Source organism: Amycolatopsis ponsaeliensis (assembly GCF_030182635.1).
GTDB lineage: Bacteria > Actinomycetota > Actinomycetes > Mycobacteriales > Pseudonocardiaceae > Amycolatopsis > Amycolatopsis ponsaeliensis.
In genome coordinates this window covers 52977-109451 of sequence record NZ_JAPZLD010000021.1, presented here as the reverse complement: position 1 = coordinate 109451, position 56475 = coordinate 52977, and the positions used below count along the sequence as shown (strand labels likewise).

Below are 56475 nucleotides of genomic sequence, written 5' to 3'. Positions count from 1 at the left end.
GCTGCTGCCACAGCACGAGCCCGTAGATCGTCACCCCGAGCACAGCGGCGCCGCCGACGAGCGAGATGACCGGGTATGCCGAGACGAAACTCAAGACCGAGATCGCCACGGCACCCACCGCGGCGATCCCCAGCGCCGGCAGGACGCACCCGCCCACGCTCGCTGCCTTCTTCCTCCGGGCCACCGCAAGCTCCTCCTCCGCTTCGGGCTCGGAACCAAGGTCGTGGCCGGAACTCGCTCGTTACACCCCGGCCCCGAATCCGTCTCCGGGAAACCTCAGGGACCATCCCGGATGTCCGCCGACCGCACGTGCCGCATGCTCTTCGGTATGAGTGGTGCGAGTGAGACACGGGCACCGAAGCCGAGTCCGTTGAACGGCTTCGAGGAGACCGTGAAGGACTTCTGGGTGAGCCGGCCGAGGCGGCCGCACGTCGGGCGGAAAGTGGCCGGCGTTGCCGCCGCCATCGGGTACCGGTATGGGATCGATCCCGTCGTCGTGCGGATCGCCCTGGTCGTCGCGACGATCTTCGGCGGCTTCGGCGTTCCCTTCTACCTGCTGGGGTGGCTCTTCCTGCCGGGCGAGAGCGATGAGGTCTCCGGCTTCGAAAGCCTGATCGGGCGTGGCCGGTCGTCGGTTTCGCCGGCCTTCGCCGTGGTTCTCGGCGTCCTCACCGTCGTCAGCATCGGGGGCAGCTTCAGCGGCTCCTGGTTCGACGGCGGCGCGCTCATCAGCTTCGCGCTCATCACCATCGCGCTCTACCTGCTGCACCGCAACCGCGGCCAGGAGAACCGGCCCGCGCCGGTCGTCGCGCGGTCACAAGCCTTCACCGGGAACGGAGCCTTCACCATGACCGACACCGCGACCGCGGCCGCGGAGACGAAGCCGGGGTGGGACCCGCTCGCCGCCGATCCGGCAGGCTGGGACCTGCCCGAGCCGCCGTCCTCGACGCCGCCGCCTTCCGCGCCGCCGACCTACCAGCGTCCTGAACGGCGCCGCAACTCCAAGATCGGCTCGGTGACCTTCGCGCTCGCCGTGCTGACCGCCGGTGGTGGCGTGCTGGCGAACCTCAACGGCGCGAGCTGGTTCTCCGCGCAGCACATCGTCGGCCTGGTGCTCGGCGTGGTCGGGATCGGCCTGGTCACCGGGGCCTTCGCCCGCGGTGGACGCGGCCTGATCGGGCTCGCCGTCCCGCTCGCGATCGCCGGGATGGTGCTGACGACCGTGCCGTTCGAGAACTTCGACTTCCGCGGCGGCGCCGGCGACCTCAAGGAGACGCCGCATTCGGTGACCGACCTGAAGCCGCTCTACCAGCACGCCGCGGGCAACATCGACCTCGACCTGACCGAGCTGCCTGCCGGCTCCTCCCCGATCACCACCAACGTGGTCAACGGCGCCGGCGACACCACGGTCACCGTGCCGGACACGGCGGACGTCACCTTCGACTGCCACACCGGTGCCGGCTCCACGGAGTGCTTCAACCGCTCCACCGACGGCATCAGCCAGGACGCCCTGACCGGGACCGACTACGGCAAGGACGGCCCCGGCGGCCAGAAGATCACCCTGCACGTCAAGAACAGCGTGGGCAACGTGGAGGTGCGCCGTGGCTGACCAGAACCCCTACGCCTACGACAACGCGACGGAAACCCAGCCGCCCGCGAAGCGCGGCGGGCTGGACGTCTTCACCCTGATCGTCGGGATCGCGACGCTGCTCGTGTCGGCCTACGTCCTCTCGGACGGCGCGAGCTGGCTGCCGCAGTTCGACTTCCGCTGGGTGATCGCCGGCGGCGCGGTGTTCGTGGGGCTCATGCTCCTCGGCGCGTCGTTCGGCAGCAAACGCCGGCGCTGAACCGGAAGCCACCACTCTCTCGAGGCCCTGGATCCCACGCCGGGGCCTCGAGTCCTGTCTACGGACTTACTCCCACTCGATGGTGCCCGGCGGCTTGGACGTCACGTCCAGGACCACCCGGTTGACCTCCGCGACCTCGTTGGTGATGCGCGTCGAGATCCGCTCGAGGACGTCGTAGGGCAGGCGCGTCCAGTCGGCGGTCATCGCGTCTTCGGACGACACCGGCCGCAGCACCACCGGGTGCCCGTAGGTCCGGCCGTCACCCTGGACGCCGACGCTGCGGACGTCCGCGAGCAGCACCACCGGGCACTGCCAGATGCTGCGGTCCAGCCCGGCCGCCGTCAGTTCCTCGCGGGCGATCAGGTCGGCCGCGCGCAGGGTTTCCAGACGCTCGGCGTCGACCGCGCCGATGATGCGGATGCCCAGGCCGGGGCCGGGGAACGGCTGGCGCTGGACAATCGTCTCGGGCAGGCCCAGCTCGGTGCCGACCTTCCGGACCTCGTCCTTGAACAGCAGCCGCAGCGGCTCGACCAGCTCGAACTGCAGGTCGTCCGGCAGACCGCCGACGTTGTGGTGGCTCTTGATGTTGGCCGTGCCCTCGCCGCCGCCGGACTCGACGACGTCCGGGTACAGCGTGCCCTGGACCAGGAACCGGTAGTCGCCTTCGGCCTTGAGGTCGCGCTCGGCCTGCTCGAACACGCGGATGAACTCGCGGCCGATGATCTTGCGCTTCTGCTCCGGGTCCGTGACGCCCGCGAGCGCGTCGAGGAACCGGTCCCGCGCGTCGACGGTGACCAGGTTGACGCCCGTGGCGGCGACGAAGTCGCGCTCCACCTGGGTGCGCTCCCCCGCCCGCAGCAGGCCGTGGTCGACGAACACGCAGGTCAGCCTGTCCCCGATCGCGCGCTGCACCAGCGCGGCCGCGACCGCGGAGTCGACACCGCCGGAGAGGCCGCAGATCGCGCGACCGTCGCCGACCTGGTCGCTGATCCGCTGGACCTGCTCCTCGACGATCGACGACGTCGTCCACTGCGGCTTGATGCCCGCGATCTCGTGCAGGAAGCGGCGCAGCACCTCCTGGCCGTGCGGCGAGTGCGCGACCTCCGGGTGGTACTGGACGCCGGCGAAGCGGCGCTCGACGTCTTCGAAGCCGGCGACCTCGGCGCCGTCGGAGGACGCCGTGACGACCGAGCCCTCCGGGGCCTTGGTGACGCTGTCGTTGTGGCTCATCCAGGCGGGCTGGTGCGCGGGCAGGCCGGCGTGCAGGACACCGCCGTCGCCGGTCACGCGGACCTCGGTGCGGCCGAACTCGCGGACGCCGGTCGGCTCGACGACGCCGCCGAGCGCGCTCGCCAGCAGCTGGTGGCCGTAGCAGATGCCGAACATCGGCACGCCGGCCTCGGTGAGCTTCGGGTCCATGCCCGGCGCGCCTTCGGCGTACACGCTCGAGGGGCCGCCGGAAAGGATGATGGCCGCGGGGTTCTTCGCGAGGATCTCTTCGACGGACGCGCTGTGCGGCACGACTTCCGAGTAGATCTGTGCCTCGCGGACGCGGCGGGCGATCAGCTGCGCGTACTGCGCCCCGAAGTCCACGACGAGAACCGGACCGGTGGGGTTGGGCACCTGAGGACCTCCTGGCAGCGGCGGGATTCCCCTCCATCGTCCCAGGTGGGCTGGGTCACCCCGGATTCAGGGCCGCCCCTGTCCTCGATCGGGCCTACGGTGCGCGGTATGGCTGTGAACTGGACGAAGGAACTGACCGACCAGCTGGACTTCCACTGGACCGCGCTGGTGCGCCCGAAGCTCGAGGGCCTCACCGACGACGAGTACTTCTGGGAGCCGGTCGCGGGCTGCTGGACCGTGCGGCCGCGGAAGTCGGACGACGAACCCGGCACGGGCCCGTTCACCGTCGACTTCGCCTTCCCCGCGCCGGAGCCACCGCCGGTCACGACGATCGCCTGGCGCCTCAACCACATCCTCGTCGGCGTCCTGGGCATGCGGGCGGCGTCGCACTTCGGCGGCCCGGCCATGACCTACGACGACTACCCGTACCCGGGGACGGCGGCCGACGCGGTCGCCCTGCTGGACGAGTACTACGCCCGGTGGCTCGAAGGGGTGAAGTCCCTCGACGACGACGCGCTCGCGAGGCCGTGCGGCCCGGCGGAGGGCCCGTACGCGGCGTACCCGATGGCCACGCTGGTGCTGCACATCCACCGCGAGATGATCCACCACTGCGCCGAAGTCCTCCTGCTGCGCGACCTCCACCGGAGCCGCTGACCGAAGATCCGATTACCGACTCGGCCAAAAGTAGGCCGGCCCTCCAGCGGGACGTGACCGTTGCCGCGGACCGATCCGGCCGTAGCTGTGGCCGGGTCGGTAATCATCGGCGCTGTAACGCCGAGTCACTACGGGCCCGATTCACCGGGTATCGAGGGCGGCTCCGACCGGGGGCCCGCCGCCGCCGAGGGGACCGCATGCTCTACCGACTCCGCCCGCCCGGCCGGCTGACCTGGTGTGACGTGCCCGGGTACGCGGTCTGCCGCCCCGACGACCAGCCGCCGCCCGACTGGGAACGGCTGTCGTGGGTGCCCGCCGAAACGCGGGCGTTCAGCACCGACCTCCTGCGGATCGCCGTCCGCTACGGCGTGCGCTCGGGCGGCGGGATCGTCCTCGACGCCCGGCACGCCGAGGACCTGGGCCGGGCCGACGAGCTGCGCTGCGACCGGATCGCCGCCGCCCAGGCCCGGGCGGAGCTGCGCAGCGGCGCGGGCGGGCAGCCGGTGGGGGTGCTCGGCAGCCGGTCGGAAGAGCAGGAGTGGGAGCGCACCGAGGAAGCGGCCCGCCAGGCCGAAGCGGATCTCGCGGAGGTCCTCGCGGTGCCCGTGCAGCCGCACCTGGTCGCGCACTGGCGGCAGCTCGGCGGCTGCTACCCGGACTGAAAGACGGACGGGCCGGAGCCACCCCCACGCCGGCTCCGGACCGCCCGCGGTCAGCGGGCCTGCCGCGGGAGCAGCAGGAAACCGAGCGCCATCCCCAGCAGGCACGGGAGGCCGTGGTTGTCGTGGACGACCGTGTCGACCACGGCCAGCACCGGCACGGCGAACGCCATGACCCGGAACTGCACCGGCAGCACCACGCCGTAGCGCCGTGACGCCACCATGACGACCACCGCCAGCGCGCCGATCAGGCCGACGACACACATCGAGTTGCCCGCGCCGACCGGGTTGAGCCAGATGTAGCTCATGAACTGGCCGAACAGGCCGCAGCCGAAGTAGAGGACCAGCCAGCGGACGCGGCCGAACACGCGCTCGGCGAGCGTGCCGAACACCGCCAGCCAGAGCAGGTTCGAGACCAGGCCGAAGGCCCAGCCGTCCTGGAAGAACATCCCCGTGACCAGGCGGTACCACTCGCCGTCGTCGATGCGCGCCGCGTCGCGGACGACCGCGTCGTACAGCGGCCGGTGCGCCAGCTGCGCGATCCCGCACGCCAGCGTCACCAGGAACACCGTCGCGGTGAGGTACGGGCGGCGGGTGCCGGTGGCGAGTGCCCCGAACGGGGTGCGGGATGCGGCGTGCGTGGTCATGGACGAAAATCTAGGCGCGACGACGCCGCCCCACCCCCGACGTTTGTCACGACCTCCACGGGAAAGGCACTGGCATGCGAGCGACAGTCATCTACGGCGCCGGCGACGTCCGGGTCGAGACGGTTCCCGACCCGAAACTGGCCGAGCCCACCGACGTCGTCCTGCGCGTCGTGCGGTCCTGCATCTGCGGCAGCGACCTCTGGCCGTACGCCGACATGCCGCCCCGCGAGCACGGCCGCCGGATCGGGCACGAGTTCCTCGGGATCGTCGAGGAGACCGGCGCCGACGTGCGAGGCGTCAAAAAGGGCGACCTCGCCGTCGCGCCGTTCGTCTGGTCCGACAACACCTGCGAGTTCTGCCGCGAAGGCCTGCAGACGTCGTGCCTGCACGGCGGCGGCTGGGGCGCGAAGGGCGTCGACGGCGGCCAGGGCGAGGCCGTGCGCGTCCCGCAGGCCGACGGCACGCTGGTCAAGCTCCCGCACACCGAGGACGACGACCTGCTCGCCTCGATGCTGACCCTGTCCGACGTCTTCTCCACCGGCCACCACGCCGCGGTGAAGGCGCGCGTGAGCGAGGGCCAGAACGTCACCGTCATCGGCGACGGCGCCGTCGGGCTCTCCGCCGTCCTCGCGGCGAAGCGGCTCGGCGCCGACCGGATCGTCCTCATGGGCCGCCACCAGGCCCGGACCGACCTCGGGCGCGAGTTCGGCGCGACCGACGTCGTCGCCGAGCGCGGCGAGGAGGGCGTCGAGAAGGTGCGCGAGCTGACGAACGGCCAGGGCACGCACGCCGTCCTCGAGTGCGTCGGCACGAAGGGCGCCTTCGAGGTGGGCGTCGGGGTCGTGCGCGCGGGCGGCGCGGTGAGCCGGGTCGGCCTGCCGCAGTACGAGGACGGGCCGATCGGCGTGGGCGTGTTCCGCCGCAACGTCACGGTGACCGGCGGCGTCGCCCCGGCGCGGCACTACATCCCCGAGCTGCTGCCGGACGTCCTCGACGGCAAGTACCAGCCGGGCAAGGTCTTCGACCGCACCATCGACGTCGAAGGCGTGCCGGACGGCTACCGCGCCATGGCGGACCGCGAGGCGCTGAAGGTGCTCATCAAGCCGTGACCCGACCGGGTGGGTTCCACTTTCGGGGGTTCCCACCCGGATTACGTTGGTACGCATGGACATGATCACCCCCGAGCCGCGCCCCGCCTGGATCGCCGGCCGACCGGAGCCGGGCGCCACCACCCTCGTCGTGCACCACCCGTACGACGGCAGTGAGGTCGCCACGGTCGCCGTGCCCGGGCCGGAGCAGGTCGAACGCGCGGTCGCCGCCGCGGTGTCGGTCGCGAAGGAGCTGCGCGCCACCCCCGCGCACGTCCGCGCCGGCGCGCTCGAGCACGTGTCCCGGGTGCTCGCCGCCCGCGCCGAAGAGATCGCCGAAGTCATCACCGCCGAGAACGGCAAGCCGCTCAAGTGGGCCGAGGCCGAGGTCAAGCGCGCGGTGTCGGTGTTCCGCATCGCCGCCGAGGAGGCCCGCCGGTTCAGCGGCGACGTCCAGCGCCTCGACACCGACCCGGCGGGCGAGGCACGGCTGGCGCTGACCCGCCGCGTGCCGCGCGGGCCGGTGCTCGGCATCGCGCCGTTCAACTTCCCGCTCAACCTGGTGGCGCACAAGGTCGCGCCGTCGCTGGCGATCGGCGCGCCGATCATCGTCAAGCCGGCGCCGCGCACGCCGCTCTCCGCGCTGATCCTCGGCGAGATCCTGGCCGAGACGGACCTGCCCGAAGGCTCGTTTTCCGTGCTGCCGCTGGGAAACGACGAGACGAAGGCGCTCGTCGCCGACCCGCGGCTGCCCGTCGTGTCGTTCACCGGCTCGGGCCCGGTCGGCTGGTCGCTCAAGGACGCCGCACCACGCAAGCACGTCGTCCTGGAGCTCGGCGGCAACGCGGCGGCCGTCGTGCTGCGCGACTGGCCCGACCCCGAAGGCGCCGCGCACCGCATCGCCACCTTCGGCAACTACCAGGCCGGGCAGTCCTGCATCGCCGTGCAGCGGGTGATCGTGGACGCCGCCGTCGCCGACGAGTTCGTACCCGCGCTGGTGGAGGCGGTCGAAGCGCAGCGGACGGGCGACCCGTACGACCGCAACACCGACGTCGGCCCGGTCGTCGACGAAGCCGCCGCCGAGCGGATCGTCGCGTGGGTCAACGACGCTGTCGGCGCGGGCGCGAAGCTGCTCACCGGCGGCACCCGCGACGGCGCGACCGTGGCGCCGACCCTGCTCACCGACGTCCCGCCGGACACCAAGGCGTGGGCCGAGGAGATCTTCGGCCCGGTGCTCGCGGTGTCCGTTGTGGACGGTGTGGACGAGGCCTTCCGGTCGGTCAACGAATCCGCGTACGGCCTGCAGGCCGGCGTCTTCACCACCGACGTCCAGCTGGCTTTCCACGCGTCGGCGGAGCTGGAGGTCGGCGGCGTGATCATCGGCGACGTCCCGTCCTACCGCGCCGACCAGATGCCCTACGGCGGCGTCAAGGGCTCCGGCGTCGGGCGCGAAGGCGTCCTCGCGGCCATGCACGACCTGACGGAGGAGCGCGTCACGGTCTTCACCGGCATCGACCTTTAAACGACGACGCCCTGCCCGAACCGGAAGACGTTGAAGGGGTCGTACTTCTTCGCGATGTCCCCGAGCCGCTTCGCGTTGTCGCCGTAGTAGGCGGCCTTCCATTCGGGCAGGGCCGGGTCGATGTAGTTGACGTACCCGCCGCCCGCACCGGCCGCCGCGAGACCCGCGGCGACGTCGCCGACCGACTGCGTGACCTTCGCCCGGGTCTTCGCCGTCGCGGGCGCGTAGATCTGGACGCTGGCCAGCGCGTCGCGGTGCCAGAACGCCGTCGCGTCCTTCGCGGGCTCGCCGACCTTCCCGCCGAGGCCGTCGATGAGCAGGTCCATGCCCGTCCGGCCGTCGGCGAGGGCGACGACCTTCGCGGGGTCGACCGGGCTCGTGATGATCCGTGAGGACGCGACGAACGACTGCCGCGCCGAGCTGCCGGAGAAGTAGTTCATGGCACCGAGGAAGTCGAGGCTCTTCACGGTGCGCTGGGTCGGCCGCGCACCGGCGTTGGTGGTGAGGTTGTTCAGCAGCGTGTTCAGCGCGGGCGCGTTGCCGACGTAGCAGCCGCCGACGCGGCACTGGACCGGCGAGCCACCGGAGAGCACGATGTTCGCCCACAGCTCCGGCGGCATCGCGGCGATCCACTGCTGCCACGCGCCGAGCACGCCGGCCGCGGAACCGGCCGGGAAGTGCAGCGAGAACACCGTCAGGTTCGGCGCCGGATCGGTGTCGAAGGTGAACTCGGTGACGATGCCGAAGTTGCCGCCGCCCCCGCCGCGCAGCGCCCAGAACAGATCCGGCTCGGAGCTCGCGGACGCCGTCACCAGTTTGCCGTCGGCCGTGACGACCTGGGCGGAGCTCAGGTGGTCGCAGGTCAGGCCGTACTTGCGGGCGAGCACGCCGATGCCGCCGCCGAGGGTCAGCCCGGCGATCCCGACCGTCGGGCAGGAGCCGGCGGGCAGCGCGCGCCCGGCCGCCGCCAGGCCGGCGTAGACGTCCTTCAGCTTCGCGCCGGCGCCGATGACGGCCTGCGTGCCCCGGATGTCCACTTTGTTCATCGCGGCCACGTCGATGACGAGCCCGCTCTCGGGGACCGAGTACCCGGCGTAGCTGTGGCCGCCGCTGCGCGCGGCGAGCGTCAAGCGCCCGGCGGCGGCCTGGACGCAGGCCTGCACGTCCTCGGCGTTCCTCGCGCTCGCCACGGCGACCGGGTTGTTGCCGTCGAAGAGCGGGTTGAAGGCGCGCTTGGCGGTGCTGTAGCCGTCGCCGCCCGGGCGCACCAGGCCGCCGGCCAGCTTGGTGCGCAGGTCGTCCCAGTTCGGCGGGCCGGTGGGCAGCCGCGTGGCGGGCGGCGCGGACGTCGTCTCCGGCAGCGCGCTCGTCGAATCGGCGGGCGTCGCGGGGACGCCCGGCCCGCACGCGGCGGCGACGGCACCGGCCGCCGACACGCCCGCGACGCGCAGGAACGCCCTTCTGTCCATGTGGTCGAAGACGTGCGGCCGTCCGCCGGGTTGCCCGGTCACCGGGCCGGCCTGCTCACGCTGTCCACATCGGACTCCTCGCTGCCGGGGGACGCCTAGCTTAGGGCCGGACCCGGCTGTCCGCGCCCCTGATCGGTACACGGAGGACGGACGCGGTCAGTTCACGAGCACTTCACGACCAGGCGGGGATCCGCGGCACGTCGCCGTCGAGGCTCTCGCCGCCGGAACGTCCGCTCAGCCAGGCCAGCAGCTGCCCGCTCGTGCCGGTGACGGTCGCGCCGGGGACGGCACCCATCGTCCACTCCGAGTCGCCCGCGACCAGGCGAAGCGCGGGCAGGTGCGCACTCCGGGAGGTGATCGCGTGCTGGACGACGTCGCCGGCGAGCGGGCCGAGCAGGTCCAGGACGCGGTCGAGGTCGTACCCCCGGTCGAGGTCGGCGAGGTGGATGGTCAGCTCGGACACCCGCATCCGCGCGACGACGGCCCCGCTGACGGGCGCGCCCTGCCGGTTGCGGGCCTCCCGCGCCCAGGCGTCGTCCGGCATTCCGGCGGCGTACTCCTCGAAGCGCGCGGCCGACGCGACGAAGTCGGCCAGGATGTCGGCCGCCCCGCGCTGCGCCCCGACCTCGATGTCGGCTTCGCGAGCCTCGGGGCTGGCGTACATCGGCGTCTCGGCACCGGTGTTCGCCCAGGTCAGGAGGTTCTTGAGGCCATCGGCGTTGCGCGCGACGTGCGCGAGGACGTGGGCGCGCGACCACCCGGGCAACGCGCTGGGTGCGCGCAGCTCGGGCTCGCCGAGGCCACCGATGGCCCGCGCCCATTCGTCATCGAGCTTCCGTACCCCGTCGAGCAGCGCGTGCGCCTTCTCGGATGCCGTCACGGCCCCGAGTCTAGGACCGCCGCGGCGTCCGCCGGGAGAAGATCGCGGCGCCCGGCCGACCACCGCACCGCTCGAGCGTGGTCGCCCCGGCAAACGTCTTGAATGAGTCATTCAGGACCTCGCACGCCCTGAATGACTCATTCAAGACACCGGACGCCGCGCCCAGTCCGCCTACGAGGACCGCCGCAGGGCTGCCGGGGCGTCCGCCGGGACCGCGGGGTTCTTCGGCGCCACCTGCTCCAGCCGGACGTACGACGAGTCCTGCGCGGGCCGCTGGTCCGCCTCGCCCTTGTTCGGCCAGAACGAGAACGCCCGCTCGGCCTGGGCCGTGATCGTCAACGACGGGTTCACGCCCAGGTTGGCCGTGATCGCCGCGCCGTCGACCACAGACAGGCCCGGGTAGCCGAACACGCGGTGGTACGGGTCGATGACGCCCTCCTCGGCGGACGCGCCGATCGGGACGCCGCCGATGAAGTGGGCGGTCAGCGGGATGTCGAAGATCTCGCCCCACGTGCCGCCCGCGATGCCGCCGATGCGGTCCGCCGTGCGCTCGTTCGCCTCGTGGCCCGCCGGGATGAAGCTCGGGTTCGGCTCGCCGTGTCCCTGCTTCGACGTGTACTTGCGCCGGCCGAACAGCCCGCGCTTCGTGTACGTCGTGATCGAGTTGTCGAGGCTCTGCATCACCAGCAGGATCACCGTGCGCTCGCTCCAGCGGTAGCCGTTGAGCAGCTTCGCCGTCTGGACCGGGTGCTTGAACATGAAGCTGACGGCCTGCCGCCAGCGCGGGACCGGCGACGCGCCGTCGGTCGCGATCGTCTGCAGCAGGCTCATCGCGTTGCTGCCCTTGCCGTAGCGCACCGGCTCGATGTGGGTGTTCTCGTCCGGGTGGATCGACGACGTGATCGCGACCCCGCGGCTGAAGTTCCGGCTCTCGTCGACGTCGGTGCGGGCCGCGCCGATGATCGCCTCGGAGTTCGTGCGGGTCAGCTCGCCCAGCCGCCGCGACAGCCCGGGCAGCGTGCCGGTGTCCTTCATCTTGTGCAGCAGGTTCTGCGTGCCCCAGGTGCCGGCGGCGAAGACGACCTTCTCGGCCGTGATGGTCGTCCGGAACCGGCGAGACGTCGTCCCGGTCTTCTTCAGGTCGACCTCGTAGCCGCCGCCGACCGGGCGCACGGACGTCACCGTCGTCAGCGGGATGACCTTCGCGCCGTCCTGCTCCGCGAGGTAGAGGTAGTTCTTGACCAGCGTGTTCTTCGCGCCGACGCGGCAGCCGGTCATGCAGGCGCCGCACTCGGTGCAGCCGGTGCGCGCGGGCCCGGCGCCGCCGAAGTACGGGTCGGCCGCCTTCGACCCGGGCTTGCCGAAGTACACGCCGACCGGCGTCGGGTGGAAGGAATCGGCGACGCCCATGTCCTTCGCGACGTCGCGCATCACGACGTCCGATGGCGTGATCGTCGGGTTCGTGACCACGCCGAGCATGCGGCTCGCCTGGTCGTAGTGCGGCGCGAGCTCGGACTCCCAGTCCGTGATGTGCGACCACTGCTGATCGGCGTAGAACGGCTTCAGCGGCCGGTAGAGCGTGTTCGCGTAGACGAGCGACCCACCGCCGACACCGGCGCCCGCGAGCACCATGACGTCGTTGAGCATGTGGATGCGCTGGATGCCGTAGCAGCCGACCTGCGGTGCCCACAGGTAGCGCTTGAGGTCCCACGACGTCTTCGCGAACTCGTCGTCGGCGAACCTGCGTCCGGCCTCGACGACGGCTACCCGGTAGCCCTTCTCGGTGAGCCGCAGCGCCGCGACGCTGCCGCCGAACCCCGACCCGACCACGACGACGTCGTAGTCCGGGCCACCTGCACTGGTGGTGGTGTTACTGGCAGTCACACCTTGAGCGTAACCCGGGGTTCGCGTCCTGACCAGAGGTAAGTTACTGGCCAGTCACCCGTTCTGGCGCATCCAACGAGCCGTTTGTGGGTAATTATCAAAGTGCTCGATGTCCACGTCGGCGAGACCCGTCGGGCGGGACACGATTTCCGGGAGGGACCGCGATGGGCCCCCAGCAGCTCACCGGTTGGCGCAAGTCGAGCCACAGCCACTTCGAGGAGAACGCCTGCGTCGAGATCGGCGGCGGTCCGGGAGTGGTCGGCGTGCGGGACACCAAGCAACCCGTGCCCCGGCCGATCCTCGTCTACTCGACGACCGCCTTCGCCGCGTTCCTCGAGCACCTCACCGACGGACGGTGAGGCCCACCCGCTGGAACTCCTTGAGGTCCGAGTAGCCCGTCTTCGCCATCGCACGGCGGAGCGCGCCGAAGAGGTTCACCACGCCTTCCGCGTCGGACGACGGCCCGAACAGCAGGGTCTTGAGGTCGACGGCGTAGTCCGGCCCGGCAGCCACGCGCGAGCGCGGCAGTGACGGGTGCGCGGCCGCCGCCGTCCAGTAGAGGCCCTGGCCGGGCGCGTCCGACGCGGCGGCCAGCGGTGAGCCCAGCATCACGGCGTCCGCGCCGCACGCGATGGCCTTCGCGATGTCACCGGAGACCGTCATGCCGCCGTCCGCGAGGACGTGCACGTAGCGGCCGCCGGTCTCGTCGAGGTAGTCGCGGCGGGCGGCCGCGGCGTCGATGATGGCGGTGGCCATCGGGACGCCGATGCCGAGGACGCGGTCGGTGCTCGTCACGCCCGGGGTGTAGCCGTGGCCGACGATCACGCCGGCCGCGCCGGTGCGCATGAGGTGCATCGCCGTGCGGTAGTCGCTGACGCCGCCGGCGATCACCGGCACGTCGAGCCGGCCGATGAAGTCCTTGAGGTTCAGCGGTTCCGCGTCGCGCACCACGTGCTCGGCGGAGATGATCGTGCCCTGCACGACGAGGATCTCGACGCCGGCCGCGATCAGGTCCGGGGTCAGCTCCGCGGCGTGCTGCGGGCTGACGCGCGCGGCGACCGTGACGCCGGACTCGCGGACGGTCTTGATCGCCTCGGTCAGCAGGTCGAGCCGGATCGGCGCGGCGTGCAGCTCCTGCAGCACGCGCCCGACCGCGGTCGGGTCCTCGAGGTCCTCGGCCGCGCGGACCAGCTGGAAGATGGCGTCCTCGACGTTCGCGTGCCGCGCCCAGAGACCCTCGGCGTTGAGCACGCCCAGGCCACCCAGCTCGCCGACGGCGACCGCGGTGCCGGGCGAGACGATCGCGTCCGTCGGGTGCGTGACGAGCGGCAGGTCGAAGCGGTAGGCGTCGATCTGCCAGGAAGTGGACACCACCGAAGACGACCGGGTCCGCCGCGAAGGCACGATCTCGACGTCGTCGAGGTCATAAGCCCGCCGCGCGGTGCGGCCCATCCCGATCTCGACCAGGTCCCGCACGTGAAGCCTCCTCCGACGACGACAATCTGCCGTGCCCCATTGTCGCTAGTCCGCGTGGGTGACCCGCGCACGGGGGTTAGAACAGCAGCAACACAGGCAGTGCGCCCGCCACGAACCCGGCCGTCGCGGTCAACGCGGCCAGTGCGGGCCGGTCCGCTTCCGCGACACAGATCAGCGTGAAGACCAGCGCCATGACCGCGATCGCCGCCACGAAGACGCCGACGGCGACGGGCGAATTCCCGACCCTCACCCGATGACCGCCGGCCTCCACGGCCTGCACCGACCGCCCGAACTCGGAAACATCCAGGCGGACCGGCACTCCCGGCTCCAGGTCGAGGCTCGCGTCGCCCGAGTCGACCTCGAAGCGCTCGCCGGCCGCCGTGCGGAGGACGAGGTCGTACCGGTGGCCCGTCGAGCTCGAGTCGTGCTGGCCCCGGCTCTCGACGGTGGCTTCTTCCCGCTCGGCCGGTCCGCCCGCGTCGAGGACCCCCCACGTCCCGAGAGTCAGCGCGGCCCCGGCGATGGCCGCGCTCACCGCGGGGAAGACGAGTCTCCCGGCCACGGCTACACCCGCACGAACACGATCACCGGCGCGAGCACGGCACCCAGGGCCAGGGCCAGCCAGGTCGCCACCGGTGGATAGACGTTCAGCCGGACCGCGCCGAAGTACATGGCGCCCAGGGCGAGCAGGGCCGCGCAGATCAGCAGCACCGGCCGCACCACGCCGGGCCGCAGGTCGATGACGCCGCCGCCGGCGCGGAGGTAGGCGATGCTGCCGTCCGCCGTCGAGACGTCGAGCGCGACCGGCTGCCCGGCGGGCAGGTCGAGGTCGGGCCCGACGGCCGTGACGCGGTAGAGCCGGTTCCCGGCATCGACCGCGATGGTGTGGCTGACCGCGTCTTCGTCACCGCCGACGGGGAGCGCTCCCTGTTCGTGGGACACGATGTGCCCGTCGACGCGGTACGTGGGCGCGTCACGGCCGGCCAGCACCTGGCACATCAGGCAGACGATCCCACCGAGGAACAACGACACCAGCGCGACGGCCGTGAAGAACACCGTGCGCAGCGCCCGCGTGAAGCGGCTGACCGTCATGCCCCCAGTGCACACTACGACGGCCACGGAAGGCGATAGGCCGATTACCGTAAGCACGCTAGGTTACGGAAACTCAGAAGGAGACCTTCTCCACGGAGTCCGAACGCAGTACCGACTCCTGCTGGAACTGCTTTTCGTAGTCGGCACGCAGGCCTTCGATCTCCCGCTCGGCATCGCGATCGGCGAACGGGTAGAGCAGTACCACCACATGGGTGTGTTCCCGCACGATCACACCGGAGCCGCCACGCCATTGGCCGCTGCCGTCGAGCCGGGTGAAGCCGTCCGGGAAGGCCGGGGTGATCTCCCGGTCGGAGAACGCGGCGAACTCCTTGTCGGTCACCTCGGTGCCGTCCGGCTTGCCGGTGCCGAAGAACAGCTCGGTGCGCTTCCAGAGCTCGCCCGGCGACTGCTGGACCTGCGGTGCCGCCGGGGTGTCCGACGCCGACGCGGCCGCCCCGCCGCCGAGGACCGCCGCGGCAGCTGCGGTCGCGGCGAGAGTCCGTCGTGAGATCGCCATCCGTTCCCTCCCTGGTCGGTGCGTCCGAGTCTCTCGGGCACGCCGACCAGGGGGAACGGCCGATGGGGCGGACTAACGCGTCGTGTAGTTGGGGGCCTCGACGGTCATCGTGATGTCGTGCGGGTGGCTCTCCTTGAGGCCGGCCGCGGTGATGCGGACCAGCTGGGCCTCCTGCAGTTCGGCGATCGTGTTCGCGCCCGCGTAGCCCATGCCCGAGCGCAGGCCGCCGACGAGCTGGTGCACGACGTTGGCCAGCGGCCCGCGGAACGGGATGCGGCCTTCGATGCCTTCGGGGACCAGCTTGTCCTCGCTCAGCACGTCGTCCTGGGCGTAGCGGTCCTTGGAGTACGACTTCGCCTGACCGCGCGACTGCATCGCGCCGAGCGAGCCCATGCCGCGGTAGACCTTGAACTGCTTGCCGTTGACCAGGATCAGGTCGCCGGGCGACTCGGCGGTGCCGGCCAGCAGGCTGCCCAGCATCACCGTGGAGGCGCCGGACGCGATCGCCTTCGCGATGTCGCCCGAGTACTGGATGCCGCCGTCGCCGATCACCGGGACGCCCGCCGGGCGGCACGCCTGGTCGGCCTCGTAGATCGCGGAGATCTGCGGGACGCCGACGCCCGCGACGATCCGGGTGGTGCAGATGGAGCCCGGGCCGACCCCGACCTTGACGCCGTCCGCGCCCGCGTCGACCAGCGCCTGCGCGCCCGCCCGGGTCGCGACGTTGCCGCCGACGATGTCGACCGCGTCGCCGAGCTCCTTCTTCAGCAGCGAGACCGTCTCGACGACCGCGCGGGAGTGCCCGTGCGCCGTGTCGACCATCAGGACGTCGACGCCCGCGTCGGCCAGCGCCATCGCGCGCTTGTGGCCGTCCGGGCCGACGCCGACCGCGGCGCCGACGATCAGGCGGCCGTCCGGGTCCTTCGTCGCCCTCGGGTACTGCTCGGTCTTCACGAAGTCCTTGACCGTGATCAGCCCGCGCAGCTTGCCCGCGCCGTCGACGATCGGGAGCTTCTCGATCTTGTGCCGGCGCAGCAGGCCGAGCGCGGCGTCCGCGGACACGCCGACCTGGGCGGTGACCAGCGGCGCCCTCGTCATGACCTCGGACACCGGGCGGCTGTGGTCGACCTCGAACCGCATGTCGCGGTTGGTGATGATGCCCACCAGCGCGCCGGACGCGTCGGCCACCGGGACCCCGGAGATGCGGAACTTCGCGCAGAGGGCGTCGACCTCGGCCAGCGTCGCGTCGGGCGAGCAGGTGACCGGGTCGGTGACCATGCCCGCCTCGGACCGCTTCACGACCTCGACGGCGGCCGCCTGCTCGTCGATCGGGAGGTTGCGCTGGAGCACGCCGATGCCGCCCTGGCGGGCCATGGCGATCGCCATCCGCGCCTCGGTGACGGTGTCCATCGCGGCGGAGACCAGCGGGATGCCGAGGGTGATGTTCCGGCTCAGCCGGGTGCTCGTGTCCACCCCGCTGGGCACGACGTCCGATTCGGCGGGCAGCAGCAGCACGTCGTCGAAGGTCAGGCCGAGCATGGCGAACTTGGCCGGCATGGGGGCGGTGATGCCGTCGCTGGTCATAGCGGGTGAAGGGCCTTCCTGACGCGGGATGAGCGGGGTCGCTGTGGCGACTCGGAGCCTTCCCCTCATGATATCCGCCGCGTGGGCCCGGCCCGGGCGGTGGGCGAGCCGTGGGGACCGCCCGGTACCGTGCAGGCCGTGGCGCATGATGTCCTGCCTCCAGACCCGTTCGCGGACGACCCGGACGACCCGGCCCGGGCGTTCCTCGTCGACGAGGACCGGCTGGACGAGCCGATCAGCGACTCCGAACGCACCGAGCTGCTGGCCGATCTCTCCGATCTGGCCGTCTACCAGGCGCTCCTCGAGCCTCGCGGGGTCCGCGGGATCGTCGTCGACTGCGGTGAGTGCGACGAACCGCACTACCACGACTGGCACCTCCTGCGGGCCAGCCTGGAGCAGCTGCTGGCCGACGGGCGGATGCGCCCGCACGAGCCGGCCTACGACCCGAACCCCGGCGACTACGTGAGCTGGGACTACTGCCGGGGCTTCGCCGACGGCGTGACGGCCAACGAAAGCGCCTACTGACCCACGAAGAAGCCCTGGTGAGCAAGCTCACCAGGGCTTTTCCGTGTCTTGAGTCCTACTGACCTTCGCCGACGCTCTGCTGACCGGCGGACTCGCTGCGTCCCGTGTTCGTGCCGGGGTCGTTGCCGCTCGCGGCCGTGGTGCTCGGCGGCGGCTCCGTGGTCGGGGGCGGCGGCTCGGTGGTCGGCGGCGGGGGCGTCGGGGTCGGCGTCCCGGTGCCCGGCAGGCTGGTCGTGCCGCTGCCGCTGCCCGGGATGGACGTCGCCGAGCCGGCCGGCGGCACCTGCGACGACGTGACTCCGCCGGGCGGGACCTGCGGCGAAGAAGTCTGGATCGGGCCCTGGACCGGCGCGTCCGGGTTCTGGAGCTGCGCGGCGAGCTGCCGGTGCTGCTCCATCAGCTGGTCGCGGTTGTCCTCGTCGCTGACCTGCGACAGCGCGGCCTGAGCGGCGTCGAGGGCTTCGCGGGCGGCGTCGAGGTTGCCGCCGGCGATGGCCAGGTTCGCCTTCTCGAGGTCGAGCTTCGCGTTCGCGGCCGCCTCGACCGAGCGGGTGTGATCGGAGTAGAGGACCTTCGCCAGGCCCCACAGGGTGTCGCCGGGTTGCGCGGAGCGCGCGGCCAGCCCGGTGCCGGTGAACGCGATCGCCAGCACGGCGGCGGCGACGGCGACCGGGACGAGCAGCCTGCGGCGGCGTCCGCTCGAAGCGTGCTGCTTCGCGAGACTCGCGGTGGTGACGGTCCGCACAGCGGTGTCGACGTCGACCAGTTCGGCCAGTGGCTCACTGTCGATGTCTCTTCGCCACGCCACCAGCAACGCGTTGAGCTCCTGGTCGCCGAGACCGTCGGCAAGCGCCGGGTCGGACCCGCCGAGAGCGTCGAGCAGCGCGTCGTCCGCTTGGACCGCCGACAGATCGGCGGCGAACTCCGCCTCCGACGACGACAAGCCACTGGCGAACACGTCGTCGGGCTCGTAGCCCTTCTCGTGACCGGTCACTCAGATCACCTCCTCCGCGGCCAGGACCTTTCTCAGCCGCGCGAGGGCGCGGTGCTGGGCGACGCGGACGGCGCCGGGGGTCGACCCCACGGCGTCCGCGGTCTCTTCCGCCGACAGTCCGACGACCACCCTCAGCACCACGATCTCCCGCTGCTTGTCCGGCAGCACCTGCAACAACTGGGACATCCGCTCGTTCAGTTCACCTTGCAGCGCCCGCTGCTCGGGACCGACCCCGCCTTCGACCTCGTCGGGGATCTCGGCCACCGGCTCGGCCCGGTTGCGCGCCGCCGCGCGGTGCGCGTCGGCCACCTTGTGCTGGGCGATCCCGTAGACGAAGGCCAGGAACGGGCGGCCTTGGTCGCGGTACGAGGGCAATGCCGTTAGCACCGCGAGACACACCTCCTGCGCAACGTCGTCCGCCGAAGCGAAGGATCGCTCCTGCCTGCCAACCCGGGCGCGGCAATACCGCACTACCAGTGGACGGATAGCAGCCAGCAACCGCTCCACTGCCTGGGGATCTCCCTCGACAGCAGCGGCGACCGGTTCATCCAGTCCATCCCCCACATTGGCCATCGCAGACAACAGTCCCAGTGTTACGCGTAGGTGTGCAAAGAACCCGGCCCGTGGTCGCCTCCGCCTCGAACCGGTGACCGCTACCGTACCTTCGGCCGGCTTCGGACCGGCGCGCGCGGTGCTCCCCGGCGCGCCGCACCGCCTGGAGGCGCGGAAATACGGATTATCGTGCAGGCCCGCGATCGATATCGTCGATACAACGAGTGAACGACGTCACGGGTACGAGAACCGTCGGAGGGACGGGGTGCCGGGACGGGGTTTCGTCCCGGGGCTGCCCGGATGGGCGCCGGAGTGTGATGGGGACCACACAGGTACGGGCCAGGGCGGTGTGCCCTGGCCCGTCGTCACCTGTATTTCCGGCCGTCAGGATCGGGGAGATGTCGCGAGGACGGGGTCAGCTGACCAGGCCGCGACGGAAGCCGTGCGCCACGGCCTGCGCGCGGTCGCGCACGCCGAGCTTGCGGAACAGCCGCCGGGCATGGGTCTTCACCGTGTCCTCGGACAGGTAGAGCTCGCGGCCGATCTGGCCGTTGCTCTTGCCCTGGCTCATCCCGCGGAGCACCTGAAGCTCGCGCTCGGTCAGCTGGACGCCCGGGTCGGACGGCTGACGGGGCGCGGGCACCGAGGTGCTCGCCAGGGTGTGGGCCAGTGCGGCGACCAGCTCCGGCCGGGACGCGTCCCAGCGGAGGTAGCCACGGGCACCGCCGGCGATCGCGGCGGCGATGCTGCCCGCGTCGTCCGGGGCGCCGAACACGATGACGTTCGCCTGGGGGTTCGCGGAGACGAGCCGTCGAGTGGCTTCGACACCTGTCGGAACCGCGCGTTGCGTTCCGACCAGCACGACGTCGACGGGCTGACGGGAGTACCGGGCCAGCAGCTCGTCACCGTGCGCTACGCAGTCGATGCGACTGACCCCAGGGACCGCGGACATCACTCGGGTGAGCCCTTCACGGACACTGCGTCGGTCGTCGCAGATCAAGACCGTCGTCACGGGGTTTCCTTCCTGCAGCCGGGTGACATTCCACTTCCCCTATCGGACGCTTTAGCCCGAACCTTGACACGATCCGGTGGCTTTTTTTGAAGTTTCTTAGCCCGGATGCCGGAACACCCCATTCCGACGGCTCAACCACCCGGGGCCGGGACCCATGGTGATTCCCCCGCGATCCTCCTCCCGCAAGGATCTGCGCTTCGTAACACTGCGTGCAACACCTCAGCCACTCTGAATCGATACTCCTCGGCGTGTCCTGGGCGCAGGTCGGCCATGACCAGGGCTGCGGGCCACAAAAGTGAAAGCAGTTCGCATTCCTCGGCGGTCGCCATTGCCTTTCCGACAAGGCCGTCCGAAATGTTCCGGTGATCGGGCGCCCCGGCGGCCCGCAAGGCCACGGCCAGCACAATGCCGGATTTCACGGTGTGCCGCCGCGCACCGCGGGCCTGGGACGTTTCGAAAGCGCGCTCGGCGTGCGGCACGGCGGCGGCGCCCTGACCTGCGGCGAGCTCGATCTCGGCGCCGACCCAGCCACCGCGGACCCGGGCTCGCCAGCCGGCGTCCTCGGCTGTTGCACGCTCCGCGAGCCTCCGGGCGGCCCGGAGGCGCCCGAGGGCGAGGTTGTCGGCGGCCAGGCCGAGCAGGGCGTCGGCCCGCGCGCCTGCCGCGTCGAGGCCGTCCGGGTCCGGGTCGCTCGCCAGGCCGGCGGCTTTCGCGAAGGCCTCACCGTCGAGGGCGCGGGCCTGCCGGTGCCCGCCCAGCTGCCGCCGGTGGGCGGCGAGGGTGCTGGCGGCGAGGGAGGCGTGGAGAGGGTCGCTTGCCCGCCTGAGGACGTCCAGGAGCGCCGCGGCGGCGGCGTACCGCCCCTGGGCGCCGAGCACGATCGCGGCCAGCAGCCGCGCCCTGGGGGTACCGGCACCACGCATCACGGCGGGATCGGGCAGCGGGTCGCTGCCGAACGCGGCGGCCCGGAGGGCGGGTTCGTGCACCCGTCCTTTCTAGCGGTTACCACCGACAAGATCAGGATCCTCGCCGAAGTCGGGGGCCAGGCATGCCATGAGGGGCACCCTCATGGACTTAAGAGCCATGGGGGTGCCCCTCATGGCTTTCCCCGCGGCCGCCGACCAGGACGTGCTCGATGCGGTCCGCGGCCCCCGGCAGGTCCACGAGCAGCTCCACCTTGTCCGGCAGCCCCGCCGGGTCCCACCCCGGCCCGCACGCGAACAGCCGGCTGCGCTGCCTCCCCCGCGACACCCGCGCGAACAACCTCGTGTCCGCCACCCCGCGCCGGTGCGCCCACAGCACCACCGCCGCCGGGGCACTGCGGCGGACGGCCACCGCCAGCACCTCCGCCGGCAGCGGGACCCCGAACAGCTGCGCCCCGATGCCGCGGCCGGCCAGCGACGCCGCCAGTGCGTACATCGGCATCGAGTCGCGCTCCTCCGGGACACACCCCAGCAGCACCGGGCGCGTGTTGCGCGGCTCGTCGAGCACCGGGGTCGCGCGGACCAGCGCCGCGAACACGCACTCCGCCAGCAGGTACTCGACCTCCGCACCCGCGCTCGCGCCGCGCCAGCGGGCGCCCAGCGCCGACAGCACCGGCTCGATCACGCCCGTCCACGCCGGGAGGACGCCGAGCTCGGTGATCGTGTCCGCGAGCATGCGCTGGACCGCGCCCACGTCCATCGCGAGCGCCGCCGTGCTCAGCCGGCGGGCCAGGCGGGAACGGACCTCGAGACCGTCGTCGGCGCCGGAGACCCCCGGGGGTTCGTCGGGCTCCTCCGGCTGGGGCGGGCCGGAGCGCGGCATCTGTTCGAGGGCGTAGCGCGCGGCCTCGGCCGTCGACGCTCCGCTCAGCAACGCCCGCTGCATCAGTTCGAGGCGGCCGATGTCGGAGCTGCCGTAGCGGCGGTGACGGCCGTCGGTGTGCCGGCTCGGGCCGAGCCCGTAGCGGCGGTCCCAGGTTCGGAGGGTGGACGGCGCGACCCCGAGCCGGCGGGCGACCGAGGCCACCGGCAGGGTGGGTTCTTCGGTACCCGACCCAGCTCCCACGAGCCTCAATATCCAGGCACCCAGCGCAGTCGGCAACCGGAGGCGAAACCCCTGCTCACACATCCGGGGGATGCCTAACGGCTGAATCGAACCGAATCGCTTGAACAACTATTGGCGCGCTTCTAACGTTACCGCCGTTGCACCGAATGGAGTATCGGCACCACAGCAGAGCAGCTAGCGGCATCGACCGATTGACGGAGGCGGTCAGGATGGCAGACACGCGCAGGCTCCCAGGACCCAACGCCGACATGTGGGACTGGCAGCTCGAAGGGTCGTGCCGGGGGATGGACAGCGCGTCCTTCTTTCACCCGGACGGCGAGCGCGGCCCGGCGCGGGCACGGCGGGAGGCCAGGGCTAAGGCGGTCTGCCTGAGCTGCCCCGTCCTGGAGATGTGCCGCAGCCACGCATTGGCGGTGCACGAGCCCTACGGCATCTGGGGCGGGCTCTCGGAGTCCGAACGCGAGCACCTCATCAAGTCCGACAAACGCGCGCTCAGCATGTCCGGCGGCTGAGCGCCCCACAGACATCGGAGGGCGGCACCGGGTGGGGTGCCGCCCTCCGTGCTATCCGGACGCGGAACGGGGCGGCACCCCTGAGGGATGCCGCCCCGTTTCGTGAAAAACGCGTCAGTGCGAGTGGCCGTGGCCCGCCGCGGCGGGCTCTTCCTCGATCGGCTTCTCGACGATCGACGACTCCGTCGTCAGCACGAGACGCGCGATCGAAGCGGCGTTCGCCACCGCGGACCGGGTCACCTTGACCGGGTCGACGATGCCGGCGGCCAGCAGGTCGGTCAGCTCGCCGGTGGCGGCGTTGAAGCCGTGGCCCCAGCTCTGCTCCCGGACCTTGTTGACGATGACCGCGCCCTCGTGGCCCGCGTTGGTCGCGATCCAGAACAGCGGGGCGGACAGCGCGTCGCGCACGATGCGGACACCGGTCGCTTCGTCGCCCTCGAGGCCGAGGCCGCCCTCGAGCTCCTTGACCGCGTGCACCAGCGCCGAGCCACCGCCGGGCAGGATGCCCTCCTCGACGGCCGCCTTGGTCGCCGCCACGGCGTCCTCGATGCGGTGCTTGCGCTCGTTCAGCTCGGTCTCGGTGGCCGCGCCGACCTTGATCACCGCGACACCGCCGCCGAGCTTCGCGAGCCGCTCCTGCAGCTTCTCGCGGTCCCAGTCGGAGTCGGTGCTCTCGATCTCCTTGCGGATCTGGGCGATCCGCGCCTGGGTGGCGTCCTTGGTGCCGGCGCCGTCCACGATGGTGGTGTCGTCCTTGGTGACGACGATGCGCCGCGCACTGCCGAGCGAGCCGAGGTCCGCGTCGGCCAGCTTCATGCCGATCTCGGTGGAGATGACCTCGCCGCCGGTGACGACCGCGAGGTCGTCCAGGAACGCCTTGCGGCGGTCGCCGAAGAACGGCGCCTTGACCGCGACGGCGGTGATCGTCTTGCGCAGCGAGTTCACCACGAGGGTGGACAGCGCTTCGCCGTCGACGTCCTCGGCGATGATCAGCAGCGGCTTCTTGGCCTCGACGACCTTCTCGAGGACCGGCAGCAGCTCGGCCAGCGACGAGACCTTCTCGCGGACGAGCAGGATGTAGGCGTCCTCGAGGATCGCCTTCTGCTCCTCCGGGTTGGTCGCGAAGTGCGCCGAGAGGAAGCCCTTGTCGAACTGGACGCCCTCGGTGATCACCAGCTCGGTCGCCAGGGTCGACGACTCCTCGATGGTGATGACGCCGTCTTCGCCGACCTTCTCGACGGCTTCGCCGAGCAGGGCGCCGATGTTGGCGTCGCGGGAGGTGACGGTGCCGACCTGGGCGATGTTCTCGCGGCCCTTGACCGGGGTGGCCTTGGCCTTGAGGACCTCGATGACCTTCTCCGCGGCGGCCTCGATGCCACGGCCGATCGAAGTCGGGTTGGCGCCGGCCGCGACGTTGCGCAGGCCGACCTTCACCAGCGACTGCGCGAGCACGGTCGCGGTCGTGGTGCCGTCACCGGCGACGTCGTTGGTCTTGGTGGCGACGCTCTTGGCGAGCTGCGCGCCGAGGTTCTCGAACGGGTCGTCGAGCTCGATCTCCCGGGCGACGGTCACGCCGTCGAGGGTGATGGTCGGGCCGCCGAACTTCTTGTCGAGCACGACGTGACGACCGCGCGGGCCGAGGGTGACCTTGACCGCGTCGGCGAGCTTGTTCACCCCGCGCTCCAGCGCGCGACGAGCGTCCTCGTCGAAACTGATCTGCTTGGGCATAGCGTGTTCCGCTTACCTTTCTTTGAACGCAAGAACGCCCCGCTCCCCGGCGTTGTGCGGGGCCCGGGGCGTCATGCGCTGCGAGCGGACGTCAGTTGATGACGGCCAGCACGTCGCGGGCGGACAGGATGAGGTAGTCCTCACCGTTGTACTTGACCTCGGTGCCGCCGTACTTCGAGTAGATGACGACGTCACCGACGTTCACGTCCAGCGGGACGCGGTTGCCCTTGTCGTCGATCCGGCCCGGGCCCACGGCCAGAACCTTGCCCTCCTGGGGCTTCTCCTTGGCGGTGTCGGGGATGACGAGGCCGGAAGCGGTCGTCTCCTCGGCCTCACTCGTCTGGACAACGATCTTGTCCTCGAGCGGCTTGATGTTCACGCTCACCGGGTTGACCTCCACGGTCGTCGAAAGCGTCGGCAGGATGTATTACGGCTCATACCACCCCCGCCGTCGCGGGTGCCGGGGCTGTCGGGCCGTGCGTTAGCACTCTAGCCACGGGAGTGCCAGTCGTGCAAGGAGGGTCCACCCGACGTGCGGAAAAGCCCCGCCCGACGACCTGACCGGCAGTTTTGTTCCGCGAACCCGGCACGCAAGGACAGCGTCACCCCAGACAGCCTGGACCTCCCCCGCCCCTCGTTGAACAATCGAAGACGAGGAGCGGTCACCACTCTTACCCCTGGAGTGAGTTTCTGGTTAGGTTCTCACCACCTGGCACCAGAACCCTGGGGGTTTATGCCCATGTCGTCCCGTTCCCTCCCGAGATCCGCGGCACTCGTAGCCGCCGCAACTCTCCTCACCGGCCTAGCCGCCGCTCCAGCCCAAGCAGCCACCACCGACGAGCGCCAACGCGACTTCGCGGCGGCAGCGTCCGAGTTCGGCGTCCCGCAGAACGTCCTGCTCGGCGTCTCCTACCTCGAATCCCGCTGGGACTTCAACGCCGGCACGCCCAGTACGTCCGCCGGCTACGGCCCGATGCACCTCACGGACCTGCGCGAAGCCGGCGCCGCCACCTCCCACCACGACGAAGGCACCGAAGACCCACGTGGCGACGACGCGCGCCCCGCGTTGCACCCGAAGGCCGGGCCCACCGCGCCGCCGCAAGGGCTGCAGACCGTCGACGAAGCCGCGCAGCTCACCGGTCAAAAAGCCGAGACGCTGCGAACCGACCCCACCCAGAACATCCGGGGCGGGGCCGCACTGCTCGCGAAGTACCACGCCGGCCAGACCGACTGGTACGACGCCGTCGCCAAGTACAGCGGGTCCACCGGAGACGCCGCGCAGACCTTCGCCGACGAGGTCTTCGACACGATCAAGACCGGCATGACCCGCACCACCGACGACGGCCAGCAGGTCACCCTCGCCGCGTCCCCCGACGTGAAGACCCCGCAGCACCCCGGGAACCCGGCGAACGTCGAGTGCCCGCGGACCGTTGCCTGCGAGTCCGTTCCCGCTCCCTACCAGGAGCTGCCGAACGACGACTACGGCAACCACGACCTCGCCAACCGGCCGGTCAGCCAGAAGATCGACCACATCGTCATCCACGACACCGAGGGCTACTGGGACAGCGTCCTCAAGCTCGCCCAGGACCCGACGTACGTCAGCTGGCACTACACCATCCGCTCCAACGACGGCCTGATCGCGCAGCACGTGCCGACCAAGGACGTCGCCTGGCACGCCGGCAACTGGTACGTCAACGCGAAGTCCATCGGCATCGAGCACGAGGGCTTCGCCGCGAAGGGCACCTGGTACACCGAGGCGATGTACCGGTCGAGCTCGAAGCTCGTCGGCTACCTCGCGCGCAAGTACGGCATCCCGCTCGACCGGGCGCACATCATCGGCCACGACAACGTCCCGGGCACGGTCCCGTCGACCATCGCGGGCATGCACTGGGACCCGGGCCCCTACTGGGACTGGTCGCACTACTTCGACCTGCTGGGCGCGCCGCTCGGCGGGTTCGGGCTGCCCGGCTCGTCGCTGGTCACCATCGACCCGGACTTCGCGAAGAACCAGCCGATCTTCACCGGCTGCGACACCGCCGGGACCCCCTGTCCCGCACGGGGTTCCGAGGCCGTCGTGCTGCACTCCGAGCCGAATGACGCCTCGCCGCTGCTGAAGGACGTCGGCCTGCACCCGAACGGCTCGCCGTCCACGATGGCCGTCTCCGACGTCGGCAGCCGGGCCGCGACCGGGCAGCAGTACGCCGTCGCCGAAGTCCGCGGTGACTGGACCGCGATCTGGTACCTCGGGCAGAAGGGCTGGTTCCACAACCCGCGCAACGCCCGTGTCGCCAAGCCCGCGATCGGCTGGGTCGTGACGCCGAAGCCCGGCCTCGCGACGGTGCCCGTCTACGGCCGCGCCTACCCCGAGCCCGAGGCCTACCCGGCGAACGTCACCGTGCAGGCCATCACGCCGCTGCCGTACACGCTGGCAGCCGGGCAGAAGTACTCCTCGGCCGGCACGGTCGGCTCGGAGTACTACTCGGCGACCACGTTCGACGTGGCCGACCACGTGGTCGTGAAGGGCAAGCTGAAGTACGTCCAGATCCAGTTCGGGCACCGGATCGCGTTCGTCAAGGCGGACGACGTCCGGATCGTCCCGGCGTTCTGACCGGAAGCGGAGGTCGCGCTCACGCGTCGAGCGCGACCTTCGCCCCGGCCGCCTGTTCGGTGTTGCGGCGGGTCTTCGCCCAGCCGTTGCGGCCGCGGATGAGCCGGAACAGCGCACGCCACGACGTCACGTAGAACGTGTAGATGTACGCCGCATAGGCGAAGCCCATCCCGATCCCACGCAGGATGTTCTTGCTGCGCAAGCACTTCAGCTGGTAGATCGGGCCCCAGACCAGGAACGGCAGCAGCCCGAACGAGCCGTAGATGGCGAAGAGGATCCACGCGCCGCCGGTGAACCACGTCCACATCTGCGCCGGGTCGCCCGCGGTGCTCGCCACCAGCAGGATGAACGGGATCGGGTACAGCAGCGAGCCGAGCAGCTGCAGCCACGGCTGGGCCAGGTAGTACATCATCTCCGCGGCGCCGAGCGTGCTGACGTGCGGCGAGTCCCAGATCCGCCGCAGGTAGCGGGCGCACTGCATGGTGCCCTGGCCCCACCTCGTGCGCTGCACCAGGAACCGCCGCAGGCTGTACAGACCTTCTTGCGCCACATGGGAATCCGGCGTGAACCCGGTGCGCCAGCCCTCCGTCAGCAGGTGGACGCCGAGCTCGAAGTCCTCCAGCAGCGAGCCGCGCCACGGCTCTTCGTCCGGGCCGGCGATCGAGTCGAGCGCGGTGAGCCGGGTGAACTGGCCGTTGCCGCCCATGGAGATCGTGCCGGTGAAGCCGCGGGACGTCTGGATCGCCGCGATCGCCGTGCGGAACTCGAGGTCCTGCAGCTGCGCGAGCTTCAGGCCGAACCAGCGCCCGACGGGGTTGCGCGACGGCGGCGGCGTCCCGACGTTGCTCATCCACACGTCCAGCTGGACCGCGCCGATCTCCGCGTCGCCGAAGAGGTGGTCCGCCGCGCAGACCTCGAGGCAGTTCGGGGCCGGGCGGCCGTCGGCGTCGACCACCACGACCACGACGTCGTCACGGGCCGCCTCCGGGCCCATCCAGTCGTTCAGGGCCCGGTAGGCGGCGTTGAGCGCGTCACCCTTGCCGGTCCGGGCCTCGGGCCGCACGCGCGGCACGAGGTGCAGGTACGGGTCGTAGCCGCCGTGGCGCCGCCACAGCATCCGGACGACGCGTGCGGTGCGGTCGTCGGAGTCGTCGTCGACGACCCAGACGTGCGCCTTGCGGAACGTCGTGCGCAGGTAGCGGATGGTCTCGCGGATGACGGACTCTTCGTCGCGGCACGGCACGAAGAAGTGCCAGGTGAAGTCCGCCGGATCGCCCACCGGGGCGGGCTTGCGGCGCAGGTACGGCACGACGATCAGGACGACGTACACCAGGAACGCCACGCTCATCGTCAGCGCGAACGCCTGGGTGATCGCCAGCAGGACCTTGACGCTCATGCCTTCTTCTTCCGCGTGGCCAGCCAGACGAACAGGACGAGCGAGACGGCGCCGCCGAGCACGCTGACCATCGAGCCGAGCAGCGTGTGGCCCCAGTAGTAGCCCTCGTCGGTGCCGTACTCGTGCACCAGCCCGACGATCGTGAGAATGCGCAGCTGATTCACCAGCACGACGACGATCGCGGAAATGCCAAGGGAAAAGAAGAGCCGCTTCGCATTGGCGGGCCGGAAGTACAGCATCGCCATCGTCACAACGAGCAGTGGCAGCAAAAGGAACGCGGAAGAACATTCCGGCGTCATTCTCAACCCGAATGGAGTAGCGCTACTCAACCCAAAGTAAACGGACTCCCGATCGGGCGCGACATAAACACCCGATGTAGTGATGACGTCGAGGATCGCGCCGGCGAGGCGCACTTCCAGTTCACGATAGAACCGCTCGGCCAGCACCACCGCGGCTCCCGCGGCGGCCAGCGCGCCGAGCGCGATGACCAGCGGAAACCTCGTCATGCCTGAGTTCGGAGCGCTCGCTACGGCCACGACGGTCCTCTCGGTGTCGATTCTTCGTTCAAGCTGCGGACCCCGGGGCGAGCGTAAGTCATGGACGCCTCGCGATTCCACTCGGAGGTGGGGTTTGGCGGGCCATTCGGCAGAATCGCCGGCGAACTTGCTAGGCCGACCGGGTGATGTCGAAACGACCAGCGGAAACGACGTCCCGGAATACCCGATCCGGTGATTCGGGAAATTTCGTGTGCTATTCGGGCCGCACTTCGCGATAGTCGATTCGCGTGCCGAGTCGAGGCAAGCCGGTCGATCCGCGCCGCCGTCACGCGAACTCCAGGGAAACCCAGCGAATTCGGAGGATCAGTTGATGAAAAGCTCCCTCGTGCGCCGCGGCGGCCTGCTCGCCGCGGTGGTGGCGAGCTTCGTGCTCGCCGGCGCGGCGCCCGCTTCGGCCGCGCCCGGCGACGGGTCCGCGTACGGCGTCAAGGTCGACGTGACGCTGCTCGCCCAGCCCGCGGTGCACGTGGGGCCGCTCGCGGCCGCCAGCACCGCCGGACCGACGACGAGCACCTTGGCGAGCGCCGCCGCGCCCGGCATCCTGACCGCCGGCGTGATCACCACCGAAGCCAAGCGCGACGACAACTCCGGCGCGGTGACGGCGAAGGCGACCACCGCCGACGTCGGCCTGCCGCTGCTCAAGGCCGCACTCGGCACCGTCGGCGTCAAGACCGTCGAAGCCGTGTGCACCGCCACCCAGGAAGGCGTCAAGGGCAGCAGCACGCTGGCCGACGCGAAGCTCGGCAGCGTCGGCGCGGTCGACGCCAACCCGGCGCCGAACACCCAGGTCAAGGTCGCGATCGCCGGGATCAACATCGCGACGATCATCCTCAACGAGCAGATCAAGAACGCCGACGGCAGCCTCACGGTCAACGCCCTGCACGTGAAGCTGCTCGGCGGGGTCGTCGGCTCGCTCGGCTCGGGTGACGTGATCGTGTCGTCGGCGACCTGCGGCCCGGCCGCGCCGCCGATGCCGCTGGCGTCCGGTGCGGGCCTGTGGATCGGGCTCGGCCTGCTCGGCGCCGTCGCGCTGCCGGTCGGGACGCGCATCTACCGCCGTCGCTCCGCCCAGGTCTGAGCGAGGCCCGCATGTACAAGATGCCGGGTGCGGGCGTCGGCGTGGCCGGTGGCGGGGTGGGCACCCTCGCCGCCACCGGGGCCGACGTCGGGTGGTGGCTGGCCGTCGGCGTGCTCCTGGTCCTGCTCGGGACCGTCGCGCTGATCGCCGTCCACCGCCGCAACCGCCGCCTCTCCCGGGCGCGGGACTGAGATAGGGCCGTCGGCGTGCGCCCCTCGCACGCCGGCGGCCATTCGGTGGAAATTTCCTGGACACTGGACTACGTGGAGAAGGAGCACCGCGGGGTGGATGTGATGTTGCTGGCCGGGACCCGCCCGGAAGCGCTCAAGCTCGCGCCGCTGGCACTGGCCATGGACGCGCACCCGACCTTGCGGCCGATCCTGGTCCACAGCGGGCAGCACGCGGGCATGGTCGAGCAGGCCCTGTCGCCGTTCGGCCTGGTCGCGGACGCGTGGCTGGACGTGCCGCCGCGCGTGACCGGCGGTCAGGCGGAGCTCGTCGCGGGCCTGCTGCCCGCACTCGACGACGCGCTGCGCCGGTTCGCCCCGGCCGCGCTCGTCGTGCAGGGCGACACCACGACGACGCTCGCCGGCGCGCTGGCCGCGTTCTGGCTGGGCATCCCGGTGGTGCACCTCGAAGCCGGGCTGCGCACGCACGACCTCACCGCGCCGTTCCCGGAGGAGGGCGCGCGGCAGATGGTGTCCCGCCTGGCGGCACTGCACCTGGCGCCGACGCTCGGCGCGGCGGCCGAACTGCGCTCGGAAGGCGTTGCGCGGCAACGGATCGCGGTCACGGGCAACACGGTGGTCGACGCGGTGCTGGAGATCGCGGCGCGCGACCTCCCGGCGCGCGACACGGCGCTGGCGTTGCTCGAGATGGAGATCGCGGAGGCGGGCGAGCGGCTGGTGCTCGTGACGTCGCACCGGCGCGAGTCGTGGGGCGAGCCGCTGGAGCGGACACTGGCCGCGGTGCAGCTGATCGTCGCCGAGCACCCGGACGTGCAGGTGCTGTTCCCGGCGCACCCGAACCCGCAGGTCCGCGGCCAGGTGGAGGCCGCGTTGGAGGGCGTGCCGCGCGTGACGGTGACGGACCCGCTGGAGTACCCGGACCTGGTCCGCGCGCTGCGGCTCGCGTCGCTGGTGCTGACGGATTCGGGCGGCATCCAGGAGGAGGCGCCGACGTTCGGCACGCCGGTGCTGGTCCTGCGCGACGTGACCGAGCGGGTGGAGGTCGTGGAGGCGGGGTGCGCGTGGCTGGTGGGCACGGACACCGAGCGCATCGCGGACACGGCAGCGCGGCTGCTGAGCGGCGAGCTACGGCCGGCGCAGGTCGGAAACCCTTACGGCGAAGGCGATGCGGCAGCCTTGGCGGTCGCGGCGATCGAGGAACTGCTCGGGGTGGGCTCCCCGGCACACCGGCACGCCGCAGCCTCCTGACACCCGCCCTCCGCGATGTCTTGAATGAGTCATTCAGGTCTTCGGAGGTCCTGAATGACTCATTCAAGACCTTTGGGTGGGCCGGGTGGGCTAGAGCGAGACCACGTTCACCGGCAGGGCCGGGTTCGCGCTGAAGTCCAGCCGCGCAGTCGGGCGTTTGGCCGCCACCACGTGCGCGCCCAAAGCCGCGATCATCGCGCCGTTGTCCGTGCACAGCCGGGGCCGCGGCACGCGCAACTCGATGCCCGCCGCGGCACAGCGCTCGGCCGCCAGCGACGACAGCCGCGAGTTCGCCGCCACGCCACCCGAAATCACGAGCGTGCCGATCCCCTGCTCCTTGGCCGCCCGGATCGCCTTCATCGTCAGCACGTCCGCGACGGCCTCCTGGAACGACGCCGCCACGTCGTCCACCGGGATCTCCTCGCCGCGGCGAGCCGCGGCTTCGACCCAGCGCGCCACCGACGTCTTCAAGCCGGAGAACGAGAAGTCGTTCTTCGCGTCGCGCGGGCCGGTCATGCCGCGCGGGAAGGCGATCGCGGACGGATTGCCGTTCTTCGCCGCCTTGTCGATCGGCGGCCCGCCCGGGTACGGCAGGCCGAGGACCCGCGCCACCTTGTCGTACGCCTCGCCGGCCGCGTCGTCCACAGTGGACCCCAGCTCGGTGATCGACGACGCGATGTCGTCGACGCGCAGCAGCTGCGTGTGCCCGCCCGAGACCAGCAGCGCCAGGCACGGCGCCGGCAACGGCCCGTGCTGCAACGTGTCCACCGCGATGTGCCCGGCCAGGTGGTTGACGCCGTAGAGCGGCACGTCCAGCGCCGTCGCGTACGCCTTCGCCGCGGAGACGCCGACGAGCAGCGCGCCGGCCAGGCCCGGCCCCGCCGTCACCGCGATGGCGTCCACATCGGACAGGGACAGCCCGGCCTTCTCGAACGCCCGCTCGGTCGTCGGGACCATCGCTTCGAGGTGGGCCCGGCTCGCGACCTCGGGCACCACGCCGCCGAAGCGGGCGTGCTGCTCGACGCTGGAGGCGACCTCGTCGGCGAGCAGCTCGACCGCGCCGTCGTCGTGCAGGCGGACCAGGCCGACGCCGGTCTCGTCGCACGAGCTCTCGATGCCCATGATGATGCGCGACATCAGCCCGCCACCTCGTCTCGCGTCCGCGCCGGGCGGACCATCGTGTACGCGTCGGCGCCGGAGGGCTGGTAGTAGCGCTTCCGGATGCCGAGCCGTTCGAAGCCGTGGCTCTCGTACAGCGCGAGAGCCGAGTCGTTGTCCGTGCGGACCTCGAGGAACACCGGCGCCTCGAACTCGTCCGCCCGCTCCAGCAGCGCTCGCAGCAGCGCCTTGCCGATGCCCTGGCGCTGGTACTCCGGCGCGACGCCGATCGTGTGCACGGTCGCCTCGTACTCGCCGCGGCGGCGCCCGACGACGGCCAGCCCGGCGTACCCGAGCAGCTCGTCGGTCTCGTCCGGGCGCGCGGCCAGGTAGAAGTTGCCCGCGTCCAGCTCGGAGTGGAAGGCGCGGGAGCTCCACGGGTCGTCGCCGGGGAAGAGGATCTGCTCGATCTCGACGCACCGGGCGATGTCCCGGCGGCGCAGCGGCCCGAGTCTCACGGCGCGGTCACCCGTTTCGGCGCGGCGGGCTCGGCGGCATCGGGACGCCGCAGGTACAGGGGCGTCAGCGGCGCGGGCGTTTCCTTCGCCAGCAACGCGCTCCGCGCGGCCTTCACCAGTCCGGCGGGCGACGGGAAACGCGGCTCGATCGGCTGGACGTCGAGCGCGGCGGTGTACAGCACCGCGCCGTCGCCGGCCGCGACCTTGATGTCCGTTTCCAGGTCGGCCGGCCGCTGGACGTGCGGGCCGTCGGTGCGGTTCCCGGCGGCGTCGTAGGCGGCCCAGTAGACCTCGCGGCGGCGGGCGTCGGTGAGGACGAGGAAAGCGCTGTCGACCGCGGCGACGTCGGCGGCCAGCGCGTCGAGGCTGCAGACCGGGTACACCGGCAGGCCGAGGGCGTGCCCGAGCGCGGCGGCGGTGGCCATCCCGGCACGCAGGCCGGTGAAGGGGCCGGGACCGACGCCGACGACGATCGCGTCGAGGTCCTTGAGCGACACTCCGGCGGCCTCGGCGGCGGCCAGCGCGTGCGGCATGATCAGCTCGCCGTGGGCGCGGGGGTCCACGGTGACACGCTCGCCGCGCGTCTCGACCCCGTCGCCGTCCACCATGACGACGCCCGCGGTCACCGCCGGGGTCGAGGTATCGATCGCCAGTACCAACACGGTAAGCAAGCGTACGACCAGGGTCTTCGGCCGCTTGCTGCAGGGGACTGATCCGCACGGTAACGTGCGAGACGCGTCCGACACTGGGAGGTCCCCGCGGTGCCCGACCCGTTGTTCCCCACTCTCATATCAGCTTCGGGCAAAGAAGCCCTCCGGTTCGGCGAACAGGCCTTGACCTACGAGGAGCTAGCGGCGGTCGCCGGTGGTCTCGCGGCGGGGCTCCCCCATGGCCGCGTCGCCGTCTGGGCGACCCCGACCATCCACACGAGCGTCGCCGTCGTCGCCGCGCTGCTGGCCGGCGTCCCGGCCGTGCCGCTCAACCCGAAGATCGGCGAGCGTGAGCTGGCGCACATCCTCGCCGACAGCGAGCCGCAGCTCGTGCTGGCCGAACCGGGCGTCGAACTGCCCGCGGGCCTGGCGGAGCTGCCCCGCCGGGACATCCCGCTGACCGGCTCCGCAGGCGAAACCGCCGAGGAGCCGGACCCCGAGACGCCCGCGTTGATCGTCTACACGTCGGGCACCACCGGGCCGCCGAAGGGTGTCGTCCTCCCCCGCCGGTCGATCGCGACGACGCTCGACGCGCTCGAGGACGCCTGGGGCTGGACCGCCGGCGACGTCCTGGTGCACGCGCTCCCGCTGTTCCACGTGCACGGCCTGATCCTCGGCATCCTCGGCCCGCTGCGCCGCGGCGGCTCGGTGCGCCACCTCGGCCGGTTCTCGACCGAGGGCGTCGCGCGAGAACTGTCGGCCGGCGCGACGATGCTGTTCGGCGTCCCGACGATGTACCACCGGATCGCCGGCGAAGTCGGCTCGGACGCCGCCTTGGCGGACGCCCTGAAGAGCGCGCGGCTGCTCGTCTCCGGGTCCGCGGCCCTGCCGGTGCACGACCACCAGCGGATCACCGCGGCGACCGGCCAGCAGGTCGTCGAGCGCTACGGCATGACCGAGACGCTGATGAACACGAGCGTCCGCGCGGACGGCGAGCGCAAGCCCGGCACCGTCGGCGTCCCTCTGCGCGGCGTCGAGCTCAGGCTGGTCGGCGACGCCGGGGAGGCGATCGACGACGTCGAGACCGTCGGCGAGATCCAGGTGCGCGGGCCCAACCTGTTCACCGAGTACCTCAACCGCCCGGACGCGACGGCGGCCGCGTTCGACGGCGGCTGGTTCCGCACCGGCGACATGGCCACGCGCGACACCGACGGGTACGTGAAGATCGTCGGGCGCAAGGCGACCGACCTGATCAAGAGCGGCGGCTACAAGATCGGCGCCGGCGAAATCGAGAACGCGCTGCTCGAACACCCCGGCGTCGCGGAAGCGGCCGTCACCGGCGAACCGGACGACGACCTCGGCGAGCGGATCGTCGCGTGGATCGTGCCTTCCGGTGCGCCGCCCGCGGCCGAGGAGCTGGCCGACCACGTCGCGAAGCTGCTCGCGCCGCACAAGCGCCCGCGGGTCGTCCGGTACCTGGACGCGTTGCCGCGCAACGACATGGGCAAGGTCATGAAGCGAGCGCTCGGTGACTAGGCAGCCGGCGCGCGAGATCGTCGGCGCGATCGCCAACGGCTTCGTGGAGTTCCCGACGCTGTTGCGCGACGAGCCGGCCGACGGGCCGATCGGTTGGCCCGGCTACCGCGAAGCACGCTCCGCCGCCGAAGAGCGCACCGGCGAGAAGGAGTCCGTCGTCTGCGGGACGGCGAAGGTCGGCGACGTCGAGGCCGTGCTGGTCGCGTTCGAGTTCGGGTTCCTCGGCGGCTCGCTCGGGCAGCGCACCGGCGACCGGATCGAGGCGGCGTTCGCGCACGCCCGCGACGCACGGCTGCCGGTGGTCTCGCTGATTTCGACCGGCGGCAGCCGCATGCAGCAGGGCATGCGCGCGTTGATGCAGCTGCAGCGGGTGGCGCGGGCGTCGGCGCTGACGCGGGCTTCGGGCATCCCCCAGATCTCCGTGCTGCGCGACCCGACGACCGGCGGCGGCTGGGCGACGCTCGGCGCGGGCGCCGACGTCATCCTCGCGCTGCCGGAGGCGCAGGTCGGCTTCGCGGGCTCGCGGGTGCGGCCGGCGGGTTCGCCCGAGGCGTACACGGCGGAGGCCAAGTACGAGTGGGGTCAGGTCGACGCGATCGTCTCCCCCGACGAACTCGGCGCCGTGCTGGAGCGGTGGTTGCGGCTGCTGACGGCGCGTTCCTCGGCGGCGGCTCCCCCGCCTTCCGCGCTGCGCTCGGCTTCGCTGCCTTCGACGGGCTGGGAAGCGGTGGAGGCGGCACGGTCCCCGCGCCGGCCGCGGGCCGTCGAGTACCTCGACGCGTACTTCGACTGGCGCTCGGACGTCAGCGGCGACCGCGCGGGCGGCGTCGACACGGGGGTGTCGTGCGGCTTCGGCTGGCGCGACGGCCGGACGATCGCGTACGCGGCCCAGTGCGGCACACCGACGTTGCCCTCGGGCTTCCGGACGGCGGCGCGGCTGGTCAAGCTGGCTTCGCGGCTGGGTATCCCGGTGCTGACCCTGGTCGACACCCCGGGCGCGGCCAACGACGCGGCGGCGGAGCAGGCGGGCGCGGGCGGCGCGATCGCGGCGATGTTCGAAGCGGTCGCGACGGCATCGATCCCGGTGACGACACTGGTGATCGGCGAGGGCGGTTCAGGCGGAGCGCTGGCGTTCGCGGCGGCGGGCTCGACGTGGGTGACACCGGACGCGTACTTCTCGGTGACGTCCCCGGAGGCCGCGGCGGCCATCCTGAAGCGGCCGGCTTCGGAGGTCCCGGAACTGGCGGACCAGCTGCGGCTGCGGCCCCAGGACCTGGTGGACCTGGGCGTGGCACGGGCGGTGGTCAGCCCGGCCGGCTAGGCGTTCTTCGCCGCCGCCACCCGCTCCAGCCACTGCACGACGTCTTCCTCGTTGTTCGTCGGACCGTCGGCGCGCAGCTCGCGGATCCGCTCCTGCAGCACCAAGCCCGGGATCTTCCCGGAGAAGAACAGCACCGGTCCGGAGTACGCCACCTCTTCGCCGCGGAAGAAGGCAAGGTCGTCGATGCCCGCGTCCTCTTCCGTCCCGCGCCGGAAGTCCGACAGCACCGCGTCCGGGCGGTGCCGCGAGAACGCCGCCAAAGCTTTCGCCCGGCCGGTCGTCACGTCCACGTGCACCCCGCTCCACCGCAGGTAGTCGGCGAGACCGGCGTTGTTCGGCGGCTGATCGTCGATCCACAGGATCCGGAGGTCGCGCAGCGCCGGCCGGGACGGCTCGCCGGCGCGAAGCCGCGCGCGCACCGCGCGCCGGCCGCGTAACGGCGGCTCGAGCGGCTCTGGCTCGTCCGGCCGCTCCACCAGCGGCTGGAACAAGGTCAACGGACGGCGTTGCAGCTGCTCCATCAGCCGTTCGCTGGGACCGTCGATGCTGCGCAGCAGCGTCACGAAGTCCCGGTCCGCCGCGAGCGCCGGGTACTCGGCAGGCAGCTCGCGCTCCAGCTCGTCGAGCTCGGACGACTGCGGCGGGCGCAGGCCCTTCGAGGCGAACAGCTCCGCCCAGCGGTCCGCGTCGACGTCCCCGCCCTGCCGGGCCGCCGTGCGGTAATCGTGGTACTCGAGGAACTCGCTGATCAGGTCGAGGTGGCGGGGGTTGGTGAGCAGCCGGTAGAAGGCCGGGTAGAAGTGCTGGAGCATGATCACCTTGACCAGGTTCTCCAGCCCGATCGCGTCCCAGGAGCGGTTGAGGTGGTACTCCAGCACGAAGCTGTTGATCAGCCGCTTGATCCGTCGCGGATTGCGGCCCGAGCGTCCGATGATCAGGTTCTTGAGCGGCTCGCCGAACAGTCCGGCGGTGCGCGAGCGGTCCAGATACCCGTCCACCAGGCGCATCGCCTGCTCCGGCGAGGGCGCCGGGATGCGGTAGCTGATCTGGACGATCTTCTCCAGGTACTCCACCGCCGCCGCGGGGTCGCCGATGCCCGCGGACTCCTGGACCGCTCGCCACAGCGCGCTCTGGTCGCAGGCGAGCACGAACACGATGCCGGGCACGTCCAGGTAGAGCTTGATCGCTTCGCACACCTCGACGATGCGGTCGCTCGCGCACCGGTCCAGATCGTCGACGAACACGACCAGGAGCCGGCCGCCGTCCGAGGCGGCGCCCTTCGCCATCCAGGCCCCGAACGCGTCGCGCAGGACGCCCTTGATCTGGTTGCGGGCCCGGGCGTCCAGCGACATCCGCTGCCACATTTCGTCCACGACCCGGCCGAGGCCGAAGAAGCTGGCCGCCACCAGGCCCAGGCTTCGCACCGCGCCGAGCAGGTGAGCACGCTTCGACATCGAACGCAGCGCGCGCCGGATGACGTTGCGGTCGAAGCCCAGGAGGACCGACTTGATCAGGCCTTCCAGTGCGCTCGCCCGGCCCGAGGTCCACGCGTTGAACCACACCGTGGACACCGCGGGCTCGGCGGACAGGGTCGCCTGCAGCCGGTACAGCAGGCTGCTCTTGCCCATCCCCCACGCCGCGTCGACGGCCAGTGTGAAGGGTGCGGTGTCTCGCGAGGCGACGATGAGATCCGTGAGAGCGCGAGCCACCGACGTGACCTCGAGCAGGTCCTCGTCCGCGCCGTCCCCCAACGGCGCGTCGTTCAGCACGACGAACTGTCGTGCCGGGCTCACGCGCGGGTCAGCTCCGGAACGCGATCGGCCCAGGTGCCGTGCGGTTCGAGCGTCACCTCGCGGACGTCGTCCTCGCGGCGGTCCAACCTGACCACCAGGTAGTCCGACGACAGCCGCTCCGCCGAACCCTCGCCCCACTCGACCACGATCGCCGAGCGTTCCAGGTCCGTGTCCAGGTCGAGGTCGTCCAGCTGGGACAGGTCGCCGCCCAGGCGGTACGCGTCCACGTGCACCAGGGGCACCCCCGCCGGGCCCGCCGGGTGGACGCGGGCCAGGACGAACGTCGGTGAGCTGACGCGGCCGCCCACGCCGAGGCCGTCCGCGATGCCGCGGGTCAGCGTCGTCTTGCCCGCGCCGAGGGGACCGGCGAGCAGCACCAGGTCACCCGCGCGCAGGGACCGGCCCAGGGACCGCCCGAACTCCATCGTGTCTTCGGGCGTCGGGAACTCATGCGTCAACGCTGCCACCACCAGGTTCGCCGGGACGAGTTTTCGCCGTCCGCACCGGAACAGCGTTGCAGGAGATCGATCAGATGGCTGTTCACCAGCTCGGGCTGCTCGAGCTGCACCATGTGGCCGGCGCCGCGGACGCGCACCAGCTCCGCGTCGGGCAGCTCGGCCGCGATCCGCTCGGCGTGCGAGAACGGCGTGAACCGGTCCGAGTCACCGCCGATGACCAGCACTTCCGCGTGCTTCAGCCCGGCCAGTGCCGCGTACCGGTTGTGGCTGCCGAGCGTGTCGACGAAGTTGACGAGCCCGCGGACCGGCGTCACCTCGAGCATTTCGAGCATGAAGTCGACGAGCCTCGGTGCGACGTCGCGGCTGCCGAACGCCAGCCGCCGCACGGCCTGGCGCGTCAGCTGCCCGCCCGCGGCACGGACGAACTCCACCAGCCCCGGCTGCCAGCCGGCGAGACCGCCGGCGGCGCGCGTCAGCGGGTTGTACTTCGAGAGCAGCGAACGCGGCAACCCACGTGCGCCCACTTCGCCCGCCGCGGTCGCGATGAAGGCGACTCCCTCGACACGCTCTTCGAACAGCGAAGGGAACTCGGCGGCCAGCTCCATGATCACCATGCCGCCCATCGAGTGCCCGACCAGCACGATGGGCCCGTCCGGCACCACGGACCGCAGCACGACGTCGAGGTCGCGCGCGAGCTGCTCGATCGTCGAGTTCTCCGCGGACGCCGCGCCGGAAAGGCCGTGGCCGCGGTGGTCGTAGTAGACCTGACGCACGCGAGGCAGGCGGAGCTTCGCGAGGTCGCGACGCTGGAAATGCCAGCAGCGCCGCGAAAGCGCGAAGCCGTGTACCCCCACGACAGTCAGTTCAGGTTTTCCGCCGTCCTCCGGGTCGATCTCCTCGACCGAAAGCGGCGTGCCGTCCTCGGCCGCGACCGTGGAAGTACGGTCCGGCTTCAGCTCCCCCAGCGGCTCGTCCACGTACGGATCCTCACTGTGCCGCCGCTGCTGCGCGGCGACGGCGATAGCGGCGGCGGCGGTCCCGGTGGCGACGGCCCCGACCCCGCCGGCGATGGCCAGCAGTCGACGTGAAGGTGTCACGAGCGCGCCCCCAGATACCGGCGCCGCACCCGCGGGCGGTACATCGAGGTGACGATCTCGTAGTCGATGGTGCCCAGCTTGTCGGCCCATTCCCGGGCCGTCGGCTCGCCGTGCGTCCCCTGCCCGAACAGGACGACCTCGTCGCCGACGGCCGGCTCGAAGTCCCCGCAGTCGACGACCAGCTGGTCCATGCAGACGCGCCCGGCCACCGGCCGCCGCTGCCCGCCGAGCCACACGTCCATCCGGCCGGACAGCGACCGCGGGACGCCGTCGGCGTACCCGGCCGGCACCAGCGCGAGGTTCGTGTCCCGCGACGCCGTCCAGGTGTGCCCGTAGGACACCGATTCGCCGGCTTCGACGCGCTTGACCAGCGCGACCGCGGACCGGAACGTCATGACCGGGCGCAGGTCTTCGGCCTGCGGCACCGGGTTGAGCCCGTACATCGCGATCCCGGGCCGGACGACGTCGAAGTGCAGGTCCGGCCGGGTGAGCAGGGCCGCGGAGTTCGCCAGGTGCCGCTTCGGGTCGAGCCCGGCCGCGCGGGCGACGTCGTAGGCCTCGGCGAACCGCTTGGCCTGGAGGTCGGTCGCCGGGTGGTCCGGCTCGTCCGCGCACGCGAGGTGGGACCAGATCGCGACGACTTCGACCCGCGGTTCGGCGGCCGCCGCTTCGACCAGCTCGGCCCAGCGGGCGGGCGGGCAGCCGTTGCGCGAGAGCCCGGTGTCGATCTTGAGGTGCACACGGGCCCGGGTACCCGCGGGAGCCGCGGCGGCGATGCGAGATAGCTCACCGGTCGAGCTGGCCGCGAGGTCGACGTTCGCCTCGATGCCCGCGGCGAAGTCGACGTCGGGCGTGTCCAGCCAGCTGAACAGGCGGGTCGTGATCCCGGCTTCCCGCAGGGCGAGGGCCTCGCCGAGCGAGCAGGTGCCGAGCCAGCCCGCGCCGGCCTCGACCGCGGCGCGCGCCACCGGCAGCGCGCCGTGGCCGTAGGCGTCGGCCTTCACCACGGCCATCACCTCGGAACCGGGCGCGCGGGCGCCCAGCAGGGTGAGGTTGTGGCGGAGGGCGTCGAGGTCGATGTCGACCTGGGCCCTGGGGAAACTGGAGGACATAACGCCCTCCAGTTTCCCACGACCCGAGGTCAGGGCAGGCGGAGCCCGGACGTGGCGGAGAACACGTGCAGCTCGTCGGGACGGATCCGCAGGTGCAGGGTGTCGCCCATGGCCGGCGGCGTGCGCGGGTCGACCCGGACGACGACGTTGGGCCGGGTGTCGTCGGCGTCGGTCTGGGCGAGCTTGCCGTAGACGAAGGCGTCCGAGCCGAGCTCCTCGACCAGGTCGACCTTGATCGGCAGGGTGCCGTCTTCCCCATCGGCGACCTCGAGGGCCTCCGGCCGGAAGCCGAGGGTCACGGTGTCCCCGTCGGCCGCGGCGATGGTCTCGCGGGTCAGCGGCACGCGCGCGCCACCCACCTCGGCGCCGTCGGCCGTGAGCTTCGCGGTGGCGAGGTTCATCGCCGGCGAGCCGATGAACCCGGCGACGAAAGCGTTTGCGGGCCGGTCGTACAGGGCGCGCGGGGTGTCGCACTGCTGCAGCAGGCCGTCGGACAGCACGGCGACGCGGTCACCCATCGTCATGGCCTCGACCTGGTCGTGCGTGACGTACACGGTGGTGACGCCGAGGCGGCGCTGGAGCGCGGCGATCTGCGTACGCGTCGACACGCGCAGCTTCGCGTCGAGGTTCGACAGCGGCTCGTCCATCAGGAAGACCTGCGGCTCGCGCACGATCGCGCGGCCCATCGCGACGCGCTGGCGCTGACCACCGGAGAGCGCCTTCGGCTTGCGGTCGAGGTAGTCCACGATGTCCAGCAGCTTCGCGGCCTCGTGGACCTTCTGCTTGATCTCGGACGCGGGGCGGCCGGCGATCTTCAGCGCGAAGCCCATGTTCTGCGCGACCGTCATGTGCGGGTACAGCGCGTAGTTCTGGAACACCATGGCGATGTCCCGCGAGCGCGGCGGCAGCTGCGTGACGTCGCGGTCGCCGATCCAGACGGCGCCGTCGTCGATGTCCTCGAGGCCGGCGAGCATGCGCAGGCTGGTCGACTTGCCGCAGCCGGACGGGCCGACCAGCACCAGGAACTCGCCGTCGGCGATCTCCAGGTCCAGCGCGTCGACCGCGGGGCGCTCCGAACCGGCGTAGCGCCGGGTCGCCTTGTCGTAGGTGATGGAAGCCATCGGTCAGTCCTCTCCGAGATTCCGCCGGACCCCGTGCGCCGCTTCGCGGGCTTCGAGGTGGCGCTGCTGGATCCGGTGGCCCTCGGCGCGCTGCGCCTCGGTCGGCTCGTCCAGCTCGAGCCGCGCTTTGCTGTTTCCTTGCCAGGACGGGGGTTCCGCACTGGAAGTCAGGGCCCAAGCCGCCTGCCGCGCCGCGCCGACGGCGACGTACTCGGCGACTTCGGGCAGTTGCACGGGCACGCCGAACACCAGCGGCGCGACCGCGCGGACGGCGGCCGACTGCGCGCCCCCGCCGATCAGCAGCACGCGGTGGACGTCGAGGCCGTGCGCGCGCACCGCGTCGAGGCCGGCGGCCAGGCCGCAGAGCATGCCTTCGACGGCACTGCGCGCGAGGTTCTCCGGGGTCATGTTCGCCCGGGTCAGGCCGGACAGCGAGCCGGTGGCGTCCGGCAGGTTCGGGGTGCGCTCGCCGTCGAGGTAGGGCAGGAAGGTGAGGCCGCCGGCGCCGGGCTCGGCCCGCAGCGCGAGCCGGTCGAACTCGCCCAGCGTCGCGCCGAGCATGCCGGCCGTCGCGGTCAGGACGCGGGCGGCGTTGAGCGTGCAGGCGAGCGGCAGGAACCGGCCGGTGGCGTCGGCGAACCCGGCCACCTCGCCGGACGCGTCGGCCGCGCCGCTTTCGGCGACGCCGAACACGGTGCCGCTGGTGCCGAGCGAGACGACGACGTCGCCGGGCTGCAGTTCGAGCGCCAGCGCGGCGGCCATGTTGTCGCCGGTGCCGGCCGAGACCAGCACTCCGCCGGGGGTGTGGCCGGCGGCGTCGGCCGGGCCGAGCACGGTGGGCAGTTCCGGCGTCCGGCCGCCGAAGGCGTGGGCCAGGACGTCGAGGCGGTAGGCGTTGTCGGACGGCGAGAAGTAGCCGGTGCCGGAGGCGTCGCCGCGGTCGGTGACCGGGGTGCCGCCGGTCAGCTTCCAGGTCAGCCAGTCGTGCGGGAGCAGCACGCGGGCGACGCGGTCGGCGTGCTCGGGCTCGTGGTCGGCCAGCCAGCGCAGCTTCGTGACGGTGAAGCTGGCGACCGGCACCGAGCCGACGGACTTCGCCCAGACCGAGGGCCCGCCGAGCTCGTCGACGAGGTCGAGCGCCGACTGCGCGGAGCGGGTGTCGTTCCACAGCAGCGCGGGGCGGACGACCTCGTCGTGCTCGTCGAGGGTGACCATGCCGTGCTGCTGACCGCCGACGCCGATGGCCTTGACGTCGTCGAGCAGGCCCTTCGTGGCTTCCTGGAAGGCGTCCCACCAGGCGGCGGGGTCGACCTCGGTGCCGTCGGGGTGCGGCGCGCGGCCGGTGCGGACGATCTCACCGGTGCTCGCGTCGCACACGACGACCTTGGTCGACTGCGTGGACGAGTCGATGCCGGCGACCAGCTCAGCTGTCATAAGGCTGCCCCTCTGCGACGTGTTCGACGATCTCGATCGCAGTGCCGGCGTTGAGCGCGGCCTCGATCTCCTCGGTGGGCGTGGCTTGGCCGGTGATCAGCAGGTCGTAGTCGCCGACGTCGCCGTGCGCGTAGGTGGCGGTGCGGCCGAACTTCGAGTGGTCGACGACGAGCACCGTCTGGTTCGCGACCCTGAGGGCCGCTTTCTTGAGCTCGGCGTAGTCGCGGTCGGGGTGGAAGAGCCGCCCGACGGCGACGGCGGTGACCGAGACGAACGAGACGTCGGCGCGGATGGAGTCGAGCAGGCCGAGGACCTCGGGCCCGGCGCAGGAGTCGTACTCGGGCGAGTACCGGCCGCCCGCCAGCACGACGTCGGTCTTCGGGCCGAGCAGCCGGGCGGCGTGCAGCGAGTTGGTGACGACGGTCAGGGCGTCGATCTCGGCCAGCCGCTTGACCAGCGGGAGGAGGGTGGTGGAGTCGTCGACGAAGACGGTCTGCCCGGGCTGCACGTGGTTCGCGGCGGCCTCGCCGAGGGCTTCTTTTTCGCCGTGGTGGAGGGTGTCGCGGAAGCGGGCGGCGGTCTCGATGGTGAGCGCCGGGTAGGCCTCGACCTTGCCGCGGAGCTTGCGCAGGAGGCGGCGCTCGGCGAGGTCGTCGAGGTCGCGGTGCATGGTCATGAGGCTGACCCGGAACCTCGTCGTCAGGTCGTCGATGCGGGCTTCGCCGTGCTCGATGACGTGGTCGAGGATGTCCTGCCGCCGCTGTTCGACGACGGCGTCGGACGGCCGGGTCTTCCGGTCTCCAGGTGCTGTGCCGCCGCTCACACGGCATTCTTACCAGATTTATCGCCGGGAGTTAACAGAGAACTCGATAACTCTTCTCAGGTTGCCAAGGAGCGGATCGAGCGGATCGCCTCCGGGATCGCGTGGACCAGGCCCGATGCCGAGGTCGGGGCGTTCTGGGCCGCGATCGCGCCCGCCAGCGAGTGGACGTTCGCCGCGGCGGCCGCCGCCAGCCAGGGGTCCAGGCCGGCCGCGAGCAGGGCCCCGACCAGGCCGGACAGCACGTCGCCCGAGCCCGCCGTCGCCAGCCAGGCTCCCCTGGGCGCGTTCACCGCGACGCGGCCGTCCGGGGCCGCCACCACCGTGCAGTGCCCCTTCAGCAGCACCACCGCGTTGTACTTCTTCGCCGCTTCGCGCGCCGCCGCGACGCGGTCCGCGCCCGGCTTCCGGCCCATCAGGCGCTCGTACTCGCCCGCGTGCGGGGTCAAGACCAGCGGCGTGTCCGGGTCGCGGGCGTCGAGGACTTCCGGGGACTTCGCGATGATCGTCGTCGCGTCGGCGTCCGCGCAGACGGGGACGCCTTGGCCGAGCACGTGCCGGAGGACGTCGCGGCCCTCCGAACCCGTGCCGATGCCGGGGCCGACCGCCCACGCCTGGACGCGGCCCGCGTCCGCGACCGTGCCCGTCGCGATGATCTCGGGCCACTGCGCCCGGACGACGTCGGCCGCGTGGCCCGCGTAGCGCACGAGCCCCGACGTCGCGCGGACCGCCGAACCCGCCGCCAGCACCGCCGCGCCCGGGTAGGTCGCCGAGCCCGCCGCGATCCCGACGACGCCCTGGCTGTACTTGTCGTCCTCCGGCCCGGGCACCGGCCAGGCCGCGGCGACGTCGACGATGTCGAGCCGCCGCAGGTCGGGGTCCGTCAGCTCGAGGCCGATGTCGACCAGCACGACCTCGCCACACCAGGACGGCGCGAGCACGTGGACCGGCTTGAGCGCGCCGAACGTCACCGTGCGGGTCGCCTGCACCGCCGGGCCGTCGACGGCACCGGTGTCCGGGTCGACGCCGCTGGGCAGGTCGACCGCGACGATCGGTGCCTCGACCAGCTCGACGAGCCGCGCGGCGGCCGGCCGCAAGGACCCGCTGGCGGAGATGCCGACGATCCCGTCGACCACGACGTCGGCGCGTTCGATCCACTGTGGACCGTCCTCGGCGGACACTGCCCGGCCGCCCGCCCGGCGCAAGGCCTTGAGACCGGCGGGGTGTGCCTTCTCGGGCTTCAGCAGGATCGCCGTGACGGCGACTCCGCGCTTCCGGAGGAAAGCCCCGGCCCAGAGTGCGTCACCGCCGTTGTCACCGGAGCCGACCAGGAGCACGACCCGGCGGCCGGACACCGCGCCGGTGTGGTCTTCGAGCAGGTCGGCGATCTGCACCGCCAAGCCGAACGACGCCCGGCGCATCAGCTCGCCGTCGGGCGTGACGGCGAACGCCCGCCCCTCCGCCTCGCGAATCCGTTCTGTGGTCCAGATTCCCTGCACGGCTCGACCCCCCGCTTTACGCTGTGTTACTCCACAGTGACGGACTTCGCCAGGTTACGCGGCTTGTCGACGTCGTACCCGCGGGCGCGGGCGATCTCCGCGGCCAGCACCTGCAGCGGCACCGTGGACACCAGCGGCTGCAGCAGCGTCGGCACCGCGGGGATCTCGATCAGCTCGTCGGCGAACGGCCGCACCGTCTCGTCGCCCTCTTCGGCGATCACGATCGTGCGGGCGCCGCGGGCCTGGATCTCGCTGATGTTCGACACCAGCTTCGAGTGCAGCACCGCGCGGCCCTTCGGCGACGGCATCACGACGACGACCGGCAAGCCCTCTTCGATCAGCGCGATCGGGCCGTGCTTGAGCTCGCCGGCCGCGAAGCCCTCGGCGTGCATATATGCCAGTTCCTTGAGCTTCAGCGCGCCCTCGAGCGCGACCGGGAACCCGACGTGGCGGCCGAGGAACAGGATCGCCTTCGAGTCGGCGATCCTGCGGCCGAGGTCCCGCACCTGGTCCACAGTGGACAGTACCTTCTGGACGGCCGCGGGCATGGCCTCCAGCTCGGCGAACTCGCGCGCGACCTCGTCCGGGTACTTGGTGCCGCGGGCCTGCGCCAGCGCCAGGCCAACCAGGTAGTTGGCCGCGATCTGGGCGAGGAACGCCTTGGTCGACGCGACGCCGATCTCGGGCCCGGCGTGGGTGTAGAGGACGGCGTCGGACTCACGCGGGATCTGCGCGCCGTTGGTGTTGCAGACGGCCAGGACGCGCGCCTTCTGCTCGCGGGCGTGCCGGACGGCTTCGAGCGTGTCCGCCGTCTCGCCGGACTGGGAGACGGCGACGACCAGCGTGTCGCGGTCGAGGACCGGGTCGCGGTAGCGGAACTCCGAGGCCAGCTCGACCTCGACCGGCAGCCGCGTCCAGTGCTCGATCGCGTACTTGGCGACCAGGCCGGAGTGGTAGGCCGAACCGCAGGCGACGACGAAGACCTTGTCGACGTCGCGCAGGTCCTGGTCGGAGATGCGCTGCTCGTCGAGGATGATCCGGCCGGACTCGAAGTGCCCGCGCAGCGTGTTGGCCAGCGCCTCGGGCTGCTCCTCGATCTCCTTGAGCATGAAGTACTCGTGGCCGCCCTTTTCGGCGGCGGACAGGTCCCAGTCGACGGTGAACGGCTTGGCCTGGGCGGCGTCGCCGTGGAAGTCGGTGACCTCGTAGCCCTCGCGGGTGATGACGACGAGCTGGTCCTGGCCGAGCTCGACGGCCTCGCGGGTGTGCTCGATGAAGGCGGCGACATCGGAGGCGACGAAGTGCTCACCCTCCCCGACCCCGACGACCAGCGGCGACGACCGGCGCGCGGCCACGATGGTGTCCGGCTGGTCGGCGTGCGTCACGACGAGGGTGAAGGCGCCTTCGAGGCGGCGGCAGACGGCGGCGACGCTGGCGGCGAGGTCACCCTTGGTGTCGCCTTCGGCGTAGGCGCGGGCGACGAGGTGCGCGGCGGTCTCGCTGTCGGTGTCGCTGGCCATCTCGACGCCGTCGGCCTCGAGCTCGGCGCGCAGGGAGGCGAAGTTCTCGATGATGCCGTTGTGCACGACGGCGACGCGCTGCGAGGCATCGCGGTGCGGGTGCGAGTTGCGGTCGATCGGCGCGCCGTGGGTGGCCCAGCGGGTGTGGCCCATGCCGGCGGTGCCGGTGATGCTGTCACGGCCGACCTTGTCGAGCTCGGCTTCCAGGTTGGCGAGCCGGCCGGCCTTGCGCTCGACGGTCAGCGCACCGGCACCGTCGAGGACCGCGACACCGGCCGAGTCGTAACCGCGGTACTCCATGCGCCGGAGCCCGCCGAGGACGACGTCCAGAGCCGGGCGGTGCCCGACATATCCCACGATTCCACACACGCGCACCAGCCTAACGAGGGATATTCAGCGGGTTGACGGGGTCCGGAAAGGGGCTTTGACCAGTGTTGACAGGGGTGGACATGGTCCGGACCAATGCGGCTTTGGTGCACCCGTGGGTGAGGCCCGCAGGCCCACCCGGCAGCACGCACGAGCCGACCCTCCAGGCACGCGAACCGACCGCCCAGGTACGCGAGCCGACCCTCCAAGCACGCGAGTCGTCTGCCCAAGCACGCGTGTCGACCCTCCAGACACACGAGCCGACCGCTCAGGCACGCGAGTCGACCTTCCAATCACGCGTGTCGACCCTCCAGGCACGCGAGTTGACCCTCCAGGCACGCGAGCCGACCCTCCGAGTACGCGAGCCGACCGTCCAGGTACGCAGCCCAACGGCTCCGGCGACCCCGCACAGCGGCTCGCCGGTGCGGCGGGCGAGCCGCGGTGCGGCGCGCACAGTAGGGTTCCGGCCATGGCCAGCAAGCCCAAGCAGCTGCTCGCGGAGCTCACGCACCCGGGTCCGCACGAGGTCCTTCGCGGCAACCTCGCCCTGGTCGGGCTGCCCGGCGTGGTGTTCACGCCGCGCGCCGGGCTCGGGCTGCCGGCCGTCGCCTTCGGGCACGGGTGGCTGCAGCCGCCCGATCGGTACCGGCAGCTGCTGCACCACCTCGCCAGCTGGGGCATCGTCGCCGCCGCGCCCGCGACCCAGCGGGGTCCGCTTCCGTCGCACCGGCTGCTCGCCGCCGACCTGCTGACCACCCTCGACGTCGTCACGACCGTGCGGCTCGGGCCCGACGGCATCAGCGTCGACCCGGCCAAGCTCGGCCTCGCCGGGCACTCGACCGGGGGTGGCTCCGCCGTCCTCGCCGCGGCTCAGGACGCGCAGGCCGAGCACCCGCGGATCAAGGCCGTCGCGACCATCACGGCCGCCCAGACGCTGCCGCCCGCCACCGAGTCGGCGAAGGCCATCACCGTCCCCGGCCTGCACCTCGCCGCCGAAGAGGACCTCGTCGCTCCGAAGGTCGGGCACGCCGAGGCCATCACGAACGCCTGGGGCGGCGAAGACGTCCAGCTGCGCACCCTCGGCAAGTCGACCCACCTGGGCGTCACCGAGGGCCGGCACTGGTCGCAGCTGATCATGCACGGAAAGCCGCACCGCAAGACGCAGCAGCTCACGCGCGCCCTGTTCACGGCCTTCTTCCTGACGCACCTGACCGGCACCGACAAGTACCGGCCCCTGCTGGAAGCCGACGTCAAGCGCGCCCCCATCGAGCGCGAAGAAGAGCCCGCGCACTGACGCGAAAAGGGCCCGGCCGAAGCCGGGCCCTTCCGAAGAAACCTCAGACCAGCCAGCTCGTGCTGGAGAAGTCGTCCTCGTCCTCCACCTGACGCGCGTGCCGCCCCCGCTTCGGCGGCTCCGGCGCGGCGGGCGCGGGAGGGGCCGGCGGCTCCGGCTGAGGCGCGACCGCCGCCGGCGCGGGCAGCGGCGTCCCGTAACTCGGCGTCGGGTACGGCGTGCGGCCCGTGTCCGCCTCTTCGTCCTCGACGCCGAACTCCATCAGCGACTCGCGGCCCTTGTCGGCCAGCGTCTTCTCCGTCGCCCAGCCACCCGCGCTCTGCTTGCGCTTGTTGAGCTCGTCCATGTGCTCGGCGTACTTCTGCGCGGCGGCGAGCTCGTTCTTCAGCCCTTCGCGGGCCTGCGTCTCGGCCTCCGCGACCCGGCGCTCGCGCAGCCCCCGCTGCTCGTCCTGCTCCCGCGCCGCGGCGTCCATCGTCGAGATCGCCGCGCGATACCGGTCTTCCGCGCTGGTCATCGCCCCTCCTCAGCCCTGGTCACCGGTCGTACCGGATCGAACGGTCACCCTCGTCGTCCAGCGAGCCGCTGATCCGGCCCTTGGCGCCGCTCGTTTCGAAGACGCCGCCCTCGATGCGGTACTGGCTGGGCCCGCGCTGCTGGTCACCGCCGCCACCGCCACCCGGCGCGCCACCCATGCCGCCCATCATGCCCATGCCCCCCATGCCGCTCATCCCGCCGGACGAGCTCGCGGCGGCCTGGTGCATGCCCGGGTCGACCGGGGTCGCGCCGAGCCCGCTGCCGTCGGACATCGGCATCGACGCGTCGCTGCCCGTCTGCGCACCGGGGTCCAGCGACACGGCGCCGGCGAAGTCCGCCGACCCGCCGCCCGTGACGGCGGACCCGAAGTCGCTCGCCCCGGCCGTGGTCGTCGAGTCGCCGCCGCCACCGCCGGCCACGCCGGAGTCACCGCCGCCGACGCCCGCGTCGGCCGTGGCCATCGCGGGCTCGGCACCGACGCTGCCGCCGAAGTCGCCGGAGAAGTCCTGGCCGCCCGGGGTGGCGAAGCCGCCAGAAGCCGCCGCGCCCTGCGTGAAGCCCGGGTCCGGGTTGGCCGGCGCCGGGTCCTTCGTCAGCGGCGACTCGGCGTCCTTGTCGTGCTGGATCGCGGAGCTGCTGCCGTCGGTCGACGCGGGGTCGGTCTTGAGGTCGCTCGCCTTGGGGTCGTCCTTCTCGTCGAGCGTGTACGTCGTCGGCTCGCCCTTGCCGTCGTCGACGGTCACGATCGTCGGGCCGTCGGGCCCCTCCGGCCGCTCGGCCGTGATCTCGAGGTTGCCGTCCTTGATGTGGATCTTGCCGTCGGGACCCGGCTTGTAGCTGCCGTCGGCCGAAGGCTGCCCGTCCTTGACGGCCCCCTGCTGCGAACCCTGCGGGCCGAAGCTGCCGTCGTCGGCCTTCGCGCCGTCCTTGCCGTCCTTGCCGGCTTCGGCCTTGTCGTCGTCACCCCAGTCGAGGTGGTAGTCCTTCTTGTTGCCGTGGCCGTCGTCGACGGAGATGTCCTGCTTGCCCTCCTTGTCGGGCTCGGACATCTCGATCGTGTTGTCGCCCTTCTTGACCGACACCGTGTCGGTGTCGTCGGTGTCCTTGATGGCCTCACCGGTCGTCGGGTCGATCGGGTACGGCTTTCCGGTCGACGGGTCGACCTCGAGGGGCTGGCCGGTGATCGGGTTCTTCCCGTCCTCGGGCTTCGCCGGGTCCCCGGTCGCGGGCGGCTCGGCCGCCGACGGCGTCGTGCTGCCGCCGCCACCGGTGCTGCCGCCCCCGCCGGTGGACCCGCCGCCGCCGTTCGAGCCGCCGCCCGTGTCGCCGCCGTTCCCGTTGTGCGTGTCGCCGCCGCCCTTGTCGCCGCCGCCGTCGTTCTTGGCCTCGGTGAGCTGGTTGCGGTAGCCGTCCATGAACCGCTCGAGCGCGCCGAACTGCTGGTCGATCGTGTCCTTGGCGGACTTGCAGGAGCCGTTGAAGGCGTTGATCAGGCCCTGGTACTCGGTCGCGAACGCGCCGTCACGCCAGTAGCGGCAGACGTTGCGGCCGTACTCCTTGTTCTCGTCGTTGAAGCCGCAGTCGTCGTTCTGCAGCCGCTCGGCGAGGTTCGTCTGGTTGCCGTTCTTCGCGTTGACGGCGTCGACCCAGCCGGCGACCTTCATGAAGTCGTCGAACTCGTCGGTCTCGCCGTTCGCGATCTTGAGGACGTCCCGCGCCATGGTGATGTCGGCCTGGGCGACGGTCGTGCGGTGCAGCTGCAGGACCTCGTCGACCTTCTTCTTGACGGCGTCGTAGACGTGCGTCACGGTCTGCGGGATCAGCTTCGCGGCGCCGTCGATCTGCTGCGAGAGCTCCTTGGCGTGCGGCTTGATCGTCTCGTCGTACTTGATCTCCGCCGCGTTCGCGCCCTTGCCCTTCCACTCCCCGAAGAGGGTCTGGAGCTCGGTGTCGCTCTTGCCCAGCGAGTCTTCGACGACCTTGTGGGCCTTGGCGAGGTCGTCGGCCTCGGTGAGGAACTTCTGGAACTGGATGCCGCGGTTCTCGTGGAACTTGTCCTTGAGGTCCTTCTGCGAGTCGATGTGGCCGGACCCGCCCTTGATCTTGTTCCAGATCTCGTCGGTCCACTGCACCAGGAAGTCGACCGTGACGTTGCCCTGGTCGAGCATTTCGTCGGAAGTCTTCGCGCCGGCTCCCAGCGTGGGCGTCGCGATTCCGTCGAGGTTCTTCTTCGCGGTGTTCTTGCGGTCGGTCTGTGCCTGCTGTTCCTTACCCTTGGCCTGCGACTCCTGCTTCGCCCGCGCGACGATTTCGTCGGTGTCGTCGTTTTCGAAGACCCGGTAGTCGCCGCCGTCGTCGGAGTAGTTCTCGATGTACTCCTTGGCGTACTTCTCTTCTTCGTCGTTGAAGTTGAAGGTGTTGCGGTCGTACTCCTCCATGAGCTCCGTCTTCGTCTCCATGGAGACGTTCGGGTCATCGAGGATCTTCTTGACTTCCGCCCAGTCGGCCATTACTTGCTCCCCGCCGCGTTCGCCTGCGCACCGGCGTTCGATTCCTGCGCGGAGTACTTCGAGCCGGCCGTGCCGATGCCGCTGCCGAGGTTCATCAGCGCGTTCGACAGCCCGGTCATGCCCGCGCCGATCTCGTCGATCCCGGACTTGTACTTGGAATAGCCATCACCGTGGACACGGCCGAAGTCCGCCTGCGCGATTTCGGTGGGCGCGACCTTCTTGGCCTCGGCGGCCGGGTCGTCCGCGACGTCGTTGAGGCGGATCTGCGCCCGCGTCATCGCCTCGGAACTCGCTTCGTAACCGTCTGGCATGGTCGGCTTTCCCCCTTCGATCCACAGCCCCTGTTCCGGGTGTCAAGACTGTGACGCACCCGGACGCCGTTCGGTGCCGTCGCAGATGCACACAGAGTCTAGCGTTCGGCCGGGCGGCCTACCTGGGCTTTGCCCAAGTGCACTCACCCGGTGGGGTGCTGCGCGGCGAGCGCTTCGGAAATGACTTCCGCGACGCCGCGGACGTCCACCAGGCGGTCGAGCTCGTCCAGATCCACGGACACGCCGTAACGGACCTCGACCCTGGCGAGCAGCTGGACGCGCTGGCGGGACGTCATGCCGATGTCGTCGAACGGTGTTGTGTCGGTCAGCCGCTCCGGCGGCAGTTCCAAGGCGCGGCAGACGATCGTCCGGATCTCGTCGGCGTGGGCGGCGGCCGGGTCAGTCATGGCGCCCATTCTCGCCCCACCAGCGGTCGCGGGCCGCGGCGCGGGACACCTTGCCGCTGGACGTCTTCGGCACCGCGCCCGGCGGGACCAGCCAGAGGGCTCTCAGCGGCAGGTCGTGACCCGCGGACACGGCCCGCCGGACCGCCGTCTCGACGCCGTCGTGGCCGGTGCAGCCGACGACCACCGCCACCCCCTCGCCACCGCCGTCCCGCACCGCGAACGCGGCGACGCGCCCGGCCCGGACGTTCGGGTGCGCGGCTTCGACCGTGGCCTCGATGTCCTGCGGGTGGTGGTTGCGGCCGTCGACGATGATCAGGTCCTTGAGCCGGCCGGTGACGTACAGCAGGCCGTCGTTGACGAAGCCGAGGTCACCCGTGCGGAGCCAGCCGTCCTCGGCGAAGGGACCTTGCCCCCAGTAGCCGTCCGCGATGTTCGGGCCGGACACCCAGATTTCTTTGTCGACAATTCGGATCCGCTGGCCGTACGGCCTCCCCACCGAGACCAGCTCACGCCCGTCGAACGTCGTGACCGTCGGGCCTTCGTCGCCCGCGCTGGCGACGAACACCGTCGCCTCGGCCAGGCCGTAGCACGGCTTGAGCGCGGTGCGCGGCAGCCCGAACGGCGCGAAGGCGCGAGCGAAGGCGTCCACGGTGGCCGCGCGGATCGGTTCGCTGCCGTTGAGCACGGAGTTGACGTGCGAAAGGTCGACGTCCGCCAGTTCCCCCGCCGCCTCCGCGGCCAGGTCGAAGGCGAAGTTCGGCGCGGCGGTGATCGCGCCGGGGTGCTCGGCGAGCAGCCGGATCCAGCGCAGCGGGTCGCGCACGAACTCCATCGGTGTGAAGAACACCGAGTGCGCGCCGAGGAAGACCGGCGTGCCGACGAGCAGCACGAGCCCCATGTCGTGGAAGAACGGCACCCAGCCGGCGAGGTTTGTCGACGCGTCGGCGTGGTAGCACTCGGTGGTCTGCCAGCAGGCCGCCACCAGCGCGCGGTGCGAGATCACCGCGCCGGCCGGGCGGCGCGTCGAACCCGACGTGTACTGCAGGTACGCCGGGTCGCTCATCGCCACCTCGGCGGGCGGCTCGGTCTCGTCGGGCTCTACGTTCTCGATCGCGAGCACGACGTCCGGCGGCGCCGGGACCTTCTCCAGGAGGTCACCCGAGGTCAGGCAGGCCGCCGGGGTGGCGTCCGCGAAGGCCGACTCGATCCGGGCGCGACCGGTCCGGCCGGTCGGCACGGACAGCGGCACCGCGACGCGGCCCGCGTAGAGCGTGCCGAGGAAGGCGACGACGTACCCGAGGTCCTGGCGGGCGACGATCGCCACCCGGTCGCCCGGCCGCGTGAAGCGGCGCAGCTCGCGCGCGACCCCGCGGACGCGGTCGAGCACCTGCGGCCAGCTCAGGGTGTGGTCGGCGGGACCCGGGAAAGTGCGGCACGTGAACGCGGGGCGGTCTTCGGCGGCGTTGCGGAGCAGGTAGTCCGTGAACGGGGTGGTCAGGACCTCTTCCGGGACGTCTGCGGGCGGCACGGCCTCATCCTGCCCTACCGTGGGCAGGCGATGGACGAGTTCGAGCGGCACGGGATCGGCCTGGTCTCCGGCCGCGACGCGTGCGTGCACGCCCTGCGGTCCCCCGATCTGACGTCCGATCCAGGTGGCGGCTCGCCGAGCGTGCTGCTGCGCGACGGCGAGGGTCACGCCCGGGTGCGCGGGGTGCTGCGGGAGATCATCGCGGACCTGGAGCCGCTGCCCGGCTCGGTGATCGCGGCGATCGAAGCCGTGGTGGCCGGGCTGGGGTCGTCGTTCGACCTCGTGCGCGACTTCGCGCGGCCGGTGGCGGGCGCGGTGACGTCGGCGGTGCTGGGCGTGCCCCTCGACGACGTCTTCCTCGACCACCTGGAGAAGACGACGGCGAACCTCGACGTCTTCGGCGGCGCCGACCGGGCCGGGCAGGCGTCGGCGTTCCGGCTCGCGGTGCAGCTGAGCCGGTCACCGGCCGGGCCGGGCGGCCTGACGGCGTTGCGGGACGCCCACGCGGCCGGCCGGCTCGACGAGGACGAGCTGATGCTGAACCCGGTGGTGCTGGCGCACGCCGCCTACGAGAACTCGCTGAACTTCCTGGCCTGCGCCGGGCTGGAGCTGGCTGCTTCGCCTTCCCCGGTGCGGGTCCGCGACCTGGTGACGTCGATCTGCCCGGCCCGGTACGTCCTGCGCTTCGGCCCGGACGGCCCGGTGGCGGTGCCCCTGACCGACGGGCTCCCGTTCGGCCTGGGACGGCACGCGTGCCCGGGTTCGGGCGTCGCGCTGGCCGAGGGCGAGGTCGCCCTCGGCGCGTTGGCGAAGCTCCTCGACGGCGGCTGCGAAGTCGGCGAAGTGGAGTGGAAGACCCACTCGGTGTTCCACGGCCTGGCCTCGGCGCAAGTGGTCGTGAGTGAGAAACAGGGTTAGAACCCTGTTTCTCACTCACGACGGGTTACGAGACCGCTGAGACGACGCCGGCCAGGCGGTCGGCCGCGGCCTGGGCCGTGGTCTGCGCCGTGGCCTCCACCATCACGCGGACCAGCTGCTCGGTGCCGGACGGGCGCAGCAGCACCCGGCCCTCCTCGCCCAGCTCGGCCTCGACCTCGCCGACGGCGTCGCGGACCTCGCTGGAGTCCGCCACCGCCGCCTTGTCCGCGACCGGGACGTTCACCAGGACCTGCGGCAGCCGGTTCATCACGGCCGCCAGGTCTTCGAGGGACTTGCCCGTCTCGGCCATGCGGCTCATCAGGCGCAGCGCCGTGAGCAGGCCGTCGCCGGTGGTGGCGTGCGCCGGCAGCACGACGTGGCCGGACTGCTCGCCGCCGAGGGCGAAGCCGCTCGCGCGCAGCTCCTCGAGGACGTACCGGTCGCCGACCGCCGTCGTGACGACCGCGATGCCGTGGGCCTTCATCGCCAGGTGCAGGCCGAGGTTGCTCATCACGGTCGCGACCAGCGTGTCCTTGACCAGCTCGCCGGACTCGGAGAACGCGAGGGCCAGCACCGCCATGATCTGGTCGCCGTCCACCAGCTCGCCGGCGGAGTCGACGGCCACGCAGCGGTCGGCGTCGCCGTCGTGGGCGATGCCGAGGTCGGCGCCGTGCTTGACGACCGCCTCGCGCAGCTTGTCGGGGTGGTTCGAGCCGCAGTGCTCGTTGATGTTGACGCCGTCCGGCTCCGCGTACAGCGCGACGACCTCGGCGCCGGCACGGCGGTAGACCTCGGGGGCGGCGGCCGACGACGCGCCGTTCGCGCAGTCGACGACGACCTTCAGCCCGGCGAGCGAGTGCGGCGTGGCGCCGAGCAGGTGGGTGGCGTAGCGGTCGAGGGCGTCGTCGACGTCGTGGACGCGGCCCACGCCGGCGCCGGTCGGGCGGACCTTGCCGGCCGCGATGCCGGCTTCGATCTCGTCCTCGATGCCGTCGGGGAGCTTGTGCCCGCCCGAGGCGAAGAGCTTGATGCCGTTGTCGGGCATCGGGTTGTGCGACGCGGAGATCATCACGCCGAGGTCGGCCTCGAGCGAGCCGACCAGGTAGGCGACGGCCGGCGTCGGCAGCACGCCGACGCGGAGCACGTCGGCTCCCGCGGAGGTGAGGCCCGCGACGACGGCGGCTTCGAGCATCTCGCCGCTGGCGCGCGGGTCGCGGCCGACGACCGCGACCGGCCGG

The 56475-nt window shown here is 71.7% G+C and carries 55 protein-coding genes (2 of these 55 running past the window's edge); 17 read left to right on the top strand and 38 right to left on the bottom strand.

The window, feature by feature from the left end; translation table 11 throughout:
- Positions 1 to 184, bottom strand: partial view of a restriction endonuclease gene (locus QQ657_RS29270; RefSeq protein ID WP_284745470.1) — the beginning only. Its footprint begins 440 nt before the window's first position; 184 of the gene's 624 nt are visible here — the first part of the coding sequence; the start codon lies at positions 182 to 184; the stop codon falls past the left edge of the window.
- 144 nt (positions 185 to 328) lie between these two features.
- On the opposite strand from QQ657_RS29270, the gene QQ657_RS29265 reads away from it, so the two are divergent.
- Positions 329 to 1609, top strand: coding sequence for a PspC domain-containing protein (locus QQ657_RS29265; RefSeq protein ID WP_284745469.1), 1281 nt, complete (start codon positions 329 to 331; stop codon positions 1607 to 1609).
- Positions 1602 to 1847, top strand: coding sequence for a hypothetical protein (locus tag QQ657_RS29260; RefSeq protein WP_284745468.1), 246 nt, complete (start codon positions 1602 to 1604; stop codon positions 1845 to 1847). Before QQ657_RS29265 ends, QQ657_RS29260 begins: the two co-directional genes overlap by 8 nt.
- 66 nt (positions 1848 to 1913) lie before the next feature.
- Here QQ657_RS29260 and guaA read toward each other — a convergent pair whose 3' ends face one another.
- Positions 1914 to 3470, bottom strand: coding sequence for a glutamine-hydrolyzing GMP synthase (gene guaA / locus QQ657_RS29255; protein WP_284745467.1), 1557 nt, complete (start codon positions 3468 to 3470; stop codon positions 1914 to 1916).
- Between the two features lie 108 nt (positions 3471 to 3578).
- Here guaA and QQ657_RS29250 point away from each other — a divergent pair, with 108 nt between their 5' ends.
- Positions 3579 to 4124, top strand: a complete 546-nt coding sequence (locus tag QQ657_RS29250; protein WP_284745466.1) for a DinB family protein — start codon at positions 3579 to 3581, stop codon at positions 4122 to 4124.
- Between the two features lie 197 nt (positions 4125 to 4321).
- The gene (locus QQ657_RS29245) at positions 4322 to 4786 is read left to right on the top strand and encodes a hypothetical protein (RefSeq protein ID WP_284745465.1); all 465 of its coding nucleotides are present in this window, start codon (positions 4322 to 4324) and stop codon (positions 4784 to 4786) included.
- A gap of 50 nt (positions 4787 to 4836) precedes the next feature.
- Here the strand turns inward: QQ657_RS29245 and QQ657_RS29240 are convergent, their stop codons facing one another.
- Positions 4837 to 5430, bottom strand: a complete 594-nt coding sequence (locus tag QQ657_RS29240) for a rhomboid family intramembrane serine protease (protein ID WP_284745464.1) — start codon at positions 5428 to 5430, stop codon at positions 4837 to 4839.
- Positions 5431 to 5504: 74 nt separating this feature from the next.
- Here QQ657_RS29240 and QQ657_RS29235 point away from each other — a divergent pair, with 74 nt between their 5' ends.
- Together QQ657_RS29235 and QQ657_RS29230 are read left to right on the top strand one after the other, a co-directional pair.
- Entirely contained in the window at positions 5505 to 6539 is a 1035-nt protein-coding gene (locus tag QQ657_RS29235; protein ID WP_284745463.1) for a zinc-binding dehydrogenase, read from the top strand.
- 55 nt (positions 6540 to 6594) lie between these two features.
- Positions 6595 to 8040: an aldehyde dehydrogenase family protein gene (locus tag QQ657_RS29230; protein ID WP_284745462.1), complete on the top strand. Its 1446-nt coding sequence runs from the start codon at positions 6595 to 6597 to the stop codon at positions 8038 to 8040.
- On the opposite strand, the gene QQ657_RS29225 is transcribed toward QQ657_RS29230, so the two are convergent.
- From QQ657_RS29225 to QQ657_RS29215, 3 genes are all read right to left on the bottom strand, one after another.
- Positions 8037 to 9509, bottom strand: coding sequence for an FAD-binding oxidoreductase (locus QQ657_RS29225; protein WP_284745461.1), 1473 nt, complete (start codon positions 9507 to 9509; stop codon positions 8037 to 8039). The two genes, QQ657_RS29230 and QQ657_RS29225, sit on opposite strands and share 4 nt — an antisense overlap.
- Before the next feature lie 172 nt (positions 9510 to 9681).
- Complete coding sequence (locus QQ657_RS29220) at positions 9682 to 10389, bottom strand: maleylpyruvate isomerase N-terminal domain-containing protein (protein ID WP_284745460.1); 708 nt, start codon at positions 10387 to 10389, stop codon at positions 9682 to 9684.
- A 171-nt stretch (positions 10390 to 10560) separates the two neighbouring features.
- On the bottom strand, positions 10561 to 12273 hold the full coding sequence (locus tag QQ657_RS29215) for a GMC family oxidoreductase (RefSeq protein WP_284745459.1): 1713 nt from the start codon (positions 12271 to 12273) through the stop codon (positions 10561 to 10563).
- Between the two features lie 164 nt (positions 12274 to 12437).
- Here QQ657_RS29215 and QQ657_RS29210 point away from each other — a divergent pair, with 164 nt between their 5' ends.
- Entirely contained in the window at positions 12438 to 12632 is a 195-nt protein-coding gene (locus QQ657_RS29210; RefSeq protein ID WP_284745458.1) for a DUF397 domain-containing protein, read from the top strand.
- Here the strand turns inward: QQ657_RS29210 and QQ657_RS29205 are convergent.
- The 5 genes from QQ657_RS29205 to guaB all read right to left on the bottom strand — a co-directional run bounded on the left by QQ657_RS29205 (position 12616) and on the right by guaB (position 16942).
- Positions 12616 to 13749 carry a GuaB3 family IMP dehydrogenase-related protein gene (locus QQ657_RS29205; RefSeq protein WP_284745457.1) on the bottom strand — a complete coding sequence of 378 codons (1134 nt, stop codon included), beginning with the start codon at positions 13747 to 13749 and terminating at the stop codon, positions 12616 to 12618. The genes QQ657_RS29210 and QQ657_RS29205 overlap by 17 nt on opposite strands.
- Before the next feature lie 76 nt (positions 13750 to 13825).
- Positions 13826 to 14311, bottom strand: coding sequence for a hypothetical protein (locus QQ657_RS29200; protein WP_284745456.1), 486 nt, complete (start codon positions 14309 to 14311; stop codon positions 13826 to 13828).
- A 2-nt stretch (positions 14312 to 14313) separates the two neighbouring features.
- Positions 14314 to 14841 carry a hypothetical protein gene (locus QQ657_RS29195; protein ID WP_284745455.1) on the bottom strand — a complete coding sequence of 176 codons (528 nt, stop codon included), beginning with the start codon at positions 14839 to 14841 and terminating at the stop codon, positions 14314 to 14316.
- A gap of 73 nt (positions 14842 to 14914) precedes the next feature.
- Complete coding sequence (locus QQ657_RS29190) at positions 14915 to 15358, bottom strand: DUF3574 domain-containing protein (RefSeq protein ID WP_284745454.1); 444 nt, start codon at positions 15356 to 15358, stop codon at positions 14915 to 14917.
- A gap of 72 nt (positions 15359 to 15430) precedes the next feature.
- Positions 15431 to 16942: an IMP dehydrogenase gene (guaB, locus tag QQ657_RS29185; protein WP_284745453.1), complete on the bottom strand. Its 1512-nt coding sequence runs from the start codon at positions 16940 to 16942 to the stop codon at positions 15431 to 15433.
- A 129-nt stretch (positions 16943 to 17071) separates the two neighbouring features.
- Between guaB and QQ657_RS29180 the strand changes: the two genes are divergently transcribed.
- Positions 17072 to 17467 carry a DUF5319 domain-containing protein gene (locus tag QQ657_RS29180; RefSeq protein ID WP_155548925.1) on the top strand — a complete coding sequence of 132 codons (396 nt, stop codon included), beginning with the start codon at positions 17072 to 17074 and terminating at the stop codon, positions 17465 to 17467.
- Between the two features lie 55 nt (positions 17468 to 17522).
- Here the strand turns inward: QQ657_RS29180 and QQ657_RS29175 are convergent, their stop codons facing one another.
- The 5 genes from QQ657_RS29175 to QQ657_RS29155 form a co-directional block, all read right to left on the bottom strand.
- A complete protein-coding gene (locus tag QQ657_RS29175; protein WP_284745452.1) occupies positions 17523 to 18461 on the bottom strand; it encodes an anti-sigma-D factor RsdA in 939 nt (312 codons plus the stop codon).
- Positions 18462 to 19034 (bottom strand): sigma-70 family RNA polymerase sigma factor, encoded by a 573-nt coding sequence (locus QQ657_RS29170; protein ID WP_026468912.1) that lies wholly within the window; start codon positions 19032 to 19034, stop codon positions 18462 to 18464.
- A 394-nt stretch (positions 19035 to 19428) separates the two neighbouring features.
- Positions 19429 to 20025 carry a response regulator transcription factor gene (locus tag QQ657_RS29165; protein ID WP_003073605.1) on the bottom strand — a complete coding sequence of 199 codons (597 nt, stop codon included), beginning with the start codon at positions 20023 to 20025 and terminating at the stop codon, positions 19429 to 19431.
- Positions 20026 to 20156: 131 nt separating this feature from the next.
- Positions 20157 to 21011, bottom strand: coding sequence for a hypothetical protein (locus QQ657_RS29160; protein WP_284745451.1), 855 nt, complete (start codon positions 21009 to 21011; stop codon positions 20157 to 20159).
- Between the two features lie 88 nt (positions 21012 to 21099).
- The gene (locus QQ657_RS29155) at positions 21100 to 22074 is read right to left on the bottom strand and encodes a MerR family transcriptional regulator (RefSeq protein ID WP_284745450.1); all 975 of its coding nucleotides are present in this window, start codon (positions 22072 to 22074) and stop codon (positions 21100 to 21102) included.
- A 209-nt stretch (positions 22075 to 22283) separates the two neighbouring features.
- Here QQ657_RS29155 and QQ657_RS29150 point away from each other — a divergent pair, with 209 nt between their 5' ends.
- Positions 22284 to 22586, top strand: coding sequence for a WhiB family transcriptional regulator (locus tag QQ657_RS29150; protein ID WP_043792619.1), 303 nt, complete (start codon positions 22284 to 22286; stop codon positions 22584 to 22586).
- 114 nt (positions 22587 to 22700) lie between these two features.
- Here the strand turns inward: QQ657_RS29150 and groL are convergent, their stop codons facing one another.
- Positions 22701 to 24314, bottom strand: a complete 1614-nt coding sequence (gene groL, locus QQ657_RS29145) for a chaperonin GroEL (RefSeq protein WP_284745449.1) — start codon at positions 24312 to 24314, stop codon at positions 22701 to 22703.
- Between the two features lie 91 nt (positions 24315 to 24405).
- Positions 24406 to 24699, bottom strand: a complete 294-nt coding sequence (gene groES, locus QQ657_RS29140; protein WP_004559922.1) for a co-chaperone GroES — start codon at positions 24697 to 24699, stop codon at positions 24406 to 24408.
- Positions 24700 to 25047: 348 nt separating this feature from the next.
- Between groES and QQ657_RS29135 the strand changes: the two genes are divergently transcribed.
- Positions 25048 to 26922, top strand: coding sequence for an N-acetylmuramoyl-L-alanine amidase (locus QQ657_RS29135; RefSeq protein ID WP_284745448.1), 1875 nt, complete (start codon positions 25048 to 25050; stop codon positions 26920 to 26922).
- A 19-nt stretch (positions 26923 to 26941) separates the two neighbouring features.
- Here QQ657_RS29135 and QQ657_RS29130 read toward each other — a convergent pair whose 3' ends face one another.
- Both QQ657_RS29130 and xrtP read right to left on the bottom strand, forming a co-directional pair.
- A complete protein-coding gene (locus tag QQ657_RS29130) occupies positions 26942 to 28318 on the bottom strand; it encodes an XrtP-associated glycosyltransferase (RefSeq protein WP_284745447.1) in 1377 nt (458 codons plus the stop codon).
- Positions 28315 to 28824 (bottom strand): exosortase P, encoded by a 510-nt coding sequence (gene xrtP, locus QQ657_RS29125; protein ID WP_284745542.1) that lies wholly within the window; start codon positions 28822 to 28824, stop codon positions 28315 to 28317. The genes QQ657_RS29130 and xrtP overlap by 4 nt, the downstream gene beginning before the upstream one ends.
- A gap of 361 nt (positions 28825 to 29185) precedes the next feature.
- Here xrtP and QQ657_RS29120 point away from each other — a divergent pair, with 361 nt between their 5' ends.
- From QQ657_RS29120 to wecB, 3 genes are all read left to right on the top strand, one after another.
- Positions 29186 to 29953 carry a choice-of-anchor protein CoaP gene (locus QQ657_RS29120; RefSeq protein ID WP_284745446.1) on the top strand — a complete coding sequence of 256 codons (768 nt, stop codon included), beginning with the start codon at positions 29186 to 29188 and terminating at the stop codon, positions 29951 to 29953.
- Positions 29954 to 29964: 11 nt separating this feature from the next.
- Positions 29965 to 30144, top strand: coding sequence for an LAXTG motif-containing small protein (locus tag QQ657_RS29115; RefSeq protein ID WP_284745445.1), 180 nt, complete (start codon positions 29965 to 29967; stop codon positions 30142 to 30144).
- A 93-nt stretch (positions 30145 to 30237) separates the two neighbouring features.
- Positions 30238 to 31389 carry a non-hydrolyzing UDP-N-acetylglucosamine 2-epimerase gene (gene wecB / locus QQ657_RS29110; RefSeq protein ID WP_284745541.1) on the top strand — a complete coding sequence of 384 codons (1152 nt, stop codon included), beginning with the start codon at positions 30238 to 30240 and terminating at the stop codon, positions 31387 to 31389.
- A gap of 90 nt (positions 31390 to 31479) precedes the next feature.
- Here the strand turns inward: wecB and tsaD are convergent, their stop codons facing one another.
- The 3 genes from tsaD to tsaB are packed head-to-tail and all read right to left on the bottom strand — an operon-like array spanning position 31480 to position 33667.
- Positions 31480 to 32526, bottom strand: coding sequence for a tRNA (adenosine(37)-N6)-threonylcarbamoyltransferase complex transferase subunit TsaD (gene tsaD / locus QQ657_RS29105; RefSeq protein WP_284745444.1), 1047 nt, complete (start codon positions 32524 to 32526; stop codon positions 31480 to 31482).
- The gene (gene rimI / locus QQ657_RS29100) at positions 32526 to 33005 is read right to left on the bottom strand and encodes a ribosomal protein S18-alanine N-acetyltransferase (protein WP_284745443.1); all 480 of its coding nucleotides are present in this window, start codon (positions 33003 to 33005) and stop codon (positions 32526 to 32528) included. The genes tsaD and rimI overlap by 1 nt, the downstream gene beginning before the upstream one ends.
- A complete protein-coding gene (gene tsaB / locus QQ657_RS29095; protein WP_284745442.1) occupies positions 33002 to 33667 on the bottom strand; it encodes a tRNA (adenosine(37)-N6)-threonylcarbamoyltransferase complex dimerization subunit type 1 TsaB in 666 nt (221 codons plus the stop codon). The genes rimI and tsaB overlap by 4 nt, the downstream gene beginning before the upstream one ends.
- A gap of 99 nt (positions 33668 to 33766) precedes the next feature.
- On the opposite strand from tsaB, the gene QQ657_RS29090 reads away from it, so the two are divergent.
- Positions 33767 to 35191 carry an acyl-CoA synthetase gene (locus QQ657_RS29090; RefSeq protein ID WP_284745441.1) on the top strand — a complete coding sequence of 475 codons (1425 nt, stop codon included), beginning with the start codon at positions 33767 to 33769 and terminating at the stop codon, positions 35189 to 35191.
- Complete coding sequence (locus tag QQ657_RS29085) at positions 35184 to 36512, top strand: carboxyl transferase domain-containing protein (RefSeq protein ID WP_284745440.1); 1329 nt, start codon at positions 35184 to 35186, stop codon at positions 36510 to 36512. Before QQ657_RS29090 ends, QQ657_RS29085 begins: the two co-directional genes overlap by 8 nt.
- Here the strand turns inward: QQ657_RS29085 and QQ657_RS29080 are convergent.
- The 9 genes from QQ657_RS29080 to glmS are packed head-to-tail and all read right to left on the bottom strand — an operon-like array spanning position 36509 to position 47735.
- Positions 36509 to 38305, bottom strand: a complete 1797-nt coding sequence (locus QQ657_RS29080; protein WP_284745439.1) for a P-loop NTPase fold protein — start codon at positions 38303 to 38305, stop codon at positions 36509 to 36511. The two genes, QQ657_RS29085 and QQ657_RS29080, sit on opposite strands and share 4 nt — an antisense overlap.
- On the bottom strand, positions 38302 to 38763 hold the full coding sequence (gene tsaE / locus QQ657_RS29075; protein ID WP_284745438.1) for a tRNA (adenosine(37)-N6)-threonylcarbamoyltransferase complex ATPase subunit type 1 TsaE: 462 nt from the start codon (positions 38761 to 38763) through the stop codon (positions 38302 to 38304). Before tsaE ends, QQ657_RS29080 begins: the two co-directional genes overlap by 4 nt.
- Positions 38760 to 39860 (bottom strand): alpha/beta fold hydrolase, encoded by a 1101-nt coding sequence (locus tag QQ657_RS29070; protein ID WP_284745437.1) that lies wholly within the window; start codon positions 39858 to 39860, stop codon positions 38760 to 38762. Before QQ657_RS29070 ends, tsaE begins: the two co-directional genes overlap by 4 nt.
- Complete coding sequence (gene alr, locus QQ657_RS29065; protein ID WP_284745436.1) at positions 39857 to 40972, bottom strand: alanine racemase; 1116 nt, start codon at positions 40970 to 40972, stop codon at positions 39857 to 39859. The genes QQ657_RS29070 and alr overlap by 4 nt, the downstream gene beginning before the upstream one ends.
- A 29-nt stretch (positions 40973 to 41001) precedes the next feature.
- Positions 41002 to 42093, bottom strand: coding sequence for an ABC transporter ATP-binding protein (locus QQ657_RS29060; RefSeq protein ID WP_284745435.1), 1092 nt, complete (start codon positions 42091 to 42093; stop codon positions 41002 to 41004).
- A gap of 3 nt (positions 42094 to 42096) precedes the next feature.
- Entirely contained in the window at positions 42097 to 43527 is a 1431-nt protein-coding gene (xylB, locus tag QQ657_RS29055; RefSeq protein WP_284745434.1) for a xylulokinase, read from the bottom strand.
- Positions 43517 to 44350, bottom strand: a complete 834-nt coding sequence (locus tag QQ657_RS29050) for a DeoR/GlpR family DNA-binding transcription regulator (RefSeq protein ID WP_284745433.1) — start codon at positions 44348 to 44350, stop codon at positions 43517 to 43519. The genes xylB and QQ657_RS29050 overlap by 11 nt, the downstream gene beginning before the upstream one ends.
- A 56-nt stretch (positions 44351 to 44406) precedes the next feature.
- On the bottom strand, positions 44407 to 45846 hold the full coding sequence (locus QQ657_RS29045; protein ID WP_284745432.1) for an NAD(P)H-hydrate dehydratase: 1440 nt from the start codon (positions 45844 to 45846) through the stop codon (positions 44407 to 44409).
- 26 nt (positions 45847 to 45872) lie between these two features.
- Entirely contained in the window at positions 45873 to 47735 is a 1863-nt protein-coding gene (gene glmS, locus QQ657_RS29040) for a glutamine--fructose-6-phosphate transaminase (isomerizing) (RefSeq protein WP_284745431.1), read from the bottom strand.
- A gap of 466 nt (positions 47736 to 48201) precedes the next feature.
- On the opposite strand from glmS, the gene QQ657_RS29035 reads away from it, so the two are divergent.
- Positions 48202 to 49026: a dienelactone hydrolase family protein gene (locus QQ657_RS29035; RefSeq protein ID WP_284745430.1), complete on the top strand. Its 825-nt coding sequence runs from the start codon at positions 48202 to 48204 to the stop codon at positions 49024 to 49026.
- A gap of 43 nt (positions 49027 to 49069) precedes the next feature.
- Here QQ657_RS29035 and QQ657_RS29030 read toward each other — a convergent pair whose 3' ends face one another.
- The 5 genes from QQ657_RS29030 to QQ657_RS29010 all read right to left on the bottom strand — a co-directional run bounded on the left by QQ657_RS29030 (position 49070) and on the right by QQ657_RS29010 (position 54319).
- Positions 49070 to 49543: a hypothetical protein gene (locus QQ657_RS29030; protein WP_284745429.1), complete on the bottom strand. Its 474-nt coding sequence runs from the start codon at positions 49541 to 49543 to the stop codon at positions 49070 to 49072.
- 19 nt (positions 49544 to 49562) lie between these two features.
- Positions 49563 to 52073 carry a hypothetical protein gene (locus QQ657_RS29025; RefSeq protein ID WP_284745428.1) on the bottom strand — a complete coding sequence of 837 codons (2511 nt, stop codon included), beginning with the start codon at positions 52071 to 52073 and terminating at the stop codon, positions 49563 to 49565.
- Complete coding sequence (locus QQ657_RS29020; RefSeq protein ID WP_284745427.1) at positions 52073 to 52384, bottom strand: hypothetical protein; 312 nt, start codon at positions 52382 to 52384, stop codon at positions 52073 to 52075. Before QQ657_RS29020 ends, QQ657_RS29025 begins: the two co-directional genes overlap by 1 nt.
- Before the next feature lie 143 nt (positions 52385 to 52527).
- The gene (locus QQ657_RS29015) at positions 52528 to 52791 is read right to left on the bottom strand and encodes an acyl carrier protein (protein ID WP_284745426.1); all 264 of its coding nucleotides are present in this window, start codon (positions 52789 to 52791) and stop codon (positions 52528 to 52530) included.
- Positions 52784 to 54319: a fatty acyl-AMP ligase gene (locus tag QQ657_RS29010; protein WP_284745425.1), complete on the bottom strand. Its 1536-nt coding sequence runs from the start codon at positions 54317 to 54319 to the stop codon at positions 52784 to 52786. The genes QQ657_RS29015 and QQ657_RS29010 overlap by 8 nt, the downstream gene beginning before the upstream one ends.
- A gap of 30 nt (positions 54320 to 54349) precedes the next feature.
- Here QQ657_RS29010 and QQ657_RS29005 point away from each other — a divergent pair, with 30 nt between their 5' ends.
- Positions 54350 to 55237 carry a cytochrome P450 family protein gene (locus QQ657_RS29005; RefSeq protein ID WP_284745424.1) on the top strand — a complete coding sequence of 296 codons (888 nt, stop codon included), beginning with the start codon at positions 54350 to 54352 and terminating at the stop codon, positions 55235 to 55237.
- Positions 55238 to 55262: 25 nt separating this feature from the next.
- On the opposite strand, the gene glmM is transcribed toward QQ657_RS29005, so the two are convergent.
- Positions 55263 to 56475 carry the 3' portion of a phosphoglucosamine mutase gene (gene glmM / locus QQ657_RS29000; protein ID WP_284745423.1) on the bottom strand. It continues 122 nt past the right edge of the window, so the window shows 1213 of its 1335 coding nt (coding positions 123–1335); its start codon lies beyond the right edge, outside the window; it ends in the stop codon at positions 55263 to 55265.

Bases quoted from the DNA above. Each gene is read 5' to 3' on its own strand.
- QQ657_RS29265 (WP_284745469.1), top strand. From the start codon at position 329: ATGAGTGGTGCGAGTGAGACACGGGCACCGAAGCCGAGTCCGTTGAAC.
- QQ657_RS29250 (WP_284745466.1), top strand. From the start codon at position 3,579: ATGGCTGTGAACTGGACGAAGGAACTGACCGACCAGCTGGACTTCCAC.
- QQ657_RS29245 (WP_284745465.1), top strand. From the start codon at position 4,322: ATGCTCTACCGACTCCGCCCGCCCGGCCGGCTGACCTGGTGTGACGTG.
- QQ657_RS29240 (WP_284745464.1), bottom strand. From the start codon at position 5,430: ATGACCACGCACGCCGCATCCCGCACCCCGTTCGGGGCACTCGCCACC.
- QQ657_RS29235 (WP_284745463.1), top strand. From the start codon at position 5,505: ATGCGAGCGACAGTCATCTACGGCGCCGGCGACGTCCGGGTCGAGACG.
- QQ657_RS29230 (WP_284745462.1), top strand. From the start codon at position 6,595: ATGGACATGATCACCCCCGAGCCGCGCCCCGCCTGGATCGCCGGCCGA.
- QQ657_RS29225 (WP_284745461.1), bottom strand. From the start codon at position 9,509: ATGGACAGAAGGGCGTTCCTGCGCGTCGCGGGCGTGTCGGCGGCCGGT.
- QQ657_RS29210 (WP_284745458.1), top strand. From the start codon at position 12,438: ATGGGCCCCCAGCAGCTCACCGGTTGGCGCAAGTCGAGCCACAGCCAC.
- QQ657_RS29195 (WP_284745455.1), bottom strand. From the start codon at position 14,841: ATGACGGTCAGCCGCTTCACGCGGGCGCTGCGCACGGTGTTCTTCACG.
- QQ657_RS29190 (WP_284745454.1), bottom strand. From the start codon at position 15,358: ATGGCGATCTCACGACGGACTCTCGCCGCGACCGCAGCTGCCGCGGCG.
- guaB (WP_284745453.1), bottom strand. From the start codon at position 16,942: ATGACCAGCGACGGCATCACCGCCCCCATGCCGGCCAAGTTCGCCATG.
- QQ657_RS29170 (WP_026468912.1), bottom strand. From the start codon at position 19,034: ATGGCCAATGTGGGGGATGGACTGGATGAACCGGTCGCCGCTGCTGTC.
- QQ657_RS29150 (WP_043792619.1), top strand. From the start codon at position 22,284: ATGGCAGACACGCGCAGGCTCCCAGGACCCAACGCCGACATGTGGGAC.
- groL (WP_284745449.1), bottom strand. From the start codon at position 24,314: ATGCCCAAGCAGATCAGTTTCGACGAGGACGCTCGTCGCGCGCTGGAG.
- QQ657_RS29135 (WP_284745448.1), top strand. From the start codon at position 25,048: ATGCCCATGTCGTCCCGTTCCCTCCCGAGATCCGCGGCACTCGTAGCC.
- QQ657_RS29130 (WP_284745447.1), bottom strand. From the start codon at position 28,318: ATGAGCGTCAAGGTCCTGCTGGCGATCACCCAGGCGTTCGCGCTGACG.
- xrtP (WP_284745542.1), bottom strand. From the start codon at position 28,824: ATGACGAGGTTTCCGCTGGTCATCGCGCTCGGCGCGCTGGCCGCCGCG.
- QQ657_RS29120 (WP_284745446.1), top strand. From the start codon at position 29,186: ATGAAAAGCTCCCTCGTGCGCCGCGGCGGCCTGCTCGCCGCGGTGGTG.
- QQ657_RS29115 (WP_284745445.1), top strand. From the start codon at position 29,965: ATGTACAAGATGCCGGGTGCGGGCGTCGGCGTGGCCGGTGGCGGGGTG.
- tsaD (WP_284745444.1), bottom strand. From the start codon at position 32,526: ATGTCGCGCATCATCATGGGCATCGAGAGCTCGTGCGACGAGACCGGC.
- alr (WP_284745436.1), bottom strand. From the start codon at position 40,972: ATGTCCTCCAGTTTCCCCAGGGCCCAGGTCGACATCGACCTCGACGCC.
- QQ657_RS29060 (WP_284745435.1), bottom strand. From the start codon at position 42,093: ATGGCTTCCATCACCTACGACAAGGCGACCCGGCGCTACGCCGGTTCG.
- xylB (WP_284745434.1), bottom strand. From the start codon at position 43,527: ATGACAGCTGAGCTGGTCGCCGGCATCGACTCGTCCACGCAGTCGACC.
- QQ657_RS29035 (WP_284745430.1), top strand. From the start codon at position 48,202: ATGGCCAGCAAGCCCAAGCAGCTGCTCGCGGAGCTCACGCACCCGGGT.
- QQ657_RS29030 (WP_284745429.1), bottom strand. From the start codon at position 49,543: ATGACCAGCGCGGAAGACCGGTATCGCGCGGCGATCTCGACGATGGAC.
- QQ657_RS29025 (WP_284745428.1), bottom strand. From the start codon at position 52,073: ATGGCCGACTGGGCGGAAGTCAAGAAGATCCTCGATGACCCGAACGTC.
- QQ657_RS29020 (WP_284745427.1), bottom strand. From the start codon at position 52,384: ATGCCAGACGGTTACGAAGCGAGTTCCGAGGCGATGACGCGGGCGCAG.
- QQ657_RS29015 (WP_284745426.1), bottom strand. From the start codon at position 52,791: ATGACTGACCCGGCCGCCGCCCACGCCGACGAGATCCGGACGATCGTC.
- QQ657_RS29005 (WP_284745424.1), top strand. From the start codon at position 54,350: ATGGACGAGTTCGAGCGGCACGGGATCGGCCTGGTCTCCGGCCGCGAC.